At 72.3% G+C, this 57,485-nt stretch carries 46 protein-coding genes and 1 pseudogene; 30 read left to right on the top strand and 17 right to left on the bottom strand.

Annotation, left to right across the window (positions count from 1 at the left end):
* Nucleotides 1-90: 90 nt before the first annotated feature.
* The 3 genes from glyA (at nt 91) to Bequi_RS12925 (ending at nt 3,290) form a co-directional block, all read left to right on the top strand.
* Nucleotides 91-1,359 (top strand): serine hydroxymethyltransferase, encoded by a 1,269-nt coding sequence (glyA, locus tag Bequi_RS12935; protein ID WP_347272007.1) that lies wholly within the window; start codon nt 91-93, stop codon nt 1,357-1,359.
* Nucleotides 1,360-1,507: 148 nt separating this feature from the next.
* A complete protein-coding gene (locus Bequi_RS12930; RefSeq protein WP_249738356.1) occupies nt 1,508-2,431 on the top strand; it encodes a bifunctional methylenetetrahydrofolate dehydrogenase/methenyltetrahydrofolate cyclohydrolase in 924 nt (307 codons plus the stop codon).
* A gap of 34 nt (nt 2,432-2,465) precedes the next feature.
* A complete protein-coding gene (locus Bequi_RS12925) occupies nt 2,466-3,290 on the top strand; it encodes an exodeoxyribonuclease III (RefSeq protein ID WP_249738355.1) in 825 nt (274 codons plus the stop codon).
* A gap of 83 nt (nt 3,291-3,373) precedes the next feature.
* Here Bequi_RS12925 and Bequi_RS12920 read toward each other — a convergent pair whose 3' ends face one another.
* From Bequi_RS12920 to sdhC, 4 genes are read right to left on the bottom strand one after another with little or no spacing between them, the layout of a single operon-like run.
* The gene (locus Bequi_RS12920; RefSeq protein WP_249738354.1) at nt 3,374-4,183 is read right to left on the bottom strand and encodes a succinate dehydrogenase iron-sulfur subunit; all 810 of its coding nucleotides are present in this window, start codon (nt 4,181-4,183) and stop codon (nt 3,374-3,376) included.
* On the bottom strand, nt 4,183-5,955 hold the full coding sequence (gene sdhA / locus Bequi_RS12915) for a succinate dehydrogenase flavoprotein subunit (protein ID WP_249738353.1): 1,773 nt from the start codon (nt 5,953-5,955) through the stop codon (nt 4,183-4,185). Before sdhA ends, Bequi_RS12920 begins: the two co-directional genes overlap by 1 nt.
* An 18-nt stretch (nt 5,956-5,973) precedes the next feature.
* Complete coding sequence (locus tag Bequi_RS12910) at nt 5,974-6,423, bottom strand: succinate dehydrogenase hydrophobic membrane anchor subunit (RefSeq protein ID WP_249738352.1); 450 nt, start codon at nt 6,421-6,423, stop codon at nt 5,974-5,976.
* Nucleotides 6,424-6,427: 4 nt separating this feature from the next.
* Nucleotides 6,428-6,808, bottom strand: coding sequence for a succinate dehydrogenase, cytochrome b556 subunit (sdhC, locus tag Bequi_RS12905; protein ID WP_249738351.1), 381 nt, complete (start codon nt 6,806-6,808; stop codon nt 6,428-6,430).
* 204 nt (nt 6,809-7,012) lie between these two features.
* Here sdhC and Bequi_RS12900 point away from each other — a divergent pair, with 204 nt between their 5' ends.
* The 8 genes from Bequi_RS12900 (at nt 7,013) to Bequi_RS12865 (ending at nt 17,220) form a co-directional block, all read left to right on the top strand.
* Nucleotides 7,013-8,200, top strand: a complete 1,188-nt coding sequence (locus Bequi_RS12900; protein ID WP_249738350.1) for a mannose-1-phosphate guanylyltransferase — start codon at nt 7,013-7,015, stop codon at nt 8,198-8,200.
* A gap of 43 nt (nt 8,201-8,243) precedes the next feature.
* Complete coding sequence (locus Bequi_RS12895) at nt 8,244-9,491, top strand: amidohydrolase (protein WP_249738349.1); 1,248 nt, start codon at nt 8,244-8,246, stop codon at nt 9,489-9,491.
* A gap of 190 nt (nt 9,492-9,681) precedes the next feature.
* Nucleotides 9,682-10,797, top strand: coding sequence for a BMP family lipoprotein (locus Bequi_RS12890; protein WP_249738348.1), 1,116 nt, complete (start codon nt 9,682-9,684; stop codon nt 10,795-10,797).
* A 198-nt stretch (nt 10,798-10,995) separates the two neighbouring features.
* Nucleotides 10,996-12,567, top strand: coding sequence for an ABC transporter ATP-binding protein (locus Bequi_RS12885; RefSeq protein WP_249738347.1), 1,572 nt, complete (start codon nt 10,996-10,998; stop codon nt 12,565-12,567).
* A complete protein-coding gene (locus tag Bequi_RS12880; protein ID WP_249738346.1) occupies nt 12,564-14,012 on the top strand; it encodes an ABC transporter permease in 1,449 nt (482 codons plus the stop codon). Before Bequi_RS12885 ends, Bequi_RS12880 begins: the two co-directional genes overlap by 4 nt.
* A complete protein-coding gene (locus Bequi_RS12875; RefSeq protein ID WP_249738345.1) occupies nt 14,009-15,358 on the top strand; it encodes an ABC transporter permease in 1,350 nt (449 codons plus the stop codon). Before Bequi_RS12880 ends, Bequi_RS12875 begins: the two co-directional genes overlap by 4 nt.
* Nucleotides 15,359-15,407: 49 nt before the next feature.
* Nucleotides 15,408-15,842, top strand: a complete 435-nt coding sequence (locus tag Bequi_RS12870) for a cytidine deaminase (protein WP_249738344.1) — start codon at nt 15,408-15,410, stop codon at nt 15,840-15,842.
* Nucleotides 15,843-15,912: 70 nt separating this feature from the next.
* Nucleotides 15,913-17,220 (top strand): thymidine phosphorylase, encoded by a 1,308-nt coding sequence (locus tag Bequi_RS12865; protein WP_249738343.1) that lies wholly within the window; start codon nt 15,913-15,915, stop codon nt 17,218-17,220.
* 2 nt (nt 17,221-17,222) lie between these two features.
* On the opposite strand, the gene Bequi_RS12860 is transcribed toward Bequi_RS12865, so the two are convergent.
* Nucleotides 17,223-18,314, bottom strand: coding sequence for an NUDIX domain-containing protein (locus Bequi_RS12860; protein ID WP_249738342.1), 1,092 nt, complete (start codon nt 18,312-18,314; stop codon nt 17,223-17,225).
* Between the two features lie 88 nt (nt 18,315-18,402).
* Between Bequi_RS12860 and deoC the strand changes: the two genes are divergently transcribed.
* Nucleotides 18,403-19,068, top strand: coding sequence for a deoxyribose-phosphate aldolase (deoC, locus tag Bequi_RS12855; protein ID WP_249738341.1), 666 nt, complete (start codon nt 18,403-18,405; stop codon nt 19,066-19,068).
* A gap of 91 nt (nt 19,069-19,159) precedes the next feature.
* Entirely contained in the window at nt 19,160-20,392 is a 1,233-nt protein-coding gene (locus Bequi_RS12850) for a DUF2330 domain-containing protein (protein ID WP_249738340.1), read from the top strand.
* 79 nt (nt 20,393-20,471) lie between these two features.
* Here Bequi_RS12850 and Bequi_RS12845 read toward each other — a convergent pair whose 3' ends face one another.
* Both Bequi_RS12845 and Bequi_RS12840 read right to left on the bottom strand, forming a co-directional pair.
* The gene (locus tag Bequi_RS12845) at nt 20,472-22,208 is read right to left on the bottom strand and encodes a phospho-sugar mutase (RefSeq protein WP_249738339.1); all 1,737 of its coding nucleotides are present in this window, start codon (nt 22,206-22,208) and stop codon (nt 20,472-20,474) included.
* Complete coding sequence (locus Bequi_RS12840) at nt 22,205-23,056, bottom strand: purine-nucleoside phosphorylase (RefSeq protein WP_249738338.1); 852 nt, start codon at nt 23,054-23,056, stop codon at nt 22,205-22,207. The genes Bequi_RS12845 and Bequi_RS12840 overlap by 4 nt, the downstream gene beginning before the upstream one ends.
* Nucleotides 23,057-23,161: 105 nt before the next feature.
* On the opposite strand from Bequi_RS12840, the gene Bequi_RS12835 reads away from it, so the two are divergent.
* A complete protein-coding gene (locus Bequi_RS12835) occupies nt 23,162-24,658 on the top strand; it encodes an NAD(P)H-quinone dehydrogenase (RefSeq protein ID WP_249738337.1) in 1,497 nt (498 codons plus the stop codon).
* 87 nt (nt 24,659-24,745) lie between these two features.
* Here Bequi_RS12835 and Bequi_RS12830 read toward each other — a convergent pair whose 3' ends face one another.
* From Bequi_RS12830 to Bequi_RS12820, 3 genes are read right to left on the bottom strand one after another with little or no spacing between them, the layout of a single operon-like run.
* Complete coding sequence (locus Bequi_RS12830; protein WP_249738336.1) at nt 24,746-26,524, bottom strand: acetyl/propionyl/methylcrotonyl-CoA carboxylase subunit alpha; 1,779 nt, start codon at nt 26,522-26,524, stop codon at nt 24,746-24,748.
* A gap of 59 nt (nt 26,525-26,583) precedes the next feature.
* A complete protein-coding gene (locus Bequi_RS12825; RefSeq protein WP_249738335.1) occupies nt 26,584-27,237 on the bottom strand; it encodes a Maf family protein in 654 nt (217 codons plus the stop codon).
* The gene (locus tag Bequi_RS12820; protein ID WP_249738334.1) at nt 27,234-28,931 is read right to left on the bottom strand and encodes a DUF885 domain-containing protein; all 1,698 of its coding nucleotides are present in this window, start codon (nt 28,929-28,931) and stop codon (nt 27,234-27,236) included. The genes Bequi_RS12825 and Bequi_RS12820 overlap by 4 nt, the downstream gene beginning before the upstream one ends.
* A gap of 54 nt (nt 28,932-28,985) precedes the next feature.
* Here Bequi_RS12820 and recQ point away from each other — a divergent pair, with 54 nt between their 5' ends.
* On the top strand, nt 28,986-30,875 hold the full coding sequence (gene recQ, locus Bequi_RS12815; protein ID WP_249738333.1) for a DNA helicase RecQ: 1,890 nt from the start codon (nt 28,986-28,988) through the stop codon (nt 30,873-30,875).
* Nucleotides 30,876-30,945: 70 nt separating this feature from the next.
* On the opposite strand, the gene Bequi_RS12810 is transcribed toward recQ, so the two are convergent.
* Entirely contained in the window at nt 30,946-31,182 is a 237-nt protein-coding gene (locus Bequi_RS12810) for an acyl-CoA carboxylase epsilon subunit (protein WP_249738332.1), read from the bottom strand.
* Entirely contained in the window at nt 31,179-32,768 is a 1,590-nt protein-coding gene (locus Bequi_RS12805; protein WP_249738331.1) for an acyl-CoA carboxylase subunit beta, read from the bottom strand. Before Bequi_RS12805 ends, Bequi_RS12810 begins: the two co-directional genes overlap by 4 nt.
* Nucleotides 32,769-32,883: 115 nt before the next feature.
* Between Bequi_RS12805 and Bequi_RS12800 the strand changes: the two genes are divergently transcribed.
* Genes Bequi_RS12800 through Bequi_RS12750 form a run of 11 tightly spaced genes read left to right on the top strand, consistent with a single transcriptional unit; the run spans nt 32,884 to nt 45,235 of the window.
* Nucleotides 32,884-33,783, top strand: a complete 900-nt coding sequence (locus Bequi_RS12800; RefSeq protein ID WP_249738330.1) for a biotin--[acetyl-CoA-carboxylase] ligase — start codon at nt 32,884-32,886, stop codon at nt 33,781-33,783.
* 34 nt (nt 33,784-33,817) lie between these two features.
* The gene (locus Bequi_RS12795; protein WP_249738329.1) at nt 33,818-35,008 is read left to right on the top strand and encodes an adenylate/guanylate cyclase domain-containing protein; all 1,191 of its coding nucleotides are present in this window, start codon (nt 33,818-33,820) and stop codon (nt 35,006-35,008) included.
* A gap of 51 nt (nt 35,009-35,059) precedes the next feature.
* Entirely contained in the window at nt 35,060-35,755 is a 696-nt protein-coding gene (locus tag Bequi_RS12790; RefSeq protein WP_249738328.1) for a response regulator transcription factor, read from the top strand.
* Nucleotides 35,756-35,758: 3 nt separating this feature from the next.
* Nucleotides 35,759-37,141, top strand: coding sequence for a sensor histidine kinase (locus tag Bequi_RS12785; protein WP_249738327.1), 1,383 nt, complete (start codon nt 35,759-35,761; stop codon nt 37,139-37,141).
* A 9-nt stretch (nt 37,142-37,150) separates the two neighbouring features.
* The gene (locus tag Bequi_RS12780) at nt 37,151-38,356 is read left to right on the top strand and encodes a 5-(carboxyamino)imidazole ribonucleotide synthase (protein WP_249738326.1); all 1,206 of its coding nucleotides are present in this window, start codon (nt 37,151-37,153) and stop codon (nt 38,354-38,356) included.
* Nucleotides 38,353-38,922 (top strand): 5-(carboxyamino)imidazole ribonucleotide mutase, encoded by a 570-nt coding sequence (gene purE, locus Bequi_RS12775; RefSeq protein WP_249738325.1) that lies wholly within the window; start codon nt 38,353-38,355, stop codon nt 38,920-38,922. The genes Bequi_RS12780 and purE overlap by 4 nt, the downstream gene beginning before the upstream one ends.
* A gap of 10 nt (nt 38,923-38,932) precedes the next feature.
* Nucleotides 38,933-39,697: an acyltransferase gene (locus Bequi_RS12770; protein ID WP_249738324.1), complete on the top strand. Its 765-nt coding sequence runs from the start codon at nt 38,933-38,935 to the stop codon at nt 39,695-39,697.
* Nucleotides 39,694-40,824, top strand: coding sequence for a DegT/DnrJ/EryC1/StrS family aminotransferase (locus Bequi_RS12765; RefSeq protein ID WP_249738323.1), 1,131 nt, complete (start codon nt 39,694-39,696; stop codon nt 40,822-40,824). Before Bequi_RS12770 ends, Bequi_RS12765 begins: the two co-directional genes overlap by 4 nt.
* The gene (locus Bequi_RS12760) at nt 40,821-41,819 is read left to right on the top strand and encodes a Gfo/Idh/MocA family protein (RefSeq protein ID WP_249738322.1); all 999 of its coding nucleotides are present in this window, start codon (nt 40,821-40,823) and stop codon (nt 41,817-41,819) included. Before Bequi_RS12765 ends, Bequi_RS12760 begins: the two co-directional genes overlap by 4 nt.
* Before the next feature lie 4 nt (nt 41,820-41,823).
* Complete coding sequence (locus tag Bequi_RS12755; RefSeq protein ID WP_249738321.1) at nt 41,824-43,821, top strand: DUF6541 family protein; 1,998 nt, start codon at nt 41,824-41,826, stop codon at nt 43,819-43,821.
* A gap of 37 nt (nt 43,822-43,858) precedes the next feature.
* Nucleotides 43,859-45,235, top strand: coding sequence for a hypothetical protein (locus tag Bequi_RS12750; protein WP_249738320.1), 1,377 nt, complete (start codon nt 43,859-43,861; stop codon nt 45,233-45,235).
* Here Bequi_RS12750 and Bequi_RS12745 read toward each other — a convergent pair.
* Together Bequi_RS12745 and Bequi_RS12740 are read right to left on the bottom strand one after the other, a co-directional pair.
* Entirely contained in the window at nt 45,232-46,362 is a 1,131-nt protein-coding gene (locus tag Bequi_RS12745; RefSeq protein WP_249738319.1) for a hypothetical protein, read from the bottom strand. The two genes, Bequi_RS12750 and Bequi_RS12745, sit on opposite strands and share 4 nt — an antisense overlap.
* Nucleotides 46,359-47,561 (bottom strand): glycosyltransferase, encoded by a 1,203-nt coding sequence (locus Bequi_RS12740; protein ID WP_249738318.1) that lies wholly within the window; start codon nt 47,559-47,561, stop codon nt 46,359-46,361. The genes Bequi_RS12745 and Bequi_RS12740 overlap by 4 nt, the downstream gene beginning before the upstream one ends.
* 113 nt (nt 47,562-47,674) lie before the next feature.
* Between Bequi_RS12740 and Bequi_RS12735 the strand changes: the two genes are divergently transcribed.
* A complete protein-coding gene (locus Bequi_RS12735; protein WP_249738317.1) occupies nt 47,675-49,483 on the top strand; it encodes an ABC transporter ATP-binding protein in 1,809 nt (602 codons plus the stop codon).
* A 22-nt stretch (nt 49,484-49,505) separates the two neighbouring features.
* Here the strand turns inward: Bequi_RS12735 and Bequi_RS12730 are convergent, their stop codons facing one another.
* Nucleotides 49,506-50,636, bottom strand: a complete 1,131-nt coding sequence (locus Bequi_RS12730) for a glycosyltransferase (protein WP_249738316.1) — start codon at nt 50,634-50,636, stop codon at nt 49,506-49,508.
* Nucleotides 50,637-50,760: 124 nt separating this feature from the next.
* Here Bequi_RS12730 and Bequi_RS12725 point away from each other — a divergent pair, with 124 nt between their 5' ends.
* On the top strand, nt 50,761-51,942 hold the full coding sequence (locus tag Bequi_RS12725; RefSeq protein ID WP_249738315.1) for a glycosyltransferase family 2 protein: 1,182 nt from the start codon (nt 50,761-50,763) through the stop codon (nt 51,940-51,942).
* 61 nt (nt 51,943-52,003) lie between these two features.
* Here Bequi_RS12725 and Bequi_RS12720 read toward each other — a convergent pair whose 3' ends face one another.
* Nucleotides 52,004-54,802 carry a glycosyltransferase gene (locus Bequi_RS12720; protein ID WP_249738314.1) on the bottom strand — a complete coding sequence of 933 codons (2,799 nt, stop codon included), beginning with the start codon at nt 54,800-54,802 and terminating at the stop codon, nt 52,004-52,006.
* Nucleotides 54,803-54,966: 164 nt separating this feature from the next.
* Between Bequi_RS12720 and Bequi_RS12715 the strand changes: the two genes are divergently transcribed.
* Together Bequi_RS12715 and Bequi_RS12710 are read left to right on the top strand one after the other, a co-directional pair.
* A complete protein-coding gene (locus Bequi_RS12715; RefSeq protein ID WP_249738313.1) occupies nt 54,967-56,232 on the top strand; it encodes a glycosyltransferase in 1,266 nt (421 codons plus the stop codon).
* Between the two features lie 73 nt (nt 56,233-56,305).
* A complete protein-coding gene (locus Bequi_RS12710; RefSeq protein WP_249738312.1) occupies nt 56,306-56,845 on the top strand; it encodes a GNAT family N-acetyltransferase in 540 nt (179 codons plus the stop codon).
* A gap of 22 nt (nt 56,846-56,867) precedes the next feature.
* Here Bequi_RS12710 and Bequi_RS12705 read toward each other — a convergent pair.
* Nucleotides 56,868-57,361: pseudogene (locus tag Bequi_RS12705) on the bottom strand (transposase); the annotation flags it as partial.
* Nucleotides 57,362-57,485: the final 124 nt, after the last annotated feature.

Below are 57,485 nucleotides of genomic sequence, written 5' to 3'. Positions count from 1 at the left end.
ATGGAGAGGCGCGGACGATGATGACCGTGCAGCTCCCGCGGCCGCGTGCTCGCACGCCGCGCAGAGACCGATCCCGCACCTGGAGGCCCTGTGAACCTATCTGACCAGTCCATCGCCGATCTCGATCCCGACATCGCCCGGGTCCTGGACGACGAGCTCGCCCGCCAGCAGTCGACGCTGGAGATGATCGCTTCGGAGAATTTCGTGCCCCGCGCGGTCCTCCAGGCGCAGGGCTCCGTTCTCACCAACAAGTACGCCGAGGGCTACCCCGGCAAGCGCTACTACGGCGGCTGCGAGGTTGTCGACGTCGCCGAGGAGCTCGCGATCTCCCGCGCGAAGAGCCTCTTCGGCGCCGACCACGTGAACGTCCAGCCCCACTCGGGCGCTACCGCGAACGCGGCGGTCATGCATGCCCTCGCCCGTCCCGGCGACACGCTGATGGGACTCTCTCTCGCGCATGGCGGGCACCTCACCCACGGCATGAAGATCAACTTCTCGGGCCGTCTCTACGACATCGCCGCCTACGAGATCGACACCGCGACCGGGCGCCTCGACATGGACAAGGTGCGCGAGCAGGCGATCGAGGCGAAGCCGAACGTGATCGTCGCCGGCTGGTCGGCCTACTCCCGTCAGCTCGACTTCGCGGCGTTCCGCTCCATCGCCGACGAGGTCGGAGCCAAGCTCTGGGTGGACATGGCGCACTTCGCGGGTCTCGTCGCCGCAGGCCTGCACCCGAGCCCCATTCCGCACGCGGACGTCGTCTCCACGACCGTCCACAAGACCCTCGCAGGCCCCCGCTCGGGCATGATCTTCTCCACCGAGGAGTGGGCGAAGAAGATCGACTCCGCCGTGTTCCCCGGCCAGCAGGGCGGGCCCCTCATGCACGTCATCGCTGCGAAGGCCGTGGCGATGAAGGTCGCCGCGACCGAGGAGTTCAAGAACCGCCAGCAGCGCACGCTCGACGGCGCGAAGGCTCTCGCCGAGCGCCTCCAGGCCGAGGACGCGAAGAAGGCCGGCATCAAGGTCATCTCCGGCGGCACCGATGTGCACCTGGTGCTCGTGGACCTCGTCGCCAGCGAGCTCGACGGCCAGCAGGCCGAGGATCGCCTCCACGAGGTCGGCATCACCGTGAACCGCAACGCCGTCCCGAACGATCCCCGCCCCCCGCGCGTCACCTCGGGCCTGCGCATCGGCACCCCGGCGCTCGCGACCCGCGGCTTCGGGGCCGACGAGTTCGCCGAGATCGCCGATGTCATCGCCCTGGCGCTGACCGGCGGGGCGAGCGTGGAGGACCTCGCGCGTCGCACGAAGGCGCTCGCCGAGTCGAAGCCGCTGTACGCCGGCCTCGCCCAGTACTGATCCGCCGCGCCCGCCCGCACTCTCCGTGCGGGCGGGCGCCGTCATGACCGGCGCGTCCCCGCAGCGACGACGGGGGAGCGCCGGTCCCATCCGCCCGCGGGCGCCCGCTCCCGGGCCCGCCCGATCGCCCTCACCGGAAGAAGGACCCATGACCGCGAAGACTCTCGACGGAACCGCCACAGCCAAGGCCATCAAGGCAGAGCTCGCCGAGCGCGTCGCCGCCCTCGTCGCCGCAGGTCATCCGCAGCCGGGACTGGCGACCCTGCTGGTGGGGGACGATCCTGCGAGCGCCGCGTACGTGCGCGGCAAGCACCGCGACAGCGAGCAGATCGGGCTGAACTCCATCCAGAAGCGCCTTCCGGCCGACGCCACCCAGGCCGACGTCGAAGCGGCGGTCGACGAGCTGAACGCGGATCCGGCCTGCACCGGCTACATCGTGCAGCTGCCCCTGCCACGCCACATCGACCAGGACGCCATCCTCGAGCGCATCGACCCGGCGAAGGACGCCGACGGGCTGCACCCCACGAACCTCGGTCGCCTCGTGCTGAACGCCAACAGCCCCATCCACACGCCGCTGCCCTGCACGCCGCGCGCGGTGGTCGAGCTGCTGCTGCGCCACGACATCGACCTGAACGGCAAGGATGTGGTGGTCGTCGGCCGCGGGGTCACCGTCGGCCGCTCCATCGGGCCGCTCCTGACGCGGCGCAGCATCAACGCGACCGTCACCCTCACGCACACCGGGACCGTCGACCTCGCCGAGCATCTGCGGCGCGCCGACGTCATCGTCGCTGCGGCCGGGTCACCGCACCTCGTGCAGGTGCGCGATGTGAAGCCCGGCGCGATCGTGCTGGACGTCGGCGTGACGCGCGTGGAGAGCATCGTGGAGGGGGAGCGGGCGACCCTCAGCGGCGACGTCGACCCCGACGTCGCGGAGGTCGCGGGCTGGCTCTCCCCGAACCCCGGAGGCGTCGGCCCGATGACCCGCGCGCTGCTCGTGCAGAACGTCGTGGAGATGGCCGAGCACGCCGCGGGCATCCGGCACGACGAGCTGGTCATCGCCTCCGAGGCCTGAGCCGGTCTCCAGCGGGCGCTGGGATACTGGGTCCATGAGCCTCACCATCGCGACCGTCAACGTCAACGGACTGCGCGCCGCCGCGCGCAAGGGCATGCCCGAGTGGCTGGAGCAGACCAGCGCTCAGGTCATCACGCTGCAGGAGGTCCGCGCTCCCGATGAGCTGATCGCGGGTCTGCTCGGAGAGGGCTGGTCCGTGGTCGGCGAGGCGAGCCGCATCAAGGGCCGCGCGGGCGTGGCCATCGCGGCCCGCACCGAGCTCGAGCGCATCGACCTCGAGGGCGTGCGCCGCGGCCTGCCGGGCCTGGACGGCCCGGACTCGCACAGCGGCCGCTGGCTCGAGGCGGATCTCGAGGATCCGCTCGGGGACGGGAAGACCCTCACCGTCGTCTCGTGCTACATGCACTCGGGCACGGTCGAGAAGCCGCAGACGATGACCGACAAGTACGCGTTCCTCGACGCGTCCATGGAGCGCCTGGAGGCGCTGCGGGCCGACGGCCGGCACGTCGCCTGGACCGGTGATCTCAACATCGCGCACACCGAGTGGGACATCAGGAACTGGAAGGGCAACCTGAAGTCCGCGGGCTTCCTGCCCGAGGAGCGCGCCTACTTCGACCGCCTGATCTCCGAGCTCGGCTGGGTTGATGTGCACCGCGCCCTCCACGGCGAGGGCCCCGGCCCGTACACCTGGTGGTCCCAGCGCGGGAAGGCATTCGACAACGACTCCGGCTGGCGCATCGACTACCAGATGGTGACCCCCGAGCTCGCGGCGCGGGCGACCTCCGCGCAGGTCGATCGCGCGCCCAGCCACGACACCCGCTGGTCCGACCACGCGCCCCTGGTGGTCTCCTACTCCTGAGGCGCTGCAGGCAGCGAAGCGCCCCGGCCTCCCGCCGCAATCGCGGGGGACCGGGGCGCTCCGATGCGGTACCGGGGGAGGGGTCAGACCCGCCCGCGGATGACCGCCTGCTTGACCTCGGCGATCGCCTTGGTGATCTGGATGCCGCGGGGGCAGGCCTCGGTGCAGTTGAAGGTGGTGCGGCAGCGCCACACGCCCTCCTTGGAGTTGAGGATCTCCAGGCGCTGCTCGCCGGCATCGTCGCGCGAGTCGAAGATGAAGCGGTGCGCGTTCACGATCGCGGCCGGGCCGAAGTACTGGCCGTCGGTCCAGAAGATCGGGCAGGACGAGGTGCACGCGGCGCACAGGATGCACTTCGTGGTGTCGTCGAAGACCTCGCGCTGCTCGGCGGACTGCAGGCGCTCCTTCGAAGGCTCCTGGCCCTTCGCCACGAGGAAGGGCATGACCTCCTTGTAGGACTCGAAGAACGGCTCCATGTCCACGATCAGGTCCTTCTCCACCGGGAGGCCCTTGATGGGCTCGACCGTGATCGGCTTCGAGAGGTTCAGGTCCTTCAGGAGGGTCTTGCAGGCCAGGCGGTTGCGGCCGTTGATGCGCATCGCATCGGAGCCGCACACGCCGTGCGCGCACGAGCGGCGGAAGCTCAGCGAGCCGTCCAGGTGCCACTTGATCTCGTGCAGGGCGTCCAGCACGCGGTCGGTGCCGTGCATCGTGACGGTGAAGTCCTGCCAGTAGGTCTTCGGCTCGCCGCTGCCCTCCTCCGCGGAGTCGGGGTTGTAGCGGGCGATGCGCAGGGTGACCTCGAACGAGGGGATCTCGGCGGCCTGGGCCGCACCTCCCTCGGTGCCGGGGGCCGGTGCGCTGCTGGGAGCGTCGGTGATCGCAGTGCTCATCAGAAGGTGCGCTCCTTGGGCTCGTAGCGGGTGATGATGACGGGCTTGGTGCCCAGCGTGATGTCCGTGCCCTCGAGGCCGGAGCCGTCGAGCGTCTTGTAGGCCATCGTGTGCGCCAGGAAGTTCACGTCGTCGCGCGTGGGGAAGTCCTCGCGGAAGTGGCCGCCGCGCGACTCCTTGCGCTCGAGCGAGCCGAGGGTGACGACCTCGGCGAGGTCGAGCAGGAAGCCGAGCTCCACGGCCTCGAGCAGGTCGAGGTTGTAGCGGCGGCCCTTGTCCTGCACGGCCACGGTCTCGTAGCGGCGCTTGAGGTCCTTGATGTCCGCGAGGGCCTGGCGGCAGGTCTCCTCAGTGCGGAACACCTGGACGTTCGCGTCCATCGTCTCCTGCAGAGCGCGGCGGATGTCCGCGACGCGGTCCTCGGTAGCGGGGCGGTCGCGCAGGCGCTGCAGCAGCTCCACCACGGGCAGCTCGACACCCTCCGGCAGCTCTGCGTACTCCACAGTGTGTGCATGCTCCGCGGCGGCGATGCCGGCGCGCTTGCCGAACACGTTGATGTCCAGCAGCGAGTTCGTGCCCAGGCGGTTGCCGCCGTGCACGGACACGCAGGCCACCTCGCCCGCGGCGTAGAGGCCGGGGATGGTGTCCTCGGCGTTGCGCAGCACCTCGCCCTTGATGTTCGTGGGGATGCCGCCCATGCCGTAGTGCGCGGTGGGGAACACCGGCACCGGCTCCGTGTACGGCTCCACGCCCAGGTAGGTGCGGGCGAACTCGGTGATGTCCGGGAGCTTCGCGTCGATGTGCGCGGGCTCCAGGTGCGTGAGGTCCAGGAGCACGTAGTCCTTGTTCGGACCGCAGCCGCGGCCCTCGCGCACCTCGTTGGCCATCGCGCGCGCCACGACGTCGCGCGGGGCGAGGTCCTTCAGCGTCGGCGCGTAGGTCTCCATGAAGCGCTCCATGTTGGCGTTGCGCAGGATGCCGCCCTCGCCGCGGGCCGCCTCGGACAGGAGGATGCCGAGCCCCGCGAGGCCCGTCGGATGGAACTGGAAGAACTCCATGTCCTCGAGCGGGATGCCGCGGTTGAAGGCCATCGCCGGGCCGTCACCGGTGAGGGTGTGGGCGTTGGAGGTGGTCTTGTACATCTTGCCGAAGCCGCCGGTGGCGAACACGACGGACTTCGCGCGGAACACGTGGATCTCGCCGGTGGCGAGCTCGTAGGCGACGATGCCGGCGGCGCGCACGCCCTCGTCAGAGCGGGGGTCGCCCGTCATCAGCACGTCGAGCGCGTAGTACTCGTTGAAGAACTCCACGTTCTGCTTGACGCAGTTCTGGTAGAGCGTCTGCAGGATCATGTGGCCGGTGCGGTCGGCCGCGTAGCAGGAGCGGCGCACGGGCGCCTCTCCGTGCTCGCGGGTATGCCCGCCGAAGCGGCGCTGGTCGATGCGGCCCTCGGGCGTGCGGTTGAACGGCAGGCCCATCTTCTCGAGGTCGAGCACCGCGTCGATGGCCTCCTTGGCCATGACCTCGGCGGCGTCCTGGTCGACCAGGTAGTCGCCGCCCTTGACGGTGTCGTAGGTGTGCCACTCCCAATTGTCCTCCTCGACGTTGGCGAGGGCGGCGCACATGCCGCCCTGCGCCGCGCCGGTGTGGGAGCGGGTGGGGTAGAGCTTGGTGATGACAGCGGTGCGGGCGCGGGGGCCGGCCTCGAGGGCGGCGCGCATGCCGGCGCCGCCGGCGCCGACGATCACCACGTCGTACGAATGGGTCTGCATGTCAGGAGGTCTCCAGGATCACTCGGAGCAGATGGACGGGAGCAGGTCGAGGTTCGCTCCCGCGGGGCACGGATCGAAGGTGAGGATCACCAGGGTGCCGAGCACGATGGTGGTGACCACCGCGAGGTACAGCGCGCCCTTGAGGACCAGGCGCAGCGTCGAATTGCGCGCGTAGTCGTTGATGATCGTGCGCACGCCGTTGCCGCCGTGGAGCATCGCGAGCCACAGCATGGTGAGGTCCCAGATCTGCCAGAACGGGCCTGCCCACTTGCCGGCCACGAACGCGAAGTCGATGCGCTGCACGCCCTCGCCGAGCCAGAGGTTCACGAACAGGTGCCCGAAGACGAGCACCAGGAGGACCACTCCGGAGAAGCGCATGAACAGCCACGAGAGCATCTCGCTGTTCACGCCGCGCCGGTCCGTGCGCTGGTAGCGCGTGGTCGGGTCAGGGATCTTGGTCGCAGTCATGCGATCACCACCATCCGAACATGTGGCCCAGCTGGCGGGGCACGAAACCGATCATGAGCAGCACCCACGCGGCGACCACGCCGTAGAACAGTGCGCGCTGGTGCTTGGTGCCCTGGGACCAGAAGTCGACCAGGAGCACGCGGACGCCGTTGAGGGCGTGGAAGAGGATCGCTCCCACGAGCCCCATCTCGCCCAGTCCGAACACGATCGTCTTGTAGTGCCCGATGACCTCGTTGTACGCCTCCGGGGACACGCGCACGAGCGCGGTGTCCAGGACGTGCACGATGAGGTACAGGAAGATGAGCATTCCTGAGATGCGGTGGGCGACCCAGGACCACATGCCCTCGCGTCCGCGATAGAGCGTCCCGGCCTCGGCTGATGCCACGGAGTCCTCCGATAGAGATATGAGTGCCGAGCGGCTCGGGTCCTGGCGCAGTCCAGGGGAGCACCCGCGAGGTGACGCGGCGACATCATCATCGCGCTCGGCGTGGGGCCTTGCCACCCTAGCATCGCGCCGGGGCCGGGCCGGGACGCCGCGGGCGGCCTGTCCGAGGGGCGCGAGGGTGCCTCTCGCCACTACCCTGGGTGCATGTCCGATTCGCCTGCCCCCGCCTCGCCGTTCGTCCCCGTGGTCCCGGCGGGAGGTGCAGGGACGCGCCTGTGGCCGCTCTCGCGGGCCGCCCGGCCGAAGTTCCTGCTGGACCTCACCGGTGCCGGCGAGTCCCTCCTGCAGCAGACCCTGCGGCGCCTCGCACCGCTCGCCGACCGATCCCCGATCGTGGTCACCGGCGCCGCGCACGAGGCGGCTGTGCGGGAGCAGTCAGGGGAGGGCGTGCGCGTGCTCGCGGAGCCGTCGGCCCGGAACTCCATGCCCGCCATCGCGCTCGCAGCGGCGCTGGCCGCGCGCGAGGACGAGGACGCGGTGATCGGCTCCTTCGCGGCCGACCACCTGATCCGCGACACCTCCGCCTTCGAGCAGGCGGTCCGGAGCGCGCACCGCGCGGCGGAGCTCGGCTATCTCGTGACCCTCGGCGTGCAGCCCACCCATGCCGCCACCGGCTTCGGCTACATCGAGCAGGCCGCGGAGGGCTCCGCCCTCGTCGGCCCCCTGCCCGACCTCGCGGGCACGGGCGCGCGGCCCGTCGCCGCCTTCGTCGAGAAGCCGGACCTCGCCCGCGCCGAGGAGTTCCTCGCGAGCGGCCGCCACTCCTGGAACGCCGGGATGTTCGTGGTCCGCGCGAACGTGCTCCTCGACGCGCTCGCCGAGCAGATCCCGGCGCTTGCCGACGGGGCCAGGCGGATCGCCGCGGCCATCGGCACCGACGCGGAGCAGCAGGTGCTCGCCGAGCTCTGGCCCACCCTCACCTCGATCGCGATCGATCACGCCCTCGCCGAGCCCCTCGCCGCGCAGGGCCGCGTCGCCGTGGTCCCCGCTCCGTTCGACTGGGACGACGTCGGCGACCTCGCAGCCCTCGCCCGGCAGCTGCGCGAGCGGGGGAGCGCCGACGGGACCGATGGAGGCGACGGGGCCGACGGGGCCGGTCCCGTCCCCTCGGCCGAGGGGATCCGCGTGCTCGGCTCCGCACGGACGCTCGCTCTGGACGCCCAGGCCACCGTGTACGGTTCCTCGGAGCGCCTGATCGCCCTGGTGGGAGTGGAGCGGCTGAGTGTGGTGGAGACCGACGACGTCCTGCTGATCCTCGCCGACGACCATGCCCAGTCCCTGTCCTCCCTCGTCAAGCGGCTCGAGGGAGAGGGCCTCGGCGACCTGCGCTGACCCGCTGCGGCACGGTGCCGCGGCGGCAGCGGAAGGATCCCCGGTGACCCAGCTCGATCGCAGCACCCTGCCCGCCTCCGACCTGGACGGGATCCTCGGCGAGGGCGGTCTGATCCGCCGCACTCTCGAGGAGCGCCGCGAGGAGCTGACGGCCGTGCGCCGCCATCTGCACCGCCACCCCGAGCTCTCCCACGCCGAGTTCGAGACCACGGACTACGTCGTCGCACAGCTCGAGAGCCTCGGCCTGCAGCCGGTGCGGATGCCGCGCACGGGCGCGATCTGCGACATCCCGGGCTCGGATCCGGCCCTCGCCCCGATCGCCCTGCGCGCCGATATGGACGCGCTCGGCATCCCCGAGCTCACGGACTCCCGCTTCCGCAGCCAGGTGGAGGGCGTCTCGCACGCCTGCGGGCATGACGTCCACATGAGCGCTGTTCTCGGCGCCGCGATGGCGCTCATGAAGGCAGCCGAGGCGGGCGCCCTGCGCCGGACCGTGCGACTGGTCTTCCAGCCATCCGAGGAGCGCCATCCCTGCGGCGCCCTCGAGCTGATCGGGGAAGGGGTCATCGAGGGGATCGATTCGATCCTCGCCCTTCACTGCGACCCGAGCGTCGAGGTGGGGCACGTGGGCCTGAAGCCCGGCCCGATCACGTCCGCGACGGACCCCGTGCGCATCGAGGTGCGCGGGGCGGGCGGGCACACCTCCCGCCCGCATCTCACCCAGGACCTCATCTACGCTCTCGGCACCCTCACCACTCAGCTCCCTGCGGCGCTGACGCGGCGCATGGATCCGCGCAGCGGGGTGAACCTCACCTGGGGCCAGATCCACGCGGGCAGCGCGTTCAACGCGATCCCCTCCTCGGGGGTGCTCGAGGGGACCCTGCGGTGCCTCGACCACGAGGCGTGGGACCGCGCCGAGCAGCTCCTGGAGGAGCTGTGCGCGGAGATCGGCCGCATGTGGGGCGTCCAGATCGACGTGCAGCACGACCGCGGCGTGCCTCCGGTCTCGAACGATCCGTCCATGGTGCGGATCCTGGAGGACGCGGTCGCGATCGCCTACGGCCGCGACCGGGTCGACTCCGCGCGCCAGTCCCTCGGCGGCGAGGATTTCGCCTGGTACCTCGAGCAGGTGCCCGGCGCGCTCGCCCGGCTCGGCACCCGCACTCCCGGCGGCAGGGCTTACGACCTCCACATGGGCGACTTCACCGTGGACGAGCGCGCGATCGTGATCGGCGCCGACGTCCTCGCGCACGCCTGCATCCTGCGCGACAGCCCCCTCCAGGCTCTCTGAGCCGAGGCGCCGGGGGCGGGCCGACGGGCGCTCGCGGGCGCGGGCCGGATAACGGTTCGGGAACGCTCCGCCCGAACGGACCGCCCGCCGCGTCCGCGGCGGCTAGGGTGATCTGAGTGCAGCCTGGCGGAGTCCTGAGAGATCCCGCCGCTCCCGTCTCCGCCCCGCTCGACCCGTCCAGGAGGACACGTTGAAGACCCTGACCCGCTCGCTCGCCTTCGTGGGCGTCAGCGCCCTTGCCCTCACCGCCTGCGGCTCCGCTCCCGAGACCGCCGGCTCCGGCGGCAGCGACGGCGGCGCAGCCGCCGGCTCCGACTTCAAGGCCTGCATGGTCTCCGACGAGGGCGGCTTCAACGACAAGTCCTTCAACGAGTCCGGCTACACCGGTCTGAAGGCTGCCGAGAAGAACCTCGGCATCACCACGCAGACCGCCGAGTCGACCGATCCCTCTCAGTTCATCTCCAACATCGACCGCCTGGTCGACCAGGACTGCAACCTGATCTACACGGTCGGCTTCATGCTGGCCCCCGCCACCGGCTCGCAGGCGCAGGCGAACCCCGACGTCGAGTTCGCGATCGTCGACTCCACCGCGCAGGACGCCGATGGCAACGCGATCGAGGTCGACAACGTCAAGCCCATCTCCTTCGACACCGCCCAGGCGGCCTTCCTCGCGGGCTACGTCGCCGCCGGCACCACGACGACCGGGAAGGTCGCCACCTACGGCGGCATCCAGATCCCCACGGTCACCATCTTCATGGACGGCTTCGCCGACGGCGTCGCGAAGTACAACGAGGTGCACGGCACCTCCGTCGAGGTCCTCGGCTGGGACAAGGCCGCGCAGCAGGGCTCCTTCACGGGCGACTTCTCCGACCAGGCGAAGGGCAAGGCCCTCTCGGACACCTTCTACTCGCAGGGCGCGGACATCGTGATGCCCGTCGCCGGCCCCGTCGGCTCCGGCACCCTCGCCTCCGCCAAGGAGGCCGAGGGCCGCTACGTGATCTGGGTCGACTCCGACGGCTACGAGTCCGTGAGCGACGCCGACGCCAAGCCCCTGATCCTCACCTCGGTGATGAAGGGCATCGGCGCCGCGGTCGAGGACGTCGCCACCGACGCCACCTCCGACAAGTTCAGCAACGAGCCGTACGTCGGCACGCTGGAGAACGGCGGAGTGGGCATCGCGCCGTACCACGACCTCGAGTCCAAGGTCCCCGCGGAGCTGCAGACCGAGGTCGAGCAGCTGCAGAAGGACATCATCGACGGCACCATCACCGTCGAGTCCGCTGCCTCCCCGCATAACCTGTCCTGATCCCGGGCGCGCGGATGCGCGCCTGATCGACGCTGCGGCGGCCCCCGGGAGGGATCCTGGGGGCCGCTGCCGCGTCCGAGCACGATACGATCGGCCGAGCCCGGCATCCCCGCATCGCCGCGGGGGCGGACGGGCTGACCATCCCCGTCCCCCCGTCCCATCCAGCGCCGTGCGGCGCGCTGGAGGAAGTGAGCAGGCGTGAAGCTCGAGCTCCGAGGGATCACCAAGGTGTTCGGCACCTTCGTGGCCAACGACTCCATCGACCTCGTGGTCGAGCCCGGCGAGATCCACAGCCTCCTGGGCGAGAACGGCGCCGGCAAGTCCACGCTGATGAACGTGCTCTACGGCCTGTATCAGCCTGACGGCGGCCAGATCCTCCTGGACGACCGCCCCGTGCAGTTCAGCGGGCCGGGCGATGCGATGCGCGCGGGGATCGGCATGGTGCACCAGCACTTCATGCTCGTGCCGCCCTTCACCGTCGCCGAGAACGTCGTGCTCGGCCACGAGCCCACCAAGGGCGGTCTGCTCGATCTTGCGACCGCGCGGCGCACCGTGCGCGAGATCTCCGCGCGCTTCGGCTTCGACCTGGACCCCGACGCGATCGTCGAGGAGCTGCCGGTCGGCGCGCAGCAGCGCGTGGAGATCATCAAGGCGCTCTCGCGCCGCGCGGAGATCCTCGTCCTCGACGAGCCCACCGCCGTGCTCACCCCTCAGGAGACCGACGAGCTGATGGCGATCATGCGCCAGCTGCGGGACGAGGGCACCTCGATCGTCTTCATCACCCATAAGCTGCGCGAGGTCAAGGCGGTCGCCGATCGCATCACCGTCATCCGCCGCGGCCGCGTGGTCGGCTCTGCGGATCCCAGCGCCGATCAGACCGAGCTCGCCTCGCTGATGGTCGGTCGCCAGGTCGCGCTCACCCTCGACAAGGCTCCGGCCGAGCCCGGCGACACCGCGCTGCAGGTGCGCGGCCTCACCGTGACCGACGAGGCGGGCGTCACGACTCTCGACGGGGTCGATCTCGACGTGCGCCGCGGCGAGGTGCTCGGCATCGCCGGAGTGCAGGGCAACGGCCAGACGGAGCTCACCGAAGCGCTCCTCGGGCTGCAGAAGAACGTGCGCGGCTCGATCCTGCTGGGCGGCGAGGAGATCGTCGGGCGCAGCACGCGCCAGGTGCTCGACGCGGGCGTCGGCTTCGTCCCCGAGGACCGCACGCACGACGCCCTCGTGCCCGACTTCAGCGTCGCCGAGAACCTCGTGCTCGACCAGCACCGCCGCCCGCCCTTCGGGTCCGGGCTGTCGCTGAAGCTGAAGGCGATCCACGAGCGCGCGAAGGAGGCCGTGCGCGAGTACGACGTGCGCACCGGATCCGTCGACTCGGCCGTCTCGACGCTCTCGGGCGGCAACCAGCAGAAAATCGTCATGGCGCGGGCCCTGGGCCGGGACCTGTCCCTGTTCATCGCCTCGCAGCCCACCCGCGGAGTGGACGTCGGCTCGATCGAGTTCCTGCACCGCCGCATCATCGCCGAGCGCGACAAGGGCACCCCCGTCATCATCGTCTCCACGGAGCTCGACGAGATCACGCAGCTCTCGGACCGCATCGCCGTGATGTACCGGGGCTCGATCCTCGGCATCGTCCCGGGCGACGAGGACCGCGACGTGCTGGGCCTGATGATGGCCGGCTACACCGTGGAGGCCGCGCGCGAGGCCGTCGCCGGCGGCGCCCGCACCACCGACACCCAGCTCGTGGATGAAGGAGAGATCGTATGAGCCAGGCCATCGAGGGGAGCGCGCGACCGGTCGCCCCCGGCACCGCCAACGAGCCGACCCCGCCGGCGAGCGAGGAGAACGCACGCCGCGAGGACGCCGCGACGCTCCTGCAGCGCATCGCGCGCGGGAACGTGCTCGTGGTGGTGCTCGCGTTCGTGTTCGCCTTCCTGATCGGCTCGATCCTGATCCTCGTCGCCTCGGCCGAGGTGCGGGCCGCCGCCGGGTATCTCTTCGCCCGGCCGGCCGACACCTTCCGCGCCGCGTGGGACGCGATCACCGGGGCGTACGCGGCGATGTTCCGCGGCTCCGTCTTCGACCTCCAGGGGTTCACCCGCGTGCGCGAGGACCTCGAGTCGCGCGGAGGGTCGGGCAGCTACGTCTGGGGCCCCGCCCTCCTGCGCGGCTTCAAGCCGCTGCTGGAGACGCTCACGGTCGCGACGCCGCTGATCATCGCCTCGATCGGCATGGCCGTCTCGTTCCGCTCGGGACTGTTCAACATCGGCGGCACCGGCCAGCTGATCGTGGGCGCCGTGGCCGCCGGATTCGTGGGCTTCGCCGTCTCGCTGCCCCCCGTGATCCACGTGCTCGTGTGCATCGCGGCAGCGATCATCGCCGGCGGCCTCTACGGCGGCCTCGCAGGGTTCCTCAAGGCCCGCTTCGGCGCGAGCGAGGTCATCACCACGATCATGCTGAACTGGATCGCGGTCTACGGTCTCGCCTACGCGCTGACCACCTCCGCGTTCACGGGTGCCAACAAGGCGCAGCCCACCTCGCCCTCGGTGGGGGAGAACGCGGTGCTGCCCCTCATCGCCGGCTCGCAGAACCGCCTCCATCTGGGCCTGCTGATCGCGGTGCTCGCGGCCGTGTTCCTGTGGTGGCTCATGAGCCGCTCCGCGATGGGCTTCCGCTTCCGCGCCGTGGGCTCGAACCCGCGCGCCGCGGAGGTCGCGGGCATCGACGTGGGCCGCAGCGCCATCGGCGTCATGTTCGCCGCGGGAGCGCTCGTCGGCCTCGCGGGCGGCGTGCACATCCTCGGCACCGAGCACCGCCTCACCGGCAACGTCGCGGGCTCCATCGGCTTCGACGCCATCACGGTGGCGCTCCTCGGCCGCTCCGGCCCCCTCGGCATCGTCCTGGCGGGCATCCTCTTCGCGGGGCTGTCCACCGGCGGGCGCTTCATGGAGTCCAACCAGTCGGTCCCACTGGACCTGGTGCAGGTCATCCAGGCCCTCGTGGTGCTGTTCATCGCGGCGCCTCCGCTCGTGCGCTACCTCGTGGGCCTGCGCTCCGTGGATCGCCCGGGAGCCCCGCGTGCCCGCGGCCGACGCGCCGCCTCCCCGGCGGCAGCGGCTCCGGCCCCATCCGGGTCGTCGGCCGCCCCCGCCTCCTCCTCCGCTCCTGAGCCCCGCTCCGCCGGGACCGACACGAAGGGAGGGACCGCATGAGCACCGCGGTCCAGGACCCCGCCCGCCCCGCCGCGCCCTCCTCGGAGCCGCGCGCAGCTGCCCCCGCTGCAGAGCGCCAGCGCTCGTGGTGGCACCTCCCCGCCGGGCTCACCGTGCTCGCGCTCGCCGCGCTGCTCGTGTTCGGCCTGCGCGCCCCCGTCGGCCGCGGCACCTCGTTCCGCATCGCCGCACCCGGAGATCTGAACCCGGGCGGGATCCTGCCCGGCGACGTCGCCCTGCCGGCGGGCGGCACCGCGATCGTCTGCGCGATCCTGTGCCTGCTGATCGCCGGGGTGCTGTGGTTCTTCGCGGCGACCTCCCGCGCCCTCGGCCGACGCGCGCGCATCGCCCTGATCGTCGTGTTCGGACTGCTGTGGATCACGGCGTTCCTCGCCTGGGCGTTCTCCGGCAGCACCGTGGACCTCGGGTCCCTGCTGCAGACCATGATGGTGCTCGCGGTGCCGCTCGCCTTCGGCTCGCTCTCCGGCGTGCTGTCCGAGCGCGCGGGCGTCGTCAACATCGCGATCGAGGGGCAGCTGCTGTTCGGGGCGTTCGGTGCGGTGCTCGTGGGCTCGCTGACCGGGAGCGTGTGGCTGGGCCTGATCGCGGCGCCGATCATGGCGCTGGTGATCGGCGCTCTGCTCGCCCTGTTCGCCATCGGCTACCAGGTGCAGCAGATCATCGTGGGCGTCGTGCTGAACGTCTTCGCGATCGGCATCACGAGCTTCTTCTACGGCACCGTGATGCAGCAGGATCCGACCCGGTACAACCAGCCGATGCGCCTGCCGATCATCTCCATCCCCGTGCTGTCGGACATTCCGGTGATCGGCCGCGTGCTGTTCGAGCAGAACATCCTGGTCTATCTGATGTGGATCATCGTCGCGGTGCTGACGGTAGCGCTGTTCCGCACCCGCTGGGGGCTGCGCGTGCGCAGCGTCGGAGAGCACCCGCGCGCGGCCGACACCGTCGGCATCGACGTGAACCGCACCCGCTGGTCCAACGTGCTGCTCGGCAGCGCCGTCGCGGGCCTCGGCGGAGCGACCCTCACGATCGGCACCGGTGTCGCCTTCGGCGAGGAGATGAGCTCCGGCAAGGGCTACATCGCGCTCGCTGCGATGATCCTGGGCCGCTACCACCCGGTCGGGGCGCTCCTCGCGGCGCTCCTGTTCGCCTTCGCCGACGCCCTCCAGCTGCGGCTCGGCACCCTCCCTTCGGGGAGCGGCGCCGGGATCCCGAGCCAGTTCCTGCTCATGCTCCCGTACATCGTGACCCTGTTCGCGGTGGCCGGAGTGGTGGGCCGCGTGCGCGTCCCCGCCGCCGACGGCGAGCCCTACGTCAAGCAGTGACCTCAGCGGCCGGTTCCGGCAGGGGCGGGGATCTGGGAGCATGAGTGCCATGAGCGAATCCCAGCCCGATCCCCGCCTGCCGGACGGCTTCGACGAGCTGATCGTCGCCGCGCGCGATGTGGCCGAGCGTGCCTACGCGCCCTATTCGCGCTTCCGCGTCGGTGCGGCCGCGTGGACCAGCGACGGCCGCATGGTCACCGGCTGCAACGTCGAGAACGCGGGCCTCGGCGTGACGCTCTGCGCCGAATGCGGACTGATCAGCGATCTGATGGCCGGAGGCGGCGGGAAGATCGCGCGGTTCGTGTGCGTCGGCGGCCCGGACACCCTTCAGCGGGACGATCGCCCCGTGTGCATGCCCTGCGGACGCTGCCGGCAGCTGCTCGCGGAGCACGCCGCACAGGACTTCGTCATCCTCACCACCGCAGGCCCGAGGTCCCTCGAGGACCTGCTGCCTCTCGCGTTCGGCCCTGCCGACCTCGGCTGACCACCGGCCGATGCGCCCGCGCCGAGGCCCCGCCTCCGAGCGCCCCGATCCACCACTCCCGAGGAGCCCCATGAACGAGTCACCCCGCACCGCTGAGGCGTTCGACGCCGTCGACGTCATCCGCGCCAAGCGCTCCCGCGAGCGCCTGAGCGACGCGCAGATCGACTGGGTCATCGACGCCTACACCCGCGGCGTCGTCGCCGAGGAGCAGATGGCGGCGCTCGCCATGGCGATCTTCCTCAACGGCATGGACCGCAGCGAGATCGCGCGCTGGACCGCCGCGATGATCGCCTCGGGGGAGCGGATGGCCTTCGCCTCCCTCTCCAAGCCCACGACCGACAAGCACTCCACCGGCGGCGTGGGCGACAAGATCACCCTGCCGCTCGCGCCGCTCGTCGCGACCTTCGGCGTGGCGGTCCCGCAGCTCTCGGGCCGCGGGCTCGGCCACACCGGCGGCACCCTCGACAAGCTCGAGTCGATCCCCGGCTGGCGCGCCGACCTCACGAACGCCGAGATGATGGCGCAGCTCGAGGGCGTCGGCGCGGTGATCTGCGCGGCCGGCTCCGGCCTCGCTCCGGCCGACAAGAAGCTCTACGCGCTGCGGGACGTGACCGGCACGGTCGAGGCGATCCCGCTGATCGCGAGCTCCATCATGTCCAAGAAGATCGCCGAGGGCACCGCCTCCCTCGTCCTCGACTTGAAGACCGGCGCGGGCGCGTTCATGCGCGATGAGGCCGACGCCCGCGAGCTCGCGCGCACGATGGTCGACCTCGGCACCGACGCGGGAGTCCGTACGGTCGCCCTGCTCACCGACATGTCGGCGCCTCTCGGCCGGACCGTCGGCAACGCGCTGGAGGTGCGCGAGAGCGTCGAGGTGCTCGCAGGCGGCGGCCCCGCCGACGTCATCGAGCTCACCGTGGCGCTCGCCCGGGAGATGCTGGCCGCCGCCGGCAAGCCCGATACGGATGTCGAGGCCGCGCTCCAGGACGGTCGCGCGATGGACACGTGGAAGCGGATGATCGCAGCCCAGGGCGGGGACCCGGATGCCGCGCTGCCCGTTGCCCGCCACACCGAGGAGCTGCGCGCGAGCGAGGACGGCGTGGTCACGGGGCTCGACGCCATGAAGGTCGGGGTCGCCGGCTGGCGCCTCGGCGCGGGCCGCTCGCGTCCCGGCGAGGCCGTGCAGTTCGGCGCCGGGGTCGAGCTGCACAGGGTGATCGGCGAGGAGGTGCGCGCAGGCGACCTGCTCGCGACCCTGCACACCGACACCCCGGAGCGCTTCGCTCGCTCGCTCGAGGCGATCGACGGCGCCTGGGAGATCGGCTCCGGGGGCGCAGCGCCCGCCGAGCGCAGGATCGTGCTCGGCCGCATCGCCTGAGCTCAGCGCAGGAGGTCCAGCAGGCGCGGCACGATGTGATCCTGCATGAGCGGGGCGAGGCGCCGCCCCGCGGGCGGGTCCTCCAGCGGGCACCAGATCGCGTCCTCGATCTCCGCCTGCACGGTGACGTCCCGGGGGAGCGTGTCCATCGGAGCGAGGAACACCGTGGCGAGCACGCGGGTCGCGGGCTCGTTGGCCGCGGGGGCGACGAACTCGCCGAGCAGCTCCAGATCCTCGGGCTCGAGCGCCACATCGAGCTCCTCGATGACCTCGCGCACGGCGCAGTCCGCCGCGCTCTCGCCCGGCTCGAGCTTCCCTCCGACCTGCATGTACGAGCCGGTCCCGCGCTTGCGCACGGCGAGCAGCTCGAGGCCTCCCGGCCCCTCCCGCAGGAAGCACACGGCAGAGATGCGCAGCTCCTGCTGCGCGAGAGCGGTGGGTCGCGAGGAGCGCTCCGCCTCGGCGATGTCGGCCAGGGCGCGCAGCCGTGCGAGACCGCTGCGCATCCCCACCTCGCGCATCCCGGCTCCGCGCCATTGGGCGATCCGCTCCTCCTGCTCTCGGGCGAGCCCCCAGCCGCGGCGCACCAGGGTGAGCGGGGGCTTGCGCGACTGCGAGAGGTCCCGGGCCAGGCGCAGCCCGAACACGAGGGGAGCGGGACGATCGAGCACGATCGCATCCGCCAGCAGGCCCGCGGCCTGCAGCGGAGCGACGAGCTCGGAGGCGAAGATCCCCTCGGCCACGATCAGCGGGGCCTCGCCCACCTCGAGCGCGCGAGAGCCCGTGCGGCGGGACTCGGGGATCGAGTACTGGGGGATCACGGCGGCGCCGTCGTGCGCGAGGGCGGTGAGCGCCTCGAGCGCTGCCGCGGCGTTCCAGGAGAGCGGATCATCCCAGTCGACGATGCCGAAGCGGCGGGGGAGCGCCTCGTCGTCATGATCCCGGTAGAACTCGTCCAGCGGCACCAGCGGCAGCCCGCTGCGCAGCGTCATCACGCCCTTGCCGCTGCCGGAGGGGCCCGCGACCAGCACGATCCGGCGCGGAGCGGGGAGGCTGGAGGGGGCAGGCGCTGAGGCCGGGCGCTGGGAGCTCACGGAGAGAGATTCTAGGTCAGGCGCCGGCGCACGAGCCTGCGGCGGGGCGTGTTTGCAGGCCGGGTGGGCGCGTGGAAGAGTCCTCCCCATGAACAGCATCGATGCCGCCGCCCTCGCCGCCATGATCGACCACACCCTCCTGAAGCCGGAGGCGACCCGCGAGGACGCCGCCGCCCTCGCCCGCGAGGCGGAGGAGCTGGGCACCTACTCGATCTGCGTCTCGCCCTCGATGCTGCCGATCGAGACCTCGGTGAAGGTCGCGACCGTCTGCGGCTTCCCGTCCGGGCAGCACGCCCCGGAGATCAAGGCCGCCGAGGCGCGCGACAGCGCCGCCAAGGGCGCCGACGAGGTCGACATGGTCATCAACGTCGGCCTCGCCCGCGCGGGCGAGTTCGACGCTCTCGAGGCGGAGATCCGCGCAGTGCGCGAGGCTGCGCCTGCCCCGGTCGTGCTCAAGGTGATCATCGAGTCGGCGGCGCTCAGCGATGACCAGATCGTCGGCGCCTGCGAGGCCGCCGAGCGCGCCGGAGCCGACTTCGTGAAGACCTCCACCGGATTCCACCCCGCAGGCGGTGCGAGCGAGCACGCGGTGGCGCTCATGCGCCGCACCGTCGGCGATCGCCTGGGCGTGAAGGCCTCCGGCGGCATCCGCACCCGCGAGGCGGCCGAGGCGATGGTGGCCGCGGGCGCGAACCGCCTGGGCCTGTCGAGCTCGCGCGCGATCCTCGAGGGCGGCACCGGCACCGGGTACTGACCTCGCCGCCTCGGCCGCAGTCCGCTCCCGGCCAGGTCACGCTTCGGCAACCTTCTCCCCGCAGGAGGCGGGCGTGTGCTCTGCTGATGCCATGACCACGATCACAGCACCTGCGCGACGCGGACTGACCGCCCGCCGCGAGGGGCGCATCCCGTCCCTCCTGCTCGGCATGCTCCTCGTCCTGGCGACGCTCGGCATCGGCGCTGCGAGCCCGGCGGGCGCGTGCGCCTGCGGGGTCGTCGCGGTGCCGGGAGGGTCGGCGTCTGCGGAGGTGCTCGCCGAGACCGCCGTGCTGTCGCGGAACAGCGAGACCGGCATCGAGACCATCGTCATGGGTCTCGACCTCGATGAGAGCGTGCCGGGCGCGACCCTCCTCATGCCCACCCCGGGCGTGCCCGAGGTGCGCGCTGGGAGCACGAGCACCCTGCGGGAGATGATCGCGGCCACCGCCCCGCGCGAGGAGATCGAGCTCGATCTCTGGGGGAAGGACGACCGCTATGGCAACGGCAGCGGAGTCGGCGCTCCCGCCCCGACCGGCTCAGCCGTGGAGGTGCACTCGGTCCAGCGCATCGACGATTTCGACGTCGTCGTGCTCGGCGGAGACGCCGCGGGCGTGACCGCATGGCTCGGGCAGAACGGGTTCGTCCTGCCGGGCGCCGTGCTCCAGCATCTCGAGCAGTACGCGGTCGAGGGCTGGACCTTCACCGCCGTGCGCTACGCCGCGGATGCTGACCTCTCCGACGAGTCCGCGCCGCTGCGCTTCGACTTCCCGAGCGCGCAGCTGATCTACCCGATGCGCCTCTCCCAGGCGGCCTCGAGGGACCAGGAGGTGCACCTGTTCGTGATCGGCGAGAGCACGGTGAGCCGCGCCGATGCCTCCGCCGGCGCGCAGAGCGTCGAGCGGCCCTTCCTCTACGACCCGGCGATGCTCGACTGGATCTGGGCCGACGAGACCCTGCGCGAGCTGGTCGGCGTGCCGGGACCCGACTCCGGCCGCTACACCTCCGAGCGGCCCGAGGTCACCGAGATGATCATCCAGGGCGCTCCCGAGACCTTCACGACGGACATCGTCCTCGAGGACGACCCGGACGCCGAATGGACCTACCCCACGTACACGACGGTCCGCACCGTCGAGATCGCGGGCATCCCCGTCGGCTGGCTCCTGGTCGCGAACGGCGTCATCATCACCGGGCTCCTCGCCGCGCTCGCCGTGATGGCAGTCCTCCTGGCCGGCTCCCGCGGCCGGGGGACCGGCCCTCGCGGGGCGGAGCTGAAGGCCGCGACGGCGCGGGCCGAGGCCGAGCACGAGGCCGAGAGCCGGTGACGCACGAGGGGCCCCGACGATGTCGGGGCCCCTCGTTCTGCGGCGTGCTGCGCTGATTTGCGTCGTGCTGCGCGGCGCCTCAGCCGAGCAGCAGAGCGCGCATCTCCTCGGTGATCTGGGCGAGATGGGCGGCAGCACGCTCTCGAGCCGCCCCCAGATCCTCGAAGCTCGCCTCGGGAGCGACGTGCTCCACCACCTCGATGTAGCACTTGAGCTTCGGCTCGGTGCCCGAGGGGCGCACGATCACGCGCGCGTCATCGGTCGTGGCGAGCAGCATGCCGTCGGTCGGCGGGAGGCCGGTCGTGGCCAGTGAGCCCTCCGCGAGATCCTGCACCGCTGTGACGGGGCTCGCCGCGAGGACCGCCGGGGGAGCGTCCCGCAGGCGCTGCATCATCGCGGGGATCAGCGCCAGGTCCTCCACGCGCAGCGAGAGCTGCGAGGTGGCGAACAGGCCGTGCTCGCGCGCGAGATCGTCGAGCACGTCGACGAGGGTGCGATCATCGGCGCGCGCCTGCGCGGCCATCTCTGCCACGAGCAGCCCGGCCGAGAGGCCATCCTTGTCCTTCACGACGTCCGGTGCGACGCAGTAGCCGATCGCCTCCTCGTAGCCGAAGGCGATGCGCGGTGCGCGCGCGATCCACTTGAAGCCGGTGAGGGTCGTCGCGGCCTCGCGCCCCTCGGCGGTCGCGATGCGCGAGAGCCAGCGGGAGGAGACCACGGAGTTCGCGAACGCGCCCTCGCGGCCGTGCACGCGGATCAGCTGGGTGCCCAGCAGCACGCCGAGCTCATCGCCAGTGAGCATCCGCCACTGCCCGAGATGGGGATCGAGCACCGCCGCGGCGCAGCGATCGGCGTCGGGGTCGTTCGCGATGACAACGTCGGCCTCGACCGTGCGAGCGAGCTCGAGCGCGAGGTCGATTGCGCCCTTCTCCTCGGGGTTCGGGAATGCGACCGTGGGGAAGTCGGGATCCGGATCGGCCTGCTTGGCGACCGGGTGCACTTCCGTGAATCCCGCGCGCTGGAACGCGGCCTGCGCGGCCTGGCCGCCGACTCCGTGCATCGCGGTGTGCACGATCCGCACCTCGCGGGGGGAGTCCGGATGCACGAGCGAGCAGATCGCGCGCAGGTAGGTCTCGGGCAGGGCGGGATCCATGAGGTCCCAGCCGCTCTCGGCCAGGGGGATCTCGCGGACCGGGCCGACGGCCGCGATGCGCTGGGCGATCTGCGCGTCCGAGGGCGGCACGATCTGCACGCCGTTCCCCTCGGGCGTCGCCGCCCGCCCGCCGAGGTACACCTTGTAGCCGTTGTCGGCCGGGGGGTTGTGCGAGGCGGTGACGACCACGCCCGCATCCGCCCCGAGGCGGCGGACGGCGTAGGCGATGAGCGGCGTCGGGCAGTGGCCGTCCGAGAGGACGACCCGGCATCCGGCGGCGGTCATGATCGCCGCGGAGGCCTCGGCGAACGCGCGCGAGTTGTGGCGGGCATCGTTCCCGATCACCACCAGCGGCGCCTGATCGGTGCCCGCCCCGCCGAGCTCCGCGAGCAGGAAGTCCGCGAGGCCGCGCGCGGCCCGCGAGACGACCGACAGGTTCATGCGGTTCGGACCGGGGCCCATCGCTCCGCGCAGTCCCGCGGTGCCGAACTGGAGGGTCCCGGAGAACGCATCGGCGATCTCGGCGGCGGCGGCGCCGCTGCCCGCGCGGGCCTGCTCGAGCAGGGACGCGAGGGCGGCGCGAGTGGCGACGTCCGGATCGTCTGCGATCCACGCCTCCACCTGCTCCGCGAGAGCGGGGGAGAGGGCGGCAGCGGCGCTCACTTCGCACCCTCCTGGGCGATGCGCGCGACGACCTGCGCGAGCAGGCGGGCGATGCGCGGACCGGCCGCCTGGCCGGCCTCCAGCACCTCGGCGTGGCTGAGGGGCGTGGAGGAGATGCCGGCGGCGAGGTTCGTGACCAGGGAGATCCCGAGGATGTCCAGTCCCGCCTCGCGAGCGGCGATCGCCTCGAGCGCGGTGGACATGCCGACCAGCGTCGCGCCCACAGCCTTCGCCATCTGGACCTCGGCGGGGGTCTCGTAGCTGGGGCCGCGGAACTGCATGTAGACGCCCTCGTCGAGCGCCCCGTCGATCTCGCGGGCGAGGTCCCGCAGGCGCGGGGTGTACAGGTCGGTGACGTCCACGAAGTTCGCTCCGTGCAGCGGGGTGTCGCCGGTGAAGTTGATCTGATCGCGGATCAGCACGGGAGTGCCAGGCGCCCAGGACTCGTCGATCCCGCCGCAGCCGTTGGTCAGCACGATGCTCGAGCAGCCGGCGGCCGCTGCGGTGCGCACGCCGTGGACGACAGCGTCCACGCCCTTGCCCTCGTACAGGTGCGTGCGGGCACCGAGCACGAGCGCGTGCGCACCGGTGCCCTCGATCGCGATGGAGCGCAGGGTGCCGACGTGCCCGACGACCGCCGGCGCCCGGAAGCCCGGGATCTCGTGCGCGGGCGCCTCCCAGACGGTCTCGCCGAGGAGGTCCGCTGCGCCCGACCAGCCGGAGCCGAGGACGAGCGCGATGTCGTGACGGGCGATGCCGCTGGCCTCCGCGATGGCGGCCCCGGCCTCACGGGCGAGGGCATAGGGATCGGCGACGGTGCCGGGGGTGTTCTCATCTGAGGTGCTCATGGGCCAAGCCTAAGCGGAGCGCCCGCGCGGGAGCCCCTCCGGTGCCCCGGAGAGAGGGTCCGTGGCTCCGGCCCCGCGCCCAGGCCCGTTTGCCATCATGGAGCGGTGAGCGATCCCAGCACCGACCTGCCCGCAGATCCCGATCGTCCAGGCGCCGGGGCCGACGGCCCGCGGGTCGTCATCATCGGCGGCGGCCCGGGCGGCTACGAGGCGGCGCTGTCCGCCGCCCGCCAGCATGCCCGCGTCACGCTCATCGAAGAGCGGGGTATCGGCGGCGCCGCCGTGCTGACGGACGTGGTCCCCTCCAAGACCCTCATCGCGACCGCGGACGTGCTGGACCTCGTCGCCGGATCCGCCGCGCTCGGCATCCGCGACGCCGACGCTCCGGGCCCCCGCGCGGGGTCGGTCTCCGAGTCCCTCACCGTCGACCTCGCCGCCGTGAACCGCAGGGTGCGCGCGCTCGCCGAGGCGCAGTCCGACGACATCCGCTCCGGACTCGAGGCGGCGGGGGTCCGCCTGATCGCCGGCCGCGGGCGCTTCGCGCCGGGCGATGCCGGCGCGGCGGCCCCCCATGCGGCCGGCACCCAGAGCATCGAGGTCCTCGCTGCCGACGATGCGTGCACCGAGCGCGTGAGCGCCGACGTCACCCTCATCGCCGTCGGCGCGACGCCCCGTGTCCTCCCGTCGGCCGAGCCCGACGGCGAGCGGATCCTCACGTGGACGCAGCTCTACGCCCTGGATGCTCTGCCGGAGCATCTCATCGTCGTCGGCTCCGGGGTGACGGGCGCGGAGTTCGCGAGCGCGTACCACGCGCTCGGCAGCGAGGTCACGCTGGTCTCCTCGCGCGACCAGGTCCTGCCGGGCAGCGATGCCGACGCCGCCGAGCTCCTGCAGCGCGTCTTCGAGCGGCGCGGGATCACGGTGCGCTCCAGGTCGCGCGCAGCGGCCGCCCGCCGCGATGGCGAGGGAGTGGTCGTGACGCTCGAGGGCGGGGAGGAGATCCGCGGCAGCCACGCGCTGCTCGCCCTCGGTGCGATCCCCGCGACGGACGGCCTCGGCCTCGAGGACGCGGGACTGCGCGTGAAGCCCTCCGGCCACATCGAGACGGACCGGGTCTCCCGCACCTCCGTGCGCGGGATCTACGCGGCCGGCGACTGCACGGGCGTGTACCCGCTGGCCTCGGTCGCCGCGATGCAGGGGCGGATCGCGATGCACCATGCGCTCGGCGAGGCGGTCTCGCCGCTCATCTCGCAGCAGGTCGCCTCGGCCGTGTTCACGAGCCCGGAGATCGCGACCGTCGGCGTCTCGGAGGCGGACGTGGTCAGCGGCGACGTCCTGGGCGAGGTCCACACGATGCCGCTCGCGACGAACCCGCGCGCGAAGATGCAGGGCATCCGCGAGGGCTTCGTGAAGCTGATCGTGCGCCCGGGCACGCACACCGTGATCGGCGGCGTGGTCGTGGCCCCGCGCGCGAGCGAGCTGATCCATCCGATCACGCTCGCGATCGCGCAGCGCCTCACGGCCGAGGAGGTCGCCGCGGTGTTCACGGTCTATCCCTCGCTCAGCGGCACCATCGCCGAGACGGCGCGCCGCCGGCCCTGAGCTGCTCGGCTGTTCTGAGCAGCTCGCCTGTCCTCAACGCAGCGGCGCCGCCGGGAGATCCTCCCGGCGGCGCCGCTGCGAACGGGGTCAGTCCTCGAGGGTGCAGAGCACCGCGCCCGCGGAGACGGTCGCGCCGACCTCGGCGCTGAGACCGGTGACGACTCCCGAGCGGTGCGCGGTGATGGGCTGCTCCATCTTCATCGCCTCGAGCACGAGCAGGAGGTCGCCGTCGGCGACGCTCTGGCCCTCCTCGGCGACGATCTTCACGATCGTGCCCTGCATGGGCGCGGTCACGGCGTTGCCGCCCGCGGTCGCACCGGCCTGCTGGCGCTGGCCGCGCCGGCGGCGCTGGCGGACCGTCTGCTGGGGAGCGCGCAGCGAGGCCGGCAGGCTCACCTCGACACGGCGGCCGTCGACCTCCACGACCACGGCCTCGCGCCCCTCCACCTCGGCGGTGGGCGCAGGCAGGGGAGCGGGCGGGATGTCGCCGGTGAACTCGGTCTCGATCCACCGTGTGTGCACGGAGAAGGAGTCCGCCCCCGGGGCAGGGGCGAACGCCGGATCCTCCACCACCAGGCGGTGGAACGGCAGGACCGTCGGCATGCCCTCGATGCGGAACTCCGCGAGCGCGCGCCGCGAGCGCTCGAGCGCCTCCTGGCGGGTGGCGCCGGTGACGATGAGCTTGGCGAGCATGGAGTCGAAAGCACCGGAGATCTCATCGCCCGAGCGCACGCCCGAGTCCACGCGCACGCCGGGGCCGGACGGCGCGTCGAAGCGCTGCACGGTGCCGGGCGCAGGCAGGAAGCCGCGGCCGGCGTCCTCGCCGTTGATGCGGAACTCGAAGGAGTGCCCGCGCGGGGTGGGATCCACCGGCGAGATGCGCTCCCCGGCGGCGATGCGGAACTGCTCGCGCACCAGGTCGACCCCGGTGACCTCCTCGGTCACGGGGTGCTCGACCTGCAGGCGGGTGTTCACCTCGAGGAAGGAGATCGTGCCGTCGGTGCCGACGAGGAACTCGCAGGTCCCGGCGCCGACGTAGCCGGCCTCGCGCAGGATCGCCTTGGAGGAGTGGATGAGCTCGGCGTTCTGCTGCGGGGTGAGGAACGGCGCGGGCGCCTCCTCGACGAGCTTCTGGTGGCGGCGCTGCAGGGAGCAGTCGCGGGTGGAGACGACCTGCACGGTGCCGTGGGAGTCCGCGAGGCACTGCGTCTCCACGTGGCGGGGGGAGTCGAGGTAGCGCTCCACGAAGCACTCCCCGCGGCCGAAGGCGGCGATGGCCTCGCGCACGGCGGAGTCGAACAGCTCGCGCACCTCGCCCTCCTCGCGCGCGACCTTCAGGCCGCGCCCGCCGCCGCCGAAGGCGGCCTTGATCGCGATGGGGAGGCCGTGCTCGCGCGCGAAGGCGACGACGTCATCGCTGCCCTGCACGGGATCATTCGTGCCGGCGACGAGGGGGGCGCCGGCCTTCTGCGCGATGTGGCGCGCGGAGACCTTGTCGCCCAGGGACTCGATCGCCGCGGGCGGCGGGCCGATCCAGACCAGGCCCGCGTCGATCACGGCCTGCGCGAAGGCGGCGTTCTCGGAGAGGAAGCCGTAGCCCGGGTGGATCGCCTCGGCTCCCGAGCGGGCCGCGATGTCCAGGATCTTGTCGACCACGAGGTAGGAGTTCGCGGCGGTCGCCCCGCCGAGGGCGTAGGCCTCGTCGGCGATCAGCGTGTGCAGCGCGTTGCGGTCGGGATCGGCGTAGACGGCGATCGACCGCAGCCCCGCATCCGCGCAGGCGCGCGCCACGCGCACCGAGATCTCGCCGCGGTTGGCGATGAGCACCGACCTGAACGGACGGTACTGGGAGCTGCGAGATGCCATGGGGCGGGGTCCTTCCCTGTCGTGGAGCAGAAGCCGAGTCTAGAACAGCGCGGGGGCGCTCAGGCGTGGCGCCACAGCTCGTGCACGCCGATCTCGATCTCGGCGAGCAGGTGGCGCAGCAGCGGGAGCGAGAGGCCGACGACCGCGTGCGGATCTCCCTCGACGCGCTCGATGAACGCGCCGCCGAGCCCGTCGATGGTGAAGCCGCCGGCGACGCCCAGGGGCTCGCCGGAGGCGACGTAGGCGGCGATCTCCTCGTCGGAGAGGTCGGCGAAGGTCACCTCGGTGCTCGCGGTCGCCCCGAAGGTCGCGCCGGTGCCGCCGTCCTCCTCGTCCCGGTCGTCGATGAGCCAGTGCCCCGTGTGCAGCACCGCGGTGCGCCCGCGCAGCTGCTGCCAGCGGGCAGTGGCGCGCTCGGGCGTGAGCGGCTTGCCGATCACCTCGCCGTCGATCTCGAGCATCGAGTCGCAGCCGAGGACGACGTACCCGCCCTCGCTGGCGTCAGTCACCGCGCTCGCCTTCTCGTGGGCGAGGAGCAGCACGGCCTCCTCGGGGGAGATCTCGCCGCCGGTGGCCTCGCGGGCGCGATCGAGGATGCCGTCCTCGTCGAGGTCGGCGACGGCGTGGTCGAACTCGATGCCCGCGCGCTCGAGCGTGTCGCGCCGGCCCTGGGAGGCGGAGGCGAGCAGCAGCAGAGCGGTGGACTCGCTCATGCGAGCGCTCCGGCGAGGACCGACAGCGGCAGGGAGCCGAGCTCGAGGGCGCGGCCGTGGAAGTCCTTCAGGTCCTGACCGGAGGCGAGAGCCGCATCGCGCAGGCTCTCCCACTCGCGCTGGCCGAGCTTGTAGGAGGGCGCCTGGCCCGGCCACCCGAGATACCGGTGCAGCTCGAAGCGCTGGGTGTCCTTGTCCTCCAGGCCCCAGTTCTCGTCCATGAAGGCCCAGGCCTTCTCGTACGTCCACTCGCCGCCCGCGGAGCCGGGGATGCCCTCCGGCATCGGCAGGCCGTTGTGCAGGCCGATGTCCAGGACCACGCGCCCGGCGCGCATGCGCTGGGCGTCCAGCATGCCCAGGCGGTCGCCGTCGTCCGAGAGGTACCCGAGCTGGTCCATCAGCCGCTCCGAGTACAGCGCCCAGCCCTCGCCGTGGCCCGAGACCCAGCACAGCATGGCGCGCCAGCGGTTGAGGTTCTTCGTCTGCAAGGTCTGGATGCCGACCTGCAGGTGATGCCCGGGGACGCCCTCGTGGTAGACGGTGGTGGTCTCGGACCAGGTGTGGAACTCGGTGGTGCCGTGGGGGACGTCCCACCACATGCGCCCGGGGCGGGTGAGATCCTCGCTCGGGCCGGTGTAGTAGATGCCGCCCGAGCCGGTCTCGGCGATGCGGCACTCAAGGCGGTGCAGGGGCTCGGGGATGTCGAAGTGCGTGCCGGAGAGCTCGCGCACTGCCTGGTCGGAGAGCTGCTGCATCCACGCCTGCAGCGCGTCGCTCCCGTGCAGGGTGCGCTCAGGGTCGGAGTTCAGCGCCGCGCGCGCCGCGGCGATGTCGCTCCCCGCGCCGCTGCCGTAGTGCGCGTTGATGCGGGAGGCGACCTCCTCCTGCTCGGCGATGATCTGTCGCAGGTGCTCGATGCCCCAGGCGTAGGTCTCCTCGATGTCGATGGCGGTCCCGAGGTACACCCGGGAGGCCAGCGCATAGGCCTCGCGGCCGACGGCGTCGGCCTCGGGGGCACGGGGGGAGAGCTCATCGAGGACTGCGGCGATGTCCCGGTACGCCTGACGGGCCTGTGCGAGGGCGGCGGTGACCTGCTCCCGCGCGGGGCAGTCCTCGGGCATGCGCTGCGCGAGGTGCGCGAAGTAGCCGGAGGTCTCGTCGGCGTATCCGCGCGCCTGCTCGGCGCCGAGCTCGAGCTGGCGACGGGCGGAGATCACGCCGCGATCGGCCTCGGCGCGCAGGGTCTGCGCCCAGCCCTCCAGCAGCTGCGGGAACGACGCCAGGCGCTGCGCGATCGCCTCCCAGTCCTCCGCGGTCTCGGTGGCCATCATGTCGAAGATGCCCTGGCTCTGGAGCGGGGAGGCGATGTTGTTGACCTGGGCGCGCGAGATGCCGAGGGAGTCGAGCTCCAGCTCGAGCCCCAGGCGCTCGGTCATCGCGGCGCGGGTGACGGCGTCGACCTCGTCCTCGTCAGGGGTCTGGGCGATGCGCTCCAGGGTCTCGCGCGCGAGCGCGGCCTGGGCGTCGAACCCGGCGGCCGAGTAGTCGGGCACCTCGCCCTCGTGGCCGGGAACGCCGAGCGACGTCGCGAGGAAGGGATCGAGGGCGGTGGCGCGGGCGACGTGATCGTCGGCGATGGCGTCCAGAGCGGTGGGGGTGCGGACGGCTGCGTCCTGCTGGGGGGTCTGCGACATGAGGGAAGTCTACGAGAGGCGCCGCGTCCCCGCCGAGTCGCTAGGCTCGGACGAATGGATTCCACCGCCCCCGCCCCTGCGCCCACCGCCGTCGGCCCCGCGAGCGGCGAGGGGAGCGAGGATGCCCTCGGGATCCTCTCCCGCGTCTTCGGGTACGACGCTTTCCGCGGCCAGCAGGCCGCGATCATCGACCGCCTCGCGAGCGGCGGGGACGCCGTCGTGCTGATGCCGACGGGCGGCGGGAAGTCCCTGTGCTACCAGATCCCCGCCCTGCTGCGGCCGGGCACCGGGATCGTGATCTCCCCGCTCATCGCGCTGATGGCCGACCAGGTCGCCGCTCTCGAGGCCGTCGGCATCCGCGCCGCCTTCCTGAACTCGACGCTCGAGCCGTATGAGGCGCAGATGGTCGAGCAGCGCTTCCTCGCCGGCGAGCTCGACCTGCTCTACATGGCCCCCGAGCGCCTCGTGCTGCCGCGCACGATCCAGCTGCTGCAGCGCGCGCCGCTCTCGCTGATCGCGATCGACGAGGCGCACTGCGTCTCGCAGTGGGGCCACGACTTCCGGCCCGACTACCTGGGCCTGGCGATGTTGCCGGAGGCCTTCCCAGGGGTGCCGCGCGTCGCGCTGACCGCGACGGCGACGCGGGCCACCCACGAAGAGCTCACCCAGCGCCTGCGCCTGGAGGGGGCCGAGCATTTCGTGGCGAGCTTCGACCGGCCGAACATCCAGTACCGCATCGAGCCGAAGGCGAGCCCGCGCGAGCAGCTGCTGCGCCTGATCACCGCCGAGCACGAGGGGGAGAGCGGCATCGTCTACTGCCTCTCCCGCAAGAGCGTGGAGACGACCGCGCAGTGGCTCGCCGACCGGGGCATTCCCGCGCTTCCGTACCACGCGGGCCTCGACGCCGCCGTGCGCCGCGACCACCAGGAGCGCTTCCTGCGCGCCGAGGGCCTCATCATGGTCGCGACCATCGCCTTCGGCATGGGCATCGACAAGCCCGACGTCCGCTTCGTCGCCCACCTCGATATGCCGAAGTCCATCGAGGGCTACTACCAGGAGACCGGCCGCGCGGGCCGCGACGGCCAGCCGTCGACCGCCTGGATGGCCTACGGGCTCGGGGACGTGGTCAGCCAGCGCCGCTTCATCGACCAGAGCGAAGGCACCGAGGAGTTCAAGGCCAGCGCCCGCGCCCACCTGGACGCCATGCTCGCGCTGTGCGAGACCATCACGTGCCGCCGCGTGCAGCTGCTGCGCTACTTCGGGCAGGACGGCGAACCCTGCGGGAACTGCGACACCTGTCTGCACCCCCCGCAGACCTGGGACGGCACGGTCGCGGCGCAGAAGGCGCTGTCAGCCGTGATCCGCCTGGACCGCGAGCGCGGCCAGAGGTTCGGCGCCGGCCACATCGTCGAGGTGCTGCTGGGCAAGGAGAGCGAGCGCTCCCGCCAAGGCCGCCACCAGGAGCTCAGCGTATGGGGGATCGGGACGGAGCACTCCGATCGCGAGTGGCGCCCCGTGCTGCGCCAGCTCGTCGCGCGCGGCTGCCTCGAGGCGGTCGGGGACTACGGCGTGCTCGTGCTCGGGCCCGCGGCGGGCCCCGTGCTGCGCGGCGAGGAGACCGTGCAGCTCGCCGTGGACCGCGCCCCCTCCGGCCGCTCCCGCCGCGGTGCCGCTGGAGGAGGGGGAGGCTCGAAGCCGCGTGCGGCCGACTCGCTCTCGGGCGAGGACGCCCGCGCCTTCGAGGCCCTGCGCGCGTGGCGCACGTCCGTCGCGCAGGAGAAGGGCATCCCGCCCTACATGGTGTTCTCCGACGCGACGCTCGTCGGGATCGTGCAGGCGCGGCCCACGAGCACGGGTGCGCTGGCGGGGGTGAGCGGCCTCGGGGCGAAGAAGCTCGCTGACTACGGGGACCAAGTGCTCGAGGTGCTCGCGGGCCTCGACTGAGGGGCGCGCCGCGGCGTCAGCGGTCCGCGCCGGCTGGCCCGAGGCGCAGCATCGGGCGCGATCCCGGGCCTCAGCGGTCCGAGTACATCCAGGCGCTCTCGGAGGCCTGCTGGCGCAGCGCATGGGTGCGCGGCATGCGGTGGACGGCGTCGCTCCAGCCCTCGCCGCCTGCTCCGTACGATTCCGCGAGGGCCCTCTCCTCGGCCTCCGCGCGGCTCGCGGCGGCCATCGCCGAGACGGCGACGGCGATGGCCGCGAGCTCGACCTCGCTCAGGCGCCCGGTGACGAGGCGGACCTCTGTGCTCACAGCGGGATGTTCCCGTGCTTCTTCGTGGGCAGAGATGCGCGCTTGGTGCGCAGCATCCGCAGGGCGCGCGCGATCTGCATCCGGGTCTCGGACGGCTCGATGACCGCGTCGATCCACCCGCGCTCCGCGGCGAGGTACGGGGTCGCGAACTTCTCCTCGTACTCGGACTGGAGGCGGGCGCGCTCTGCCTCGACGTCGCCGCCGCTCTCCTGCGCGCTGCGCAGATCCTGGCGATGCAGGATGTTCACGGCGCCCTGCGCGCCCATCACGGCGATCTGGGCCGTCGGCCAGGCGATGTTGATGTCGGCGCCGAGATCCTTCGAGCCCATCACGATGTACGCGCCGCCGTAGGCCTTGCGGGTGATGACCGTGACGAGGGGGACTGTGGCCTCCGCGTAGGCGTACAGCAGCTTTGCGCCGCGGCGGATGATGCCGCTGTACTCCTGGTCGGTGCCGGGCAGGAAGCCCGGGGTGTCCACGAAGGTCAGCACCGGGATGTTGTTCGCATCGCACACGCGCACGAATCGCGCCGCCTTCTCGGAGGCGTCGATGTCCAGGGTGCCCGCGAAGTGGGAGGGCTGGTTGGCGATCACGCCGACGCTGCGGCCCTCGACGCGGCCGAAGCCCACCACGATGTTCTGCGCGAACAGCGGCTGCACCTCGAGGAACTCGCCGTCGTCCAGCACCGTCCGGATCACGCTGAGCATGTCGTAGGGCTGGTTCGGGGAGTCCGGGATGAGCGTGTCCAGAGCGAGGTCCTCGGGGGAGGGTGACTCGTCGTACTGCAGGGGGAAGGTCGGAGCGCTCGAGAGGGTGTTCGAGGGCAGGTAGGACAGGAGGTCCTTGACGTACTCGATCGCCTCGTCCTCGTCGGGCGCCATGTAGTGCGCCACGCCCGAGCGGCTCGAGTGCGTGCGCGCACCGCCCAGCTCCTCGAAGCCGACGTTCTCGCCCGTCACGGTGCGGATCACGTCGGGGCCGGTGATGAACATGTGCGAGGTCTTCTCGACCATGACGATGAAGTCCGTCAGCGCCGGGGAGTACACCGCGCCGCCGGCGGCCGGGCCCATGATCAGCGAGATCTGGGGGATGACGCCCGAGGCGAGCGTGTTGCGCCGCATGATCCCGGCGAACATGGCGAGCGAGGCCACGCCCTCCTGGATGCGCGCGCCGCCGCCGTCGAGGATGCCGATGATCGGCACGCCCGTCGAGAGCGCGAGGTCCTGGATCTTCAGGATCTTCCGTCCGTGCGCCTCGCCGAGGGAGCCGCCGAAGACGGTGAAGTCCTGGGAGTACACGCACACCTGGCGGCCGTCGATCGTGCCGTAGCCGGTGACGATCCCGTCGCCCTCGGGGCGGCGCTTCTCGAGGCCGAAGGAGTGCGACTGGTGGGCCGCGAGCCGGTCGGTCTCGACGAAGGAGCCGTCGTCGAGCAGGTCGAGGATGCGCTCGCGGGCGGTCTTCTTGCCGCGCGCGTGCTGCTTCTCCACAGCCGTCTCGTCTGCCGCCCGGACTGCGCGGTTGTCTCGTTCGCGCAGGTCAGCAAGGCGTTGGGCGGTGCTGACCGGCCGGGGGGAGTCGGTCACGGGACCTCCTGGACGGACCGTCGGATGAACACGGGGATACTACGCTATCGGGGCCCTCGCACGCAGGGCGCGAGTGCCGCGCGGCGCGGCGAGGAACCGGCGGGAAGGGATGAGGATGGTCTTCGAGCAGGACGATCCCGCAGGGGCGGGCGCGGTGCCCGTGCAGATGCTGGGCACCGTCTCCTCGACGCAGGACGCCGCGCGCGCAGCGCTCGAGGGCGGGAAGAGCGGCGCCGCGTTCGCCCTCGCCACCACGGACCAGCGGTCCGGCCGCGGCCGGCTGGGGCGGCGCTGGAGCACCCCGCCCGGCGACGGGCTCGCGCTCACGCTCGTCCATCCCACCGCCCTGCCCCTGGAGGCTCGATCCTGGTGCTCGCTCGTCACGGGCCTCGGCGTGCTCGCGGCGCTGCGCGGCGCGCGGGCGGAGGATGCCGACGGGCGCTCCGCCGCGGCGGGCCTCGGGCTGAAGTGGCCCAACGACGTCCTCACGTCCGCGGGCCGCAAGCTCTCGGGAATCCTGCTCGAGGCGCACGGCGACGCACTGCTGGTCGGGGTGGGGGTCAATCTGCGCGGCCCCGTGCGCGATCCGGGCGGTGCGCCCGTGGAGGGCGCGGCGTGGCTGAGCGGCCCGGACGGGCTCGTCGGCGCCCCGGTGAACGCAGAGGTTCTGGCCGCACTGCTGGCGGCGCGCATCGAGGCGGAGCTGCGCCAGTTGGAGGAGTGCGGGGGAGATGCGCTGGCCAGCGGTCAGTGGGCGCGCTATGGTGAGGCCTGCATCACACCCGGTCGCCCGGTCACAGTCGAGCCTCTCGGCGCGGGCGAGGGTCCGGGAGCGATCGGCGGCCAGGGCGCGTACTCGGGCACGGCCGCTCGCATCGATCACCAGGGGCGGCTGTGCGTGGTCCTTCCCGATGGCGCCGTGCGCGCGGTCTCGGTGGGCGATGTCCGCCACGCCCGCATGCACCACCAGCCCCATGAGACCTCCCTGCGCGCTCGCCGCGACGCGCAGGGATGAGACGACGAGCGCGGACCCCGCAGGAGACGAACCAGTGACCGACCCCCACGGCGCACCCCAGCAACCCGACCAGACCGGTTCCGGCGATCCCGCTTCTGATCCCGTTCCCGTGCAGCCGGCACCCGGATTCGCCCCCTTCGGCACCGCCCTGCAGGATTCCGAGGCTGAGGACATCGCCTCGCTGAACCGGCGCTTCGCCTCCGTGCGGCGCAGCGTCGGCGCGCTCGAGCGCGTCCTGCTCCAGGGCACCCGCGAGTTCTCGCGCCGCGACCTCGCCGAGCAGCAGGGCATCCCCGAGCGGCTGGTCGCGACCTACTGGCGCTCCCTCGGATTCACGCCCGTGGACGAGGACACGGTCGTCTTCACGGAGGAGGACGCCTACGCCATCGGCGACCTCGTGGCGATCGTCGAGGACGGCACGCTCTCCGAGCGGGCCTTCACCAGCATGTCCCGCGGGCTCGGCTACCACATGGGCCGCCTCGCGATGTGGATCACCGAAGCGCTGGTCGACGAGTCGAAGTCGACGCTCGGCATGGATGACGCCGCCGCGCGCGAGCACATGCTCGAGATGATCCCGCAGATGCTCGAGACCCTCGAGACCCAGGTGCTCTACACGTTCCGCCGCCAGCTCGCCGCCTACGCGGCGCGCGCCGGCTCGGAGGTGCTGCAGGCCTCGGAGAGCGGGCACCATGACGAGGTCTTCCCCCTGCACCGGGCCGTGGGCTTCGCCGACCTCGTCCAGTTCACGCGCCTGTCCCGCACGCTCGGCGGGGCCGAGCTCGCGGATGTCGTCGGCCACTTCGAGGTGCTGTGCCGTGACATCATCTCCGTGGGCGGCGGCCGCGTGGTCAAGACCGTCGGCGACGAGATCATGTTCCTGGCCGACACGCCCGAGGACGGCGCGCAGATCGCCGTGAGCATCGCAGAGGCCCTCGCCGCGGATCCGGATCTCCCTCCGGTGCGGCTCGGCCTGTGCTGGGGATCGATGTTCTCGCGCTACGGCGACGTGTTCGGTCCGACTGTCAATCTCGCGGCGCGGCTGGAGAGCGTCGCCGAGCAGGGGACCGTGCTGGTCGATGCGGAGACGGCGGAGGCAGTCGCCCGCGCCCTGCCCGGCGGCTTCCGCGAGGCCAGGCGCGCCGAGATCGAGCTGCACGGGATCGGCCCGGTGGACAGCGTCGTGCTCGAGCGCGGCACGCTCGCGCCCCTCGACATGGGGCTGTGAGGCCGCTGCGCGGTCGGACCCTCCGAAGGGGCGGGTCGTAGGATGACGGGCGTGACCAGACTCCTGCTCGTCGAAGACGATTCCGCGATCGCCGAACCTCTCTCCCGGGCGCTCGACCGCGAGGGCTACACCGTGACCCGCGCCTCGCGCGGCATGGAGGCCCTGGTCGTCGCCGCCGGGGCCGATCCGATCGATGTGGTGATCCTGGATCTCGGGCTCCCGGATCTCGATGGCCTCGAGGTCGCGCGCCGCCTGCGCAAGGGCGGACTGGAGTCCCCGATCCTCATCCTCACGGCCCGGGCCGACGAGGTCGACGCCGTGGTCGGGCTCGATGCGGGGGCCGACGACTACGTCACCAAGCCCTTCCGGCTCGGGGAGCTGCAGGCCCGGATCCGCGCGCTGCTGCGGCGCGCGCAGGTCGCGGAGGAGTCCTCCACCGCCTATGAGGTCAACGGCGTCACCCTCGATGTCGCCGCCCGGCGCGCGTACGCCGACGACGAGGAGCTGAGCCTCTCGGCGAAGGAGTACGACCTGCTGACGGTCCTCGTGCGCGAGGCGGGCAGCGTCGTCACGCGCGATGACCTCATGCGCGAGGTGTGGGGCGCCGAATGGTGGGGCTCCACCAAGACGCTCGACATGCACGTGTCCTGGCTGCGCCGCAAGCTCGGCGACGACGCCACCAACCCCCGCCGCATCACGACCGTGCGCGGCGTCGGCTTCCGCTTCGAGACGGGCGAGGGGAACTGACGGGTGCGCGCACGCGTCCTCCAGGCGACGGTCATCACCGTTCTCCTGGCCGTGCTGCTGCTCGGAATCCCGCTCGCGAGCGCCTGGCTCGGCCAGGTGCAGCAGAACCTCATCTCCCGCGCCACCGACATCGCCGACGAGGTGCGCGTGGCCACCGACCGCCGCCTCCAGGCGGATCGCCCGATCGACGAGATCGCCCTGCAGCAGATCGTCGACAGCCAGTCCGATCTGACCGTGTACATCGAGGTCACCTACCAGGGCAGCACCTACTCGGCCGGCGACCCTCCCGGTGACACGAGCACCTTCGCCTCCCTCGGCGGCAGCTACGGCCAGCTGATCGTGGTCGCCGTGCCCGAGGCCGAGGTGCGCGCGCACACCGCGAGCGCCGCGGTGCTGATCGCGGTCGTCGGCCTCTCGGCCATCTCCATCGGCGTCTCGGTGGCGCTGTGGCAGGCGCAGCGCATCGCCGCACCCCTGGCGCGGCTCACCCGCCGCGCCGAGGAGCTCGGCAGCGGCCGCGCCCGCGGCCAGTGGCGCCCGAGCGGGATCGCCGAGATCGACACGGTCGCGGAGGAGCTCGCGCGCTCCGGCGCGATGCTCACCGAGCGGCTCGAGGCGGAGAGCAGGCTCGCCTCGGACGCCTCGCACCAGCTGCGCACGCCGCTGACAGCGCTCTCCATGCGACTGGACGAGATCCTCGCGACCAGCTCGGAGGAATGGGTGCGCGAGGAGGCGCGGATCTCCCTCGAGCAGATCGACCGCCTCACCGAGGTCGTGCACGACCTCATCAACGCTCCCCGCTCCTCCCAGCGGCGCACTCCGGGCGTCGTCGATCTGCGCAGCGTCCTCACGCAGCAGAGCGAGGAGTGGTCCCCGGCGTTCCGCGCCGCCGGTCGCGAGCTGCGCATCCAGGTGCCGCGCTCCGCAGCCGTGTGGGGATCCAGCGGCCCGCTGACGCAGGTGATCGCGACGCTGGTGGAGAACTCCCTCGCCCACGGCGGCGGCCGGACGCAGGTGAAGGTGCGGCGCAATGCGAAGTCGACCGTCGTGGAGGTCTCCGACGAGGGCCCCGGGATCGACCCCGCGCTCGGCAAGTGCGTGTTCGAGCGCGCGATCTCCGGCCGGTCCTCCTCCGGCACCGGGGTGGGCCTGGCGCTGGCCCGCACCCTGGTGGAGGACGACGGCGGCCGCCTCGAGCTGCTGAACGAGCGACCCGCCACCTTCGGGGTGTTCCTGATCTCCGCGCCCGGGGATGAGAGCGCGAGCGCCGACGACCGCCACGACGCCTTCAGCTCCCTGCCCCAGGGCGCCGTGCTGCCGAGGCGCCGGCGCGGGCGCGGCCCCCACGCGGGCGCGGGCATCACGCGCCGGCGCAGCGCTCCGTAGGATGGGACCGTGCCGGCAGACTCCACCCCCTGTTCCCCGTCCGTCCCCGCGCGCCGCATCGGCGTGATCGGAGGCGGCCAGCTCGCCCGCATGATGCTGGGCCCGGCCATCGAGCTGGGCCTCGCCGTGGAGGTGCTCGCGACCGCTCCGGACGAGAGCGCCGCGCAGGGCGCCGCCGCCGTCCGGATCGGCCGCCATGACGATCCCGCGGCCGTGCGCGATCTCGCCGAGGCCGCGGACGTCCTCACCTTCGACCACGAGCACGTGCCCGCCGAGATCCTCGAGAGCATCCTCGACGAGGGCATCGCGGCCGTGCGCCCCGGCCCCGCCGCCCTCGTCCACGCCCAGGACAAGCTGAGGATGCGCGAGCGACTGAGTGCAGCCGGGCACCCCTGCCCCCGCTGGTGGCGCGCCGCGAGCCCGCAGGAGGTCGACGCCGCGCTCGCCGCCGAGACGAGCGGCCGCCTCGTCGCGAAGACTCCCCGCGGCGGGTACGACGGGCACGGCGTGCGCGTCATCTCCTCGAGCGCGGACGTCGCCGACTGGTGGGAGTTGCACCCGGAGCTGCTGCTCGAGGAGCTCGTCCCCTTCGCGCGGGAGCTGTCGGCGCAGGTCGCGCGCCGGTCCGGCGGCGAGAGCGCCGCGTACCCCGTCGTGCAGTCGACCCAGCGGGACGGCGTGTGCTTCGAGGTGGTCGCCCCTGCGCCGGGTCTCGATGCCGCTGACCAGGAGCGGATCCAGCAGCTCGCACTGCACATCGCCGAGGACCTGGACGTCACCGGCATGCTCGCGGTGGAGCTGTTCGAGACGGAGGACGGCGAGATCCTCATCAACGAGCTCGCCATGCGCCCCCACAACACCGGCCACTGGTCGATGGACGCCGCGGTCACCGGGCAGTTCGAGCAGCACCTGCGCGCTGTCGCAGATCTGCCGCTGGGCTCGACCGCGCCCGTCGCGCCGCACGCGGTGATGGTGAACCTGCTGGGCGGGCAGGAGAGCGATCTCGCCCGCGGCATGCGCGCCGCGATGGAGCAGGACGGGGGCCTCAAGGTCCACCTGTACGGCAAGGACGTCCGCCCCGGCCGGAAGGTCGGGCACGTCTGCGTCGCCGGCGAGGACCTCGAGGACCTCCGCGCTCGGGCCCACCGGGCCGAGCGCCTCATCAACGGCGGCGGCGACGCCGCGACCGAGACCACCGAAGGAGCCTCCGCATGAGCACCCGCATGAGCCCTGATCCCGCCGTCAGCACGGCAGAGCCCGCCCCCCGCGTCGCCATCGTGATGGGCTCGGACTCGGACTGGCCGACGATGCGCGCGGCGCACGAGGCGCTCGCCGAGTTCGGGATCGGTGCAGAGGTCGACGTGGTCTCGGCGCACCGCATGCCCGAAGACATGGTCGAGTTCGGCCGCTCGGCCGACCGCCGGGGCCTGCGGGTCATCATCGCCGGGGCCGGGGGCGCAGCCCACCTGCCCGGGATGCTCGCCGCTCTCACCCCGCTGCCGGTCATCGGCGTGCCCGTGCCCCTGAAGCACCTCGACGGCATGGATTCCCTGCTCTCGATCGTGCAGATGCCCGCCGGGGTGCCGGTCGCGACGGTCTCGATCGGCGGGGCCCGCAACGCGGGCCTGCTCGCGGCGCGCATCCTCGGCGCCGCCGATGACGCCGAGGGCGTGCGGCTGCGCGAGAAGATGGTGCAGTTCCAGGGCGAGCTGCGAGACATGGCCTACGCCAAGGGCGCGTCGCTGCGGGACTCCCTCGGCGCTCCCGGCCTCGCGCGATAGGTTCGGGCTCATGAACGAGACGATCTCCGACGGCAGCAGCGCCGACGAGACCCCTGAGCGCGAGGGCGTGCGCATCGTGGACAGCGCCGATGTGGCGCCCACTGCTGTCATCGGCGAGGGCAGCGCGATCTGGCATCTCGCTCAGGTGCGCGAGGACGCGCGCCTCGGCCGCGACTGCATCGTGGGACGCGGCGCCTACATCGGCAGCGGCGTCGAGATGGGCGACGGCTGCAAGGTGCAGAACTACGCGCTGGTCTACGAGCCGGCCCGGCTCGCCGCGGGCGTCTTCGTCGGCCCCGCCGTCGTCTTCACCAACGATCACTTCCCGCGCGCCGTCAACGGCGACCTCAGCCCGAAGTCCGCGCACGACTGGGAGCCCGTGGGGGTGACCTGCGAGCAGGGCGCCTCCATCGGCGCCCGCGCCGTGTGCATCGCCCCGGTCACGATCGGCGCGTGGGCGATGGTCGCCGCGGGCGCGACCGTCACGCGCGACGTGCCCCCGCACGCGCTCGTCGCCGGAGTCCCCGCCCGGCGCATCGCCTGGGTCGGTCGCGCGGGGCGCCCCCTCGAGCCCGCCTCCGACGGCACCGACGCCTGGGTGTGCCCGGAGACGGGGGAGTGGTACGTCGAGGACCGCATGACCGGTGGGCTGGCCCTCGCCCAGGACGCCGCCGCGCAGCGGCAGTACGCCGACGCCCCGCTCGCCGCAGCGGGGGAGACTCAGGATCCAGGCCAGCCCCAGCAGGACGACACGACGGACGGAGCGACCGCATGAGCGCCGCCGAGCAGGACCAGCTCCCCATGATCCCCGCCGCGAAGCCGATCATCGGCCAGGAGGAGCGCGAGGCGGTGGATCGCGTCATGGCCACCGGCATGGTCGCGCAGGGGCCCGAGGTCGCCGCCTTCGAGTCCGAGTTCTCCGCGCACCTCGCCGGCGGCCTCGAGTGCGTCGCCGTGAACTCCGGCACCTCGGGCCAGCATCTGGGGATGCTCGCTCTCGGCCTCGGACCGGGGGACGAGGTCATCGTGCCCTCCTTCACCTTCGCCGCGACCGCGAACTCCGTCGCCATCACGGGCGCGACTCCCGTCTTCGTGGACATCGACCCGGAGACCTTCTGCATCGACCCCGGAGCGATCGAGGCCGCGATCACCGAGCGCACCGTCGGCATCCAGCCCGTGCACCTGTACGGCCACCCCGCCGAGATGGACCGCATCATGGAGCTCGCGCAGCGCCGCGGGCTCTGGGTCGCCGAGGACGCCGCGCAGGCGCACGCGGCCACCTGGAAGGGCCAGCAGGTCGGCACCTTCGGCGCGTTCGGGATGTTCTCCCTCTACCCGACGAAGAACATGACCAGCGGCGAGGGCGGCATGGTCTCCTGCCGGGACGCCGAGACGGCCCGCCAGGTGCGCCTGCTGCGCAACCAGGGCATGGAGGTCCAGTACGCCAACGAGATCGCCGGCTTCAACAACCGCATGACGGACATCCACGCCGCCATCGGCCGGGTGCAGCTCGGGAAGCTCGACGGCTGGACCGCGCAGCGCCGCGAGAACGCCGCGCGGCTGGACGCCGGCCTCGCGGGCATCGACGGTCTCGCGACCCCCGTGGTCCGTGAGGGCGCCGAGCACGTCTACCACCAGTACACGATCCGGCTGCTCGGCGCCGCGGGCGCCGAGCGGGACCGCTTCGCGACCGCCCTGCGCGAGGAGCACCGGGTGGGCTGCGGGGTCTACTACCCGACCCCCGTGCACCGCCTGCCCTCCTTCGGCCTCGCGCTCGAACTGCCCGTCACCGAGCAGATCGCCGCCGAGGTGCTGTCCCTCCCCGTGCACCCGAGCCTCAGCGACGACGACCTCGAGCGGATCATCTCGGCTGTGCGCACCGTCGCCGGAGCGGGCGCATGAGCGCGCCCCTGCGCGCCGGGCTCATCGGTCTCGGCATGATGGGCCGCCACCACGCGCGGAACCTGCGCGCCATCGACGGCGTCGAGCTCGTCGCCGTCGCCGATGCCTACGGCGATCCGCACGGCGCCGCACCCGGTCTCGAGGTGCTCCCGAGCGCCGAGGCGCTGGTCGCGGCGGGGATCGACTACGCGGTCGTCGCCGTGCCCACGCAGTTCCACCGCGACGTTGCCCTCACCTTCGCCGAGGCGGGAGTGCACTGCCTGGTCGAGAAGCCGCTGGCCTTCGACATCCACGAGGCCGAGGAGATCGCGGGCGCCTTCGAGAGCGCGGGCCTCGTCGGCGCCGTCGGCTACATCGAGCGCTACAACCCCGCCCTGCAGGAGATGCGGCGCCGGATCGCCGAGGGGCAGCTCGGGGAGATCTACCAGATCGCCACGCGCCGCCAGGGAGGGTTCCCCGCGCGCATCGCCGACGTCGGCGTCGTCAAGGACCTCGCCACCCACGATCTCGACCTCACCGCCTGGGTCGCCGGGAGCCCCATCGCCGAGGTCGCTGCCGTCTCGACCCGCCGCTCGGGGCGCGAGGACGAGGACATGGTCTCGATCACCGGTCGCCTCGCGAGCGGCACCCTCACCAACCATCTGGTGAACTGGCTCTCGCCGTTCAAGGAGCGCGTCACCGCGGTGACGGGGGAGAACGGCGCGCTGGTCGCCGACACCATCACCGCTGACCTCACGTTCTACGCGAACGCGGAAGCCCGCGAGAACACGTGGGAGTCGATGCAGTCCTTCCGCGGCGTGAGCGAGGGCGACATGGTGCGCTACGCGCTGCACCGCGCGGAGCCGCTGCGCACCGAGCACGAGGCCTTCCGCGACGCGGTCCTCGGGCGCGGCGACAACATCGTCACCATGCGCGAGGGGCTCGCGACCGTGCGGGCCGTGGAGGCCGTGCTGGAGTCGGCGAGCGAGGGCGCGGTCATCCGCCTGGAGCAGTGAGCGCATGATCGCCGGAGAGGTCACCTCCGACGCGATCATCGTCCTCCTGGTGGCCGGGGCGGTGCTGTACGTCCCGGGTCTGGCGCTCATCCTCGCCGCGCGCGTCCGCCTGCCCTATGCGGTCGGCTTCGCCCCGGCGATGACGGCCGGCGTGTTCGCACTGCTGGGGCTCCTGTATCCCCTGGCGGGGATCCCCTGGAACCTCGGGACGGCAGGCGCGGGGACCGCAGTCGTCGCACTCGCAGGGGGGCTGGTGGGCCGCGTCGCCCGCGCGCGGACGGGAGTGCTCTCCGTTCCGGACGATGCTCCCGCCGGTCTCCTGGGAGGGGCGGTGCTGAGCGCCGCCGCGCTCGTCGCGGCGCTCGTGCTGCTCGTCCCCATGTACCGGATCTCTCCCGGGCTGAACTCGCTGATCAGCTCCTTCGACTCGATGTTCCACTACAACGCGGTCGCGCTGGTGCGGGACCGCGGGGACGTCTCGCCGTTCACGGGGCTGGAGATCATGTTCGACGGCAGCCCCACCTTCTACCCGATCCTCTTCCACCAGGTCGCCTCGCTGGTCCCCGGGGAGATCGTGCGCGCAGTGAACGCGAGCGTGCTCGTGATGCTGTGCAGCAGCGCGACCGCGATGGCCTCCCTGCTGTGGATCCTCACGCCGGCCTCCTTCCCCCGCTGGCAGCGGGCGCTGATCGCCGGTCTCCTCGTGCCGTCGGTCTTCCTGTTCTTCTCGATCCCCTTCATGGCGCTGACCGTGGGCCTGTGGCCGAACGCGTTCGCCTCCTCCCTCCTGCCCGCCGTGATGGCGGCCGCGCTGCTGACGGTGCGGCGCGTGCGGGAGGGCATCGCGCGATCCTCGGTGGGGCCGACCGGCACCGTCGTGTCCGCGCTGCCGGTCGCTCTGATCGTGGGCGGCGCGATCTGCGTCCACCCCTCGATGGCTTTCTCGGCCGCCGTGCTCGCCTGGTGCATCGCGGTGGCGGTCCTGGTGCGCCAGCTGCGCACGCGGCGCCGGCTCGCGCTCGCAGGACTCGGCGCCTGCCTCGCGGTGCTCGTGGTCTACGACGTCGTCGGTGCGACCCTCCTGCGATCGATGGCGCAGACGGTCAAGCCGTGGATGTCGGGCCCCGCGGTCGTCATGACCATGCTCGCCGATCGGCCGCGCCTGACGGTCATCCCGCTCAAGCTGCTGTTCGTGGTGCCGGTCTACCTGCTGACCCTGGTCGGCGTCGTGAGCGTGCTGCGGCGGCGCACCACGCTGGGGCTGGCGCTGGTGATCCACCTGATCGCGACGTTCGTCATCGCGCTCGGGGCGATGATCCCGTTCCTTCCGATCTCCTCGCTCGCGAATCCCTGGTTCCAGGCGCGCGAGCGCATCCTGCCGATGTTCACCATGACGGCGATCGCGCTCGCGGCGATCGGTCTGGCCGCGATCGTGCCCTGGCTGCGGCGGCGCGCCCCCGCGCTGCGCGCCGCCCTCGGCCTGGGGATCGCAGCCGCGCTGCTCGCACCGGTGGCCCTCACGGCCACGGACTGGATGCGCATGCCGCGGCTGCTCGAGCTCTCGCTGCATCGCGATGGGTATCTCGTGGCCTACGTGAGCAGCGAGGAGCGCGACTTCATCGAGGAGTCCTCCGCGCAGATCCCCCGCACGGCCGTGGTGCTCGGTGTCCCCTCCGACGGCACGCCGATGTTCTACAGCCTGGGCGACCGCAGCGTGGTGTTCCCGCACGGCGGATACCCCTCGACGCCCACGCAGATGCTCCTCGCGACCCGGGGGGACGACATCCTCACCGACCCCGAGGTGTGCAGGACGCTCCGTGGCTTCGGCGAGGAGGTCTACTTCTACGAGGACCGCTCGCCGTTCCGCGCAGGGCTCATCATGAGCCCGCTGCACCGCCAGGTCTACGGGGCGCTGGATCGCTTCTACCCGACCGGCCAGACTCTCGTCGCCCAGAGCCCGGACGGGCTGTACCGCCTGTACCGCCTCGACCTGCCCTGCTGACCGGCCGCTCGCGCGGAGACCTCACTAGGATCGGCCCATGCCCTCCCCGAACCCCGGCGCGAACGCCGCCGTCGTGCCCGAGCAGATGAGCCGCAGCGCGCGGCTGCGCGCGCGGATGAACCAGTCGTGGTGGATGCTGCGCCCCGCGCTGATCTTCTGCGCTCTCGTCGCGATGTTCGCGGTCACCTTCCTCCTCTACACCTACGGCACCGTCGACGGCACGTACTGGCGGGAGATGGCGGTGGCCCTGATCGGGACGCTGCTGACCATCACCGCTTCCCTCGGGATCGCCCTCGTCGCCTTCCGCGCCCAGCTGCGTGCCCACCGGGAAGCGGAGACGCTGCGGCGCTTCGACGCGAGCGCGTGGCGCAGCGGCAGCCTCTCGGTCGGCGCGATGCGGATCCCCGGTATCGCCGTGATCGCCTCGGCGGGCCACGGTCGGGAGTGGACGGAGAGCGCCGCGATGGAGTGGGAACCGGGCTTCGCTGCGGAGCGCGAGGAGGATGCGATCGCCCGGGACGCCTATCGGTTGCGGGTCCCTGCGGCTGAGGCTCGCGCGCGGGAGCTGTCCATCGCCCTGACCGACGATGCCTGCGTGGATCTCCGCGCGGCCCGCATCGCTCTCGAGCGCAGTGGCGACCGGCGCCGGCCCGTCTATCGGCTGACGGCCGCGAGATCCACCTATTACCGCTTCCTCGCGACCGGAGCGGATCTCGACGCTCCGCTCGAGGCGCCGTCCACGGGCGGCCGCTCTCTGCGGGAGGCGTGGGGACTGGACGTGCACTCGCTTGAGGACCTCGGACACCTCCCCTTCCTCGCAAAGGTGGGATGCGGGACAGCGGTGGTCACATCTGACAATCGCCTGGTGCTGGGGGTGCGCGGGCGGTCGATGATCGCCGGCACCGATCCGTCCGCACCGCGGACTCGGGCCAAGGTCCACATCGTGGCCGAGGGCATGACGCCGGACGACGTCGACGGGGAGGGCCGGATCGATCCGCGGCTGTCCTCCGTGCGGGGCATGCACGAGGAGCTGTCGCTCGGAAGCTCCTCGCGCGACCTCGGCGCCGTGCGCGAGCAGATCGCGACCGGATTCTTCCTGGACCACTTGCGCATGCAGCCCTGCTTCTCCTACCTCGCGCGCGTCAGCCTCAGCTGGGACGAGCTGCGCACCGCCGCTCCCGCCTCGCAGGACTTCTGGGAGGTCACCGAGCTGCGGGACATGCCCTTCGACATCTCCCACGTGGGCCTGCGCCGACTTCTGCTGGGGCGCCACCCCGACATGGAGTTCGCCTCGAATCATGCGGCTGCAGTCGTGTGGTTCGCCTGCCTTTACGAGTTCGGCTTCCACCGGATGCGCGACGCGCTGAGCATCCCGCTGCCGCCCGACGGCGTGCAGCGGGAGGAGATCCTCTAGGAGCCGGAGCGTGGGCCGCCGCCGGTGCGGGGCGCCAGCATCGCCGCGGCGCTCGCTGCGGCCGTGCGCAGGGCGCCCTGGCGTGCGAGGATCCGGCGGGGATCGGCGGGCAGCAGGGTCGCGGGACGGCCGTGGCGGCGTCGCGCCCGGGCCAGGTCGAGCAGCCGCGCGGTCGGCACCGCGGGGGAGAGGCACGCCGCGGCCAGCCGCGCGTCGGCCAGGGACAGATCGCGGGGGACGTCCGGGTGCTCCCGCAGCAGCCGGGCGGTGATGCGGGCGAGGTCGGCGCGGTCCTGCGCGCTCCACATCTCCGTCCTCTCGCGCACCACGAGCGCGGAGAACACGTGGATCCGCAGCAGCTTGAGCGCCACGAGATGGCGCTCCTCAGGTGCGAGATCCGCCTGCAGGACGGTGTCGAAGAACGCGAGCTGCACGGGCAGGGGGTGCGGGACGAACGTGGTGCGGTCGTGGGCGCCGGCGCGGACCACGTAGGCGGGGCCGGAGGCGTCATGCAGCACGCGGGCGCGCAGTACGAGCCGCGTGGTGAGGTCGACGTCCTCGCCGACGGGCAGTCCCGGGGTGAGTGCGAGTCCGAGCTCGCGCAGCACTGCGATGCGCATCAGCCCGAGCGGGGCGGAGCGGTACACCGACCGGTCCCTCAGGGGGTCGAGGACCCAAGGCGCGCCGAGGGCGGAGCGCAGCAGCGTGCCGGGCCGGGCCGGAGGAGTCGGCACCGGGAAGCGGGCCCCCTCCCGCTGGATCCGGGCGAGGACGGCGTCGGCCCGGCTCGAGCGCAGCAGCGCGCGCCAGCGGTCGGCGGCGCCGGGCTCGAGGACGTCGTCGGACCCCATGATGCCGACGAACTCGCAGGTCGAGGAGTCGAGCCCGGCCTGGAAGGGACCGGCGGGGCTGCGCAGGCCGTCGTGGAGCTCCTGGAGGCGGACCCGCTCGTGCAGGTGCGCGGGAATCTGCGCGAGCAGCTGCGCGCCGGAGATGTTGTGCGCGACCACCCGCACGCCGATGTGCTCGCCGGCGCCGGTGAGCACGCTGCGGACCGCATCCGCCAGCGGACGCTGCACCGAGTGGCAGGCGATGATGATCTCGGTGTCGACCGCGCTGCGGCTCATGCGCGGCCCGTCCAGACTCGAGGTCCGCTGCCGCGCTCGCATGTCTCCTCCAGCACCTCCCGATACTGCGCGCCGACGACGGGGGTCGAGAAGCGCTCCCCGATGGTCTCGGAGATCTGCTCGCTCGAGAGGTCGCGGGTCGCCGCGTCCACGCGCTGGATCGCGTCCGCGTAGGCGCGAGGATCCTGGACGCCGACGAGCTCCCCGACGGCCGGGTCGACGTACTCGCCCTGGCCGCCCGTGGCGCCGAGCACCACCGGGCGCCCCGCGACGAGGGCCTCGGCTGCGCCGACGAAGAAGTTGTCGGCCCGGGTGGGGCCGAAGAACAGGTCGGTGCCCTCCGCGACCGTCCGCAGCACCTCGTCGGCGGCGACCTGACCCCGCAGGGTGATGCGATCGGCGATCCCCAGCGCGCGCGCCTCCTCCTCGGTCGCGCTGCGCAGCGGTCCGTCGCCGAGCCAGTCCAGGCGCGCATCGACGCCGCGGCGGGCGAGCTCGGCCACGACGCGCACCGCGACCAGGGGATCCTTGCGCTCGATCAGCGCCCCGGTGGAGACCAGGCGCAGCGTGCCGTCGGACCGGTCGCGTCGCGGGGTGAGCGGGACCGGGTCCACGATGCAGGGGACCACGGCGACCGGCCGAGGGCCGCGCTCTGCGCGGATCGGCGCGGCGAGGAACTCGCAGACCGCGGTCACCGTGTCCGGCCTGCGCAGCAGGCGACGGAAGACGGGGATGGCCGCGCGCAGGTGCGCGGGCGCGCTCGCCGGGGTGGTCAGCGCCGACCAGTGCTCGGTGTGGACCCAGGGCGCGGGGACCTGCACCATGCGCAGCGCGAGCAGCGAGGAGATCGCCATCGAATGGACCGCGTCGCTCCCGCGCAGCGCCGCGGCCAGCGGTGCGCGAGCACCCGCCCAGGTGCGCGGATCCTGCGGGGCGAAGGGGATCCGCAGCACCTCGATGCTTCCTTCGTCGGCCCCCGTGCCCTCGCGCGCTGCCGGCAGGGCGCTCTGAGCCCGCACGGGTACCGCGATGCGGGCCGCGCCGCCGTCGGCCGCGAGATCCGAGGGCGGGATGAGATGCACCACGCGCACCCGGGAGCCGGAGGTCGCAGCGATCGCCCGTGCATCCCGCAGGACGAACGGGCCGACGGCGGGCCGAGCGGCCGTGGGGAACCAGGTGGTGACGATGGTGACGAGCACGTGACCATCCTGCCATCCGCAGGTCGGGCCGCCGGGACGGGCAGGACGCGACGGTACGATGACCGCTCGGCGGCGTTGCGCGCACCGCCATGAGACGAGAGCGTGCTGGAGGCATGGTGGGCAAGGTCCGGTCGGTCCTGCGCGAGCTGATCCCGATGCTCCCTGCGGAGGCCCGGCGCTTCATCCGCTTCTTCTCGCTGGCCAATGCCGCGCTCGCCGTGCTGGACACGATCTCTCTGCTGATCATGACCCTCGTGCTCACGGGCATCATGAGCGGCGGCTCCTTCCGGATCCCGCTCATCGGCGCGCTGCCCGAGACCTGGGCGATCCCGCTGCTCGTCGGCGCGGCGATGCTCATGGTCGTGAAGGCCGTGCTGAACATCCTGCTGCAGCGACGAGCCACCCGGCGCTTCGCCGAATTCGAGCAGATCATCGGCTCGCAGCTCTTCGAGGCGTACATCCGGGCGCCGTGGACCGAGCGCCTCTCGCGCACGTCGGCGCAGGTCGTGCGCATGGTCGACGTCGGGATGGCGAACACGATCTCGGGCGTCATCATCCCCTCGACCCAGACTCCGACGAACCTCATCACCTTCCTCGGCGCGCTCGCGGTGCTGATCTTCGCCGCCCCGCTGACGGCCCTCGTCACCTTCGTGTATCTCGGACTGGTGGCGCTGGCGATGTATCTCGTCGTCTCGCGCCGCTCGTACCAGGCCGGGTACGAGAACCGCCTGGCGGGCGTGGGCATGGTCTCGATCGTCTCGGAGATGATCTCGGCGCTCAAGGAGATCACCCTGCGCGACAAGGCCGGAGAGGTCGCGAAGACCGTCTACGGCTACCAGCGCGCCGCCGCGCGCACCCGCGCCGACATCCGCTTCTTCCAGTCCGTGCCGCGCTTCATCGTGGACATCGCGCTGATCGGCGGGGTGCTCGTGGTCGGCGGGGTCTCGCTGCTGGTGAGCGGCGGCTCGATGGATGCGGCGCTCACGGCGGTCGCGATCTTCGGGCTCGGCGGGTTCAAGATGATCCCCGCGATCACCGCCATGCAGTCCAACACCAACCAGATGAACGCCGCGCTCACCCACGCCGAGGCGGTCGTGCGCGATATCAACGACGCGAAGAGCTTCGTCCAGCAGGCCGAGAGCATCGGCCGCGCACCCCTCCAGGAGCACCCGGCGCTGCTCGAGGTGCGCGATGTCGCCTTCACCTATCCGGGCGCCGCCGCGCCGGCTCTGCAGGGCGTCGACCTGCGCATCCCGATCGGCTCGACGATGGGGATCGTCGGCAGCTCTGGGGCCGGCAAGTCCACGCTCATCGACCTGCTGCTGGGACTGCTGGTGCCCTCGCACGGCGAGATACTGCTCGACGGCACGGATCTGCGCGAGGTGCTCGCGACCTGGCGGGCCCGCGTCGGCTATGTGCCGCAGGACGTCACCATCTTCGACGGCACCTTCGCCCAGAACGTCGCCCTGACCTGGAGCGATGACGCCGACGAGGACCGTGTCCGGGCCGCGCTGGAGCGCGCGCAGCTCCTGGACGCCGTGCTCGCCCGCCCGGGCGGGATCCACGAGAAGGTCGGGGAGCGCGGGATCGCACTGTCCGGCGGCCAGCGCCAGCGCCTGGGCATCGCCCGCGCGCTCTACGCGGATCCGCTCGTGCTCGTGCTCGACGAGGCCACCAGCGCCCTGGACTCCTCGACCGAGGCGGCCGTCTCGAAGGCGCTCGCCGAGCTCGCCGGGGACGTCACTGTGATCTCCGTGGCGCACCGGCTCTCCACCGTGCGCGGGGCCGACCAGATCTGCTTCATGAAGGACGGGACGGTCGAGGTCGTCGGCACCTTCGACGAGGTCGTCGCGCAGAGCCCCGACTTCGCCCTGCAGGCAGGGCTCGCCGGGCTGCTGCGCGAGGACCCGTCGGGGCGCTGAGAGCCCTCAGACCCCCGCGATCTCAGACCCCTGCGATCGCGTCGACCGCGTCCTTCCACACCTGCACTACGGACTCCGCCGAGAGCGGGCGCGCTGCTGCATCCGCGCGCCGCTTCTGCTCGGCGACGATCTCGGGCGTGAGGGAGGCGACCGCGCGCGCGAGCGCTTCGGTGCTGAAGTCCTCGGCGACCACGCCGAATCCCCAGGGCGCCATCACGTCGACCATCTCGGGGGAGGGCCCGATGACCTGTCCGATGCGCGCCTGCACGAAGTCGAAGAACTTGTTCGGGAGCACCCAGCGGGTGTTGAAAGTGATCGGCGGCAGCGAGAACAGGCCGACGTCGTAGCCGTTGAGAGTGCGGACCAGGTCGGAATAGGGCACCGGATCCAGGATCCGCACGTTCGCCGTGCGGGCGGCGCGCGCCCGGAGCTCCTCGAAGTACGGCGTCGTGTTCTGCGTGAGGTAGAGGTCCAGGGTGAAGCCCGCGCCGGCCTCGGCGACGGCGTCGATGTGCTGCTCGAGCGCCCTCTCCCGGCGCGCGGCCCCGGAGTGGACCAGGCGGATGGTCTCGCCGACGCTCTGCGGGGCGAGGTGCGGCTCGAACGGGGCGGCGTTGGGGACCACGCGCACATCGCGCAGGCCGAACTGTCGCTCGTACTCGGCGGCGATGGCCGGGCCGATCGTGGTGACGCTCGCGGCGCGGCGCACATGCCGGCGGACCATCCATTCGAACAGGGGCCGGATGTGGCGGTTCCAGCCCGCATCCTGCTCGTTCAGACGGGAGGAGAACTCGTGCAGATCCGCATGGAATCCGCGGCGAGGCCGCAGGGCGCTCGCGACCCCGGAGCCCTCGACGTCATTGGCCAGGATGACGTCGAACTCGCCGCGGCCCAGGTGCGCGCGGGCCCAGCGGATCGCCGGGTTCCACCAGTAGGTCGCGGGATGGGCATGGGTGATGACGAGCTTCGGCTCCCAGACCCAGCTCGTCACGTCATCCGGAATCCGGACGTGGTGCTCGACCCCCTCGGGAGCCGGACCGTAGCCGCAGGTCGTGACCCGGTAGTCGCGGCGGAAGAGCTCGACCTGCTTGAGGACCCGGGCATCCCCCACGATCGGCGAGAACGACAGGATCAGCAGGGAGGGTCGGGGCATGCCGGGATGTTACCAAGGGCCGCTCGGCGGGACGCTCCGGGCATCCCGCCGCGGGCCGCTCCGGGCATCCCGATGCCGTGCCCCGGGAGCGTCCCGACGGCACCCCCTGCCCTAGGCTGGGCGCATGGCCCGGCCCCTCCTCCCTGAACCCGCCGCGGCGCAACCGGCAGCAGCCGAGAGCGCGGATGTCGACGTCATCATCGCCGTCCATGATCCGGCCCGGCCGATCGCCCGCTCCGTCGCCTCGGCCCTCGCAGCTGGGGGGCCGAGCGGTCCCCGTCTCCAGGTGAGCGTCGTCTGCCACAACCTCCCGGCCGCCCGGATCCGTGAGGCGCTGGAGAGCGCGGGGGCCCTGGATCCTCGGGTGAGACTGCTCGAGCTCGCCGATCAGATCCCCTCCCCGGCCGGCCCCTTCAACCGGGGCATCGACAGCTCACGGGCGGAGTTCGTGACGACCGTCGGCTCGGACGACATCCTCGAGCCCGGGGCGCTGGACGCCTGGTACGCGCGCGCCCTCGAGCTGCGGGCCGACGCCGTGCTCGCCCCGATCCGCACGGACCGCGGCCTCGTCGCGACTCCGCTCGCGCGGCCGCACGCTCCCGATCTCCTGGACCCCGTGGCCGACGGGCTCGCGCACCGCACCGCGCCGCTGGGGCTCCTGCGGCGCGAGACGCTGGAACGGATCGGGTTCCGCTACACCGAGGGCGGCCTCGGCAACGGCGAGGACATCGAGCCGGCCCTGCGACTGTGGTTCGCGCCCGGGATGCGGCTCGCCCAGTGCCCAGGCGCCCCCGCGTACCGGGTCACCGATGACATGGGCGCCTCCCGTCAGACGGCTCTCGTCGGCCCCCTGGAGCGCGAGCTCGCATTCCTGCGCCCGCTGCTCGCCCAGCCCTGGATCGCCGTGCTCGGCACGGCGCAGCGCGAGGCGATCCTGGTCAAGCTGCTGCGCGCCCAGGTCATCCCCGCGATCGTGCGCCGCACGGGGGCGGGGATAGAGGAGGGCCACCCCGATGCGTACACAGTGGCCGATGCGCGATTCCTGCGCACCGCGCTCGCCGACCTGCGGGCCCTGCACGGGCGTCTGCCCCGCGGCCTCGCGCTGAGCGAGGCGCGCGTGCTGCGCCTGGCCCAGTCGGGAGACGCGAGCGCTCTGCGCACCCTCGTGCGCCGCCTCTGGAGCGGCCCCCGCCTCTCGAAGGTGATCACGCTCAGGCCGTGGGAGAGCCTCACCGCCCAGTCGCCCCTGCGCCAGCACCTCGCCGGCCGCGCGCTGACCAGAGCCCGCGCCCGCGCGCAGGCCTGAGGCCGCCCGGTCGCCGGAGGCCCCGCCTCGCGGTGCGGGAGGGCGCGGAGTGCCAGCCTTCTCAGTCGCGCAGGCCGAGGAGCCGCTCGTACTCGCGCGCGATCTCGTCCGGATCGCGCGCCGCGCGCATCCACTCGCGCGCTGCCGCCCCGGCCGCCTCGAGGGCCTCCGGGTCGCGGTGGGCGAGGATCCGCTGCGCGGCTTCCTCGGCATCCTCCACGATCCACTGCGCAGGATAGATCGTCGCCGCGCCGCCCCACGCGGAGGCGTCCGGCCAGTCGCGCACCACCGGCACGCAGCCCGCGGCCGCGCCCTCGGCGACCGATTCGTGCGTGCCCTCATGGCGCGAGGACGACAGCACGAACCCGGCCCGGGCCAGGATCTGCGGGACGTCGTCGCGGAAGCCCAGGACCTCCGCTCCCGCACCAGCCTGATCGAGCCCAGCGCGCACCTGGGCGGCCCAGTCGCGATGCCGCGTCTCGGGGACCGCCGGCAGCTCCGCTCCCAGCAGCAGGAGGCGGTAGCGAGGATCCTGCGCGCGCAGCCGCGCAAGGACATCGAGCGCGAACAGGGCGTCCTTCACCGGAGGCGCCCAGCCGATCTGCACGATCGTGAACGGCGAGTCGGCATCCTTCGCCGGAGCGAATGCCGAGAGGTCGTGGACGTTGCGGATGACATCGACGTCGGCGCACTGGGCCAGGCGCGGGGCCATCCGCTCGACCTGGGCGCGGACCGCGGGGGAGACGAAGCGCAGTCTGTCGATGCGCGAGAACGCGGTCAGCATCGGGTAGGGGGTGAACGCCTCGAAGCGGTGCAGACGGGCGATGGTCTCGATGCCGAAGCGCGCGGTGTCGAGCAGGGAGAACCACGCGAGCGGGTAGGTGCCCCACTCGATGAGGACCACGTCGGCCCATTCGAGCTGCTCCGCGAGCGCGGAGGGCACCGGGGCGAGAAGGCCGCGGCGGGAGAAGGCCATCCGCATCCCGGCGATCGCCCGGTGGGAGGGCCGCTGCGCGGGCGGCAGGGAGGTCACATCGAAGGTCCGCCACTCGGCACGGCGGCCCCCCGCCTCTGCCGTGCGCGACTCGAGGCCCTCCTGGACGCGCCGCACGAAGGTCCAGGAGTCGTGCGAGAGCACGAGGATCCGCCGGGGGCGCGAGGGATCGGGCGGGGCAGGCTGAGCGGAGAGCTCCGGGTCGGGGCGCTCGATCATGAGGCGGCCGACGGTGCTGCGCTCGAAAGGGGCGAGGAAGGCCCCTGGATCCGAGGCGAGCGGCGGAGCACCGGCGCCGGACTGCAGGCTCGGATGGAAGGCGAGCTGCAGCGCGAGGTCGAACAGCTCCGCGGCCGATCCGTCCCGCCCCCGGCGCAGCTGCGCATCGGCCGCGCGCAGGATCTGCCGTACGGCCGCGGCGACCTCGAGCGGCGCCCCCTCACCGGCTGCGAGGGGCGCATGGGCGAGTGCGAAAGCGGCGCGCGCCCCGAGGGACCCGGGCGCCCGCCGCGCTGCGCGCGCAGCGCCGCGGGCGAGCGGGACGTCGAGCGGAAGGGAGCGCAGGAGGAGGCCCTGAGCGATCGCGGGCCAGCGGCGCAGCGGGGGCAGGTCCCGCGACCGTGCGCGCAGCGCGGCTGCGCGGCCGAGAGGGGCGCGTGCGGGGCTGTGCGTCCGGGCCCGCTCCTCGATGCGGCGCAGGGATTCCAGGAGCTTCGGCGTCTCGTGCTCAGCGCTCAGCAGCGGCGCGGCGGCGTCGGCCGCGCGCTTGTGGCGCAGCACGCGCTCGGGGGTGAGGAGGGCGAGCGCGGCAGCGAAGCTGCCCGCGTCCATCGCCTCGCTCACCACGCCGAGGTCGTGAGCAGCGAGCAGGCGCTCCATCTCCACCGAGGGGGAGATGACGATCGCGAGCCGCGCCTGGATGTAGTCGAAGAACTTGTTCGGCAGCGCGTGGCGCAGGCTGAACGTGGTCGTGGGGCAGGCGAACAGGCCGACGTCATACCCGGCGAGGACCTCCGCGAGCTCGGCGTGGGGAACGGGATCGAGCACCCGGATCCGGCCGCCGCTGCCCGCGCAGCGGCGGCGCAGGGCGGCCACGTAGTCCGGGGTGTTGGGGGTGAGGTAGAGGTCGAACTGCAGGTCCTGGCCCGCATCCAGGCGCAGCTGCACGGCGTCGATCATCACCTCGAGCTCGCGATCGGGCATCGCCGCCCCGGAGTGCACCAGTCGCAGCGGCGAGGCGGGGGCGGTGGGGGAGCCCTCCCGGAACGGGGCGGCGTTGGTGATCACCCTGCAGTCGAACCCGAAGCGGCGCTCGTACTCCTCGGCGATCCCTGCGGCGACGGTGGTCACCGCGTCGGCGCGGGCGACGGCGGTGCGGCAGATCCAGTCCATGTACGGGGCGACGAACAGCCGCCATTGCGGCAGGTTCTCCTTGAGCAGCGGCGAGTACTCATGCAGATCGGCGTGCACGCCGAAGCGCGGGCGCAGGGACAGCGCGAGCGGCACGGTCTCCACGTCGTCGGCGAGGATCAGATCGAACTGCCGGCCGCGCAGCGCCTCAGCGGCGGCGCGCACGGACTCCTGGCGCCAGTAGGCGCGCGCGAAGCGGCGCAGCATGACGGCCGGACGGTCGAGCTTCCACGCGGTGAGGCCGTCGGGCAGGCGCACATGCGCGGCGCCGGCGCGCGGGGCGGGGCCGTACCCGCAGGTCGTGACCTCGTAGCGGGGCAGGAGCGCATCGATCTGGCGCAGCACGCGCGCATCGCGCGCCAGCGGCGAGAAGCACAGCACCAGCACGTGCGGGCGGCCCTCGGCCCCTGAGGTCGAGAGGGCCGTCTCCGGCAGGTCGAAGGGGGCGTCAGGCATGCACGGGATACTACGGGCCGCACGCGGGAGCAGCCCGGCAGCGTGCGCGTGACACCGTGCGCGTGACACCGTGCGCATCCCCGCGCTCCGGGGCCTTCCCGGCGAGGTCCGTGAGGGGCGTCCGTGCCAGGTCCGCGAGGGGCCCTGCGTGCTACCGTGGCGCGATGCCCACTCTGGCCCTCGCGACCAGGCTCTTCGCTCCTGAGCCCACTCCTGCAGCCTTCCGGCAGGAGGCCCTGGCGATCGCTCTCGAGCAGGCCGGCGCCGAAGTCCTCGTGCTGACCACGTCCGCGCCGGGCGCCGAGGGGCACCGCGACCGGGTCCGGCACGTCTCCCGATTCCCCGTGAAGCGAGACCGGCAGGGCCACGTGCGGGGGTACGTCTCCTACATGAGCTTCGATCTCCCCGTCGTGCTGCGCCTCCTCGCCGCGCGCGACCTGCAGGCGATCATCTCCGAGCCGCCGCCGACCACGGGCCTCGCGGTCATGGCCGCCTCCTGGATCCGCGGCGTCCCCTACGTCTACTACGCGGCCGACGTGTGGGCCGATGCCACCGAGACCGTCCCCGGGGTGCCGCTGCTCGTGCGGCGCACGGTCCGCGCGATGGAGAACCTCGTGTGGCGGCGCGCATCGCTGATCCTCGCGATCTCGCCCGGGGTGGCCGGGCGCGTGCGCGAGCTGATCGGCATGGATGCCCCCATCGCGATGATCGGCAACGGCATCGACACCGAGGCGTTCACGATCGAGGGGCCGCGGGCCGCCGAGCCGGGGCCGTTCTTCGTGTACACCGGCACCATCTCCGAGTGGCACGGCGCGGCGATCTTCCTCGACGCCTTCGCGCTGCTCCGCGAGGAGCACCCGCAGGCCCGGCTCCTGTTCTTCTCCGAGGGCGCGGAGAAGGACGCGTTCGCACGCACCGTCGCCGAGCGGGGCATCCAGGGCGTCGAGTTCCGTCGCAAGCTGCCGGCGGTCGAGGTCGCCGCGTACGTGCGCGCGGCGACGGCGGCGCTCTCCTCCGTGGTCCCCGGGCGGGGATACGACTTCGCGCTGCCGACGAAGATCTACGCCGCGACCGCCTGCGGCACCCCCGTCATCCACACCGGCCAGGGCGCTGCCACGCAGCTCGTGCGCGAGGGCGGACTGGGCTGGGCGCCCGACTACGACGCCCGTGCCATCGCCCGTGCCATGGCCGAGGCCATCGAGGGCGCGGGGACCCCGGATCCGCGTGCGCTGCGCTCCTGGACCGAGGACCACTCCAGCCTGCAGTCGAGCGCTCGCGAGGGTGCAGAGGCGATCCTGGATCTCCTGCAGGCGCGGTCAGCGCCTGCCGCCCCGCGCCGCCGGGCTCGAGCTCGGGCCTGGGCGGGAGCGGCGCTCGCGCTCGGCGCCCTGGCCTGCGCGATCGGTGCCGCGCGCCTCCGCAGGGACTAGGGCGTGTCTGACAAGGTCCGTCGGGGTTCGTGGCTGACTACGCGCGGCCACTCGGCCGTGACATGCTTGGCACATGGAGCGGACATCGACGCCGACGATCGCTGGGCGACGGCTCACGTTGCGCGAGTTCGCGGAGCGCGACGTCGATCTGGTGCTCTCGGTCGTCGACGACCCGTTGATCCCGCACATCACGTCCATCCCGGCTGCGGGCACTGCGGAAGATGCGCGTGAGTACATCCAGCGCCAGCGTGGTCGAGCACCCTCGGGTGAGGGCTTCCAGTTCGCGATCATTGAGACGGGCTCGCATGACGCCGTCGGACAGATCGGCCTGACGTTCAGAGATGCGCATCGGGAACGCGCGAGCGTCGGCTACTGGATATCGCCACGACACCGGCGGCGTGGTCTTGCCAGCACCGCGTTAGACCTACTGTCGACGTGGGCGCTCGATCTCCCAACCATGCGACGGCTGGAACTGTATGTCGAGCCCTGGAACGAGGGTTCATGGAGAGCTGCCGAGGCGGCAGGCTTCGCTCGAGAGGGGCTCTTGCGCTCGTGGGAGCGCGTCGGGCCTGAGCGACGAGACATGTACATGTACTCGCTCCTTCGCGCGTGAGTGAGTACAGGGTCCGCGAACGTCACGACGTTGCGCCGGGTGGCACTTGCGGCGACGGCATGACCAACAAGCGCTTTGTCCAGGCGATGATTGCGTGCAGGATGGCGGAGGCCCGGTAGGCGATCGCGAGTGTGTCGTAGCGGGTAGCGAGCCCGCGCCATTGCTTCATGTGCGCGAAGCGACGCTCGATCACGTTGCGGCCGCGATAGTCGCTGGCGTCGAGCTTCGGTGGTCGGCCACCGCGGCTGCCTCGACGCTTGCGATGCCCGGCCTGGTCGGCGGGCTCCGGAATCGAGGCGACGATCCGACGGCTGCGCAGATGCTCGCGATTGCGGCGTGAAGAGTAGGCCTTGTCGCCGCGAACGACGTCGGGTCGCGTGCGCGGCCGACCGCAGGAGCGCGTCACTCGCAACTGCTCGAGCAGGGTCATCAGCATCGGTGAGTCGCCCGACTGGCCCGGCGTGACCGCGATCACCAACGGCAGCCGAACCCGTCGACGAGTGCGTGGATCTTTGTCGGTGGGCTGACCCCGTGATGTAGGTCCAGTCGTTGTGTGAGTCGTCTTGATGCTCGCTGCTGCGGGCAGGAAGACTGGTCTCATCATGACGAACACGAGGAAGCGGCACACGCCTGAGCAGGT

The sequence above is a fragment of the Brachybacterium equifaecis genome (assembly GCF_023509525.1).
Classification (GTDB): Bacteria; Actinomycetota; Actinomycetes; order Actinomycetales; family Dermabacteraceae; genus Brachybacterium; species Brachybacterium equifaecis.
Note: the sequence above shows the minus strand (reverse complement) of the source record. Positions and strands in the feature narration are given on the sequence as shown.

Excerpts from the sequence above, each read along its gene's own strand:
- Bequi_RS12850 (WP_249738340.1), top strand. The coding sequence starts at position 19,160 with ATGACCACGATCACAGCACCTGCGCGACGCGGACTGACCGCCCGCCGC.
- Bequi_RS12710 (WP_249738312.1), top strand. The coding sequence starts at position 56,306 with ATGGAGCGGACATCGACGCCGACGATCGCTGGGCGACGGCTCACGTTG.
- Bequi_RS12925 (WP_249738355.1), top strand. The coding sequence starts at position 2,466 with ATGAGCCTCACCATCGCGACCGTCAACGTCAACGGACTGCGCGCCGCC.
- Bequi_RS12800 (WP_249738330.1), top strand. The coding sequence starts at position 32,884 with ATGGTCTTCGAGCAGGACGATCCCGCAGGGGCGGGCGCGGTGCCCGTG.
- Bequi_RS12920 (WP_249738354.1), bottom strand. The coding sequence starts at position 4,183 with ATGAGCACTGCGATCACCGACGCTCCCAGCAGCGCACCGGCCCCCGGC.
- Bequi_RS12870 (WP_249738344.1), top strand. The coding sequence starts at position 15,408 with ATGAGCGAATCCCAGCCCGATCCCCGCCTGCCGGACGGCTTCGACGAG.
- Bequi_RS12730 (WP_249738316.1), bottom strand. The coding sequence starts at position 50,636 with ATGCCCCGACCCTCCCTGCTGATCCTGTCGTTCTCGCCGATCGTGGGG.
- Bequi_RS12875 (WP_249738345.1), top strand. The coding sequence starts at position 14,009 with ATGAGCACCGCGGTCCAGGACCCCGCCCGCCCCGCCGCGCCCTCCTCG.
- Bequi_RS12865 (WP_249738343.1), top strand. The coding sequence starts at position 15,913 with ATGAACGAGTCACCCCGCACCGCTGAGGCGTTCGACGCCGTCGACGTC.
- Bequi_RS12760 (WP_249738322.1), top strand. The coding sequence starts at position 40,821 with ATGAGCGCGCCCCTGCGCGCCGGGCTCATCGGTCTCGGCATGATGGGC.
- Bequi_RS12930 (WP_249738356.1), top strand. The coding sequence starts at position 1,508 with ATGACCGCGAAGACTCTCGACGGAACCGCCACAGCCAAGGCCATCAAG.
- Bequi_RS12715 (WP_249738313.1), top strand. The coding sequence starts at position 54,967 with ATGCCCACTCTGGCCCTCGCGACCAGGCTCTTCGCTCCTGAGCCCACT.
- recQ (WP_249738333.1), top strand. The coding sequence starts at position 28,986 with ATGGATTCCACCGCCCCCGCCCCTGCGCCCACCGCCGTCGGCCCCGCG.
- deoC (WP_249738341.1), top strand. The coding sequence starts at position 18,403 with ATGAACAGCATCGATGCCGCCGCCCTCGCCGCCATGATCGACCACACC.
- Bequi_RS12880 (WP_249738346.1), top strand. The coding sequence starts at position 12,564 with ATGAGCCAGGCCATCGAGGGGAGCGCGCGACCGGTCGCCCCCGGCACC.
- Bequi_RS12750 (WP_249738320.1), top strand. The coding sequence starts at position 43,859 with ATGCCCTCCCCGAACCCCGGCGCGAACGCCGCCGTCGTGCCCGAGCAG.
- Bequi_RS12820 (WP_249738334.1), bottom strand. The coding sequence starts at position 28,931 with ATGTCGCAGACCCCCCAGCAGGACGCAGCCGTCCGCACCCCCACCGCT.
- Bequi_RS12770 (WP_249738324.1), top strand. The coding sequence starts at position 38,933 with ATGAACGAGACGATCTCCGACGGCAGCAGCGCCGACGAGACCCCTGAG.
- Bequi_RS12720 (WP_249738314.1), bottom strand. The coding sequence starts at position 54,802 with ATGCCTGACGCCCCCTTCGACCTGCCGGAGACGGCCCTCTCGACCTCA.
- Bequi_RS12910 (WP_249738352.1), bottom strand. The coding sequence starts at position 6,423 with ATGACTGCGACCAAGATCCCTGACCCGACCACGCGCTACCAGCGCACG.
- Bequi_RS12840 (WP_249738338.1), bottom strand. The coding sequence starts at position 23,056 with ATGAGCACCTCAGATGAGAACACCCCCGGCACCGTCGCCGATCCCTAT.
- Bequi_RS12745 (WP_249738319.1), bottom strand. The coding sequence starts at position 46,362 with ATGAGCCGCAGCGCGGTCGACACCGAGATCATCATCGCCTGCCACTCG.
- Bequi_RS12725 (WP_249738315.1), top strand. The coding sequence starts at position 50,761 with ATGGCCCGGCCCCTCCTCCCTGAACCCGCCGCGGCGCAACCGGCAGCA.
- Bequi_RS12735 (WP_249738317.1), top strand. The coding sequence starts at position 47,675 with ATGGTGGGCAAGGTCCGGTCGGTCCTGCGCGAGCTGATCCCGATGCTC.
- Bequi_RS12765 (WP_249738323.1), top strand. The coding sequence starts at position 39,694 with ATGAGCGCCGCCGAGCAGGACCAGCTCCCCATGATCCCCGCCGCGAAG.
- Bequi_RS12900 (WP_249738350.1), top strand. The coding sequence starts at position 7,013 with ATGTCCGATTCGCCTGCCCCCGCCTCGCCGTTCGTCCCCGTGGTCCCG.
- purE (WP_249738325.1), top strand. The coding sequence starts at position 38,353 with ATGAGCACCCGCATGAGCCCTGATCCCGCCGTCAGCACGGCAGAGCCC.
- Bequi_RS12830 (WP_249738336.1), bottom strand. The coding sequence starts at position 26,524 with ATGGCATCTCGCAGCTCCCAGTACCGTCCGTTCAGGTCGGTGCTCATC.
- Bequi_RS12755 (WP_249738321.1), top strand. The coding sequence starts at position 41,824 with ATGATCGCCGGAGAGGTCACCTCCGACGCGATCATCGTCCTCCTGGTG.
- sdhA (WP_249738353.1), bottom strand. The coding sequence starts at position 5,955 with ATGCAGACCCATTCGTACGACGTGGTGATCGTCGGCGCCGGCGGCGCC.
- Bequi_RS12825 (WP_249738335.1), bottom strand. The coding sequence starts at position 27,237 with ATGAGCGAGTCCACCGCTCTGCTGCTGCTCGCCTCCGCCTCCCAGGGC.